Origin of the sequence: Pseudonocardia sp. 73-21, assembly GCF_001899645.1 — a bacterium.
In the GTDB taxonomy this organism is placed as follows: Bacteria; Actinomycetota; Actinomycetes; order Mycobacteriales; family Pseudonocardiaceae; genus Pseudonocardia.
Window position 1 is genome coordinate 1 of sequence record NZ_MKVV01000072.1, and the last position, 56335, is coordinate 56335.

The following is a 56335-nucleotide window of genomic DNA, read 5'->3' on the forward strand; positions in this document are numbered from 1 at the left end:
GCCTCCGGCCACGACGCCTCCGGCCACGACGCCTCCGGCCACGACGCCTCCGGCCACGACGCCTCCGGCCACGACGCGTCCGGCCACGAAGCGTCCTGACCCCGCTGCGGCGGACGGCCCGTCGCGCGGGTACGACCGGTCCGCGCAGGGCCGCGCCGCAGGCACCCCTGACGCCGACCGGTCGGCTCTCGACCGGGCCGAGGCCGCCGCCGACCTCGCCGTCGAGCCCGGTTCGGGGAGCTGGCTGCAGAACGCGCTCGCGGAGCTCGACCGGGCCTGGGGGGCGACCACGACCTCCGCCTCCGCGTCCGACCGCCGCCCGGAGCCGGGCCCCGAGTCCGAGGGCTGCGTCGTGGTCATCGATCTGGCGCGCGACGGCCGCCGCTTCGCCGGGCGTCGGGCGGGAGCGGTCGTGCGGACCCTCGCCGACCGGCTCGGCGACCGGCTCCCGTCCGGTGCGCGGCTGCGCCACGACGACGCCGACGCCCTGTCGGTGGTCCTCCCCGGATGGAGCCGGTCCCCGGCCACCGAGTGGATGCACCGCACGCTGCCGGGCCTGTTCGAGGACTTCGTCCCCGACGACGACCTGCCCGGCACCCAGCTGCGCGCGGCCGTCCACGACGCCGACGGGCCGGTCGGTGCGCAGCTGCTGCAGCGCCTGGACCGCCCGCGGCGGCGGCACGCCACCAGGGACGCCCTGAGCACCGGGCCGTTGTGGGGGAGCCTGCCGGCCGAGCCCGTCGCCACGGCGGCCCCTCCCGCCACGGGGGGCCGTCGTCACCGGCGCAGCGCGGAGGACACGTCCGAACAGGCGGCCGCGACCAGCCAGGACGTCATGAGGGACACGAAGGACGTGAAGGGCACGGCGTCGGCTGCAGGCCGTACCGAGCAGGCCGACTCCACCGACGGCCTCGGGCTCGCCGATCTCCTGGCCGGCGCGCTGGCCGCCTACCGCGGCATCTGAGCACCGCCGGGCCCGGCGGGATCTGTCGGGTCCGGAACGGGTCGGCCGGCGCCCGCCGATGCCGCGTTAGGGTGGTCGCGCCGTCACCCACGAGGTGATCACCGTTGACGACCGGAGCTGCATGTGACGAGCCGGAGCCGCGCCCACGCGCCCGAGCCGGACCCCGAGCTGACCGCCCTGACCGCGTTGTACGCGCGGCACGCCCCGGACCTACCGGGCAGCCCGGACGACCAGCTCCCGATCCTGGAGGAGGCCGCCCGCGGCCATCTCCGGCTCGCTGGGCACCGCGCGCCGGGCGAGCCGCTCGTCCGCGTGTGCGACACCCAGGACGGGCGCCTCGTCGAGATCGTCACCGACGACATGCCGTTCCTCGTCGGGGCGCTGCTCGCCGGCATCGCGCGCGCCGGTGGCGAGGTGAAGCGGGTGCTGCACCCCATCGTGGTCGTGCGGCGGAGCGCGGACGGCAAGCTCGCCGAGACCCTCACCGCAGCCGACCCGGCCGCGCCCCCCGTCGACACGCTCGCGGAGTCCTGGATCCAGCTCCTCCTGGCACCGTCGGCCACGCCCGTGGCGCAGATCGAGCGGGAGCTCGCAGCGGTGCTGGAGGCCGTCCGCGAGGTCGTCGAGGACAGCGAGCCGATGGCCCGGCGCGCCGAGGCGTTGGCCGCCGAGCTGCCCGGCTCGCCCGTCGCGCTCGACGGCACCCACGCGTCCGATGTCGCGTCGCTGCTGCGCTGGCTGGCCGACGGCCACTTCACGTTCCTCGGCTACCGCCACTACACCGTCGAGGGCACGGGTCTGCGGGCCGAGCCCGACACCGGTCTGGGTGTGCTGCGTCGCGGGTCCGAGATCGCCAGTTCCTTCGCGCCGCAGGTCGACCGTGTCGACGACGCGGAACGCACGTCCGACGCCCCGCACGACCTGCTCGTGATGACGCGCGCCAACGCGCCGAGCCCGCTCAAGCCGGTGCACCCGTACTACCTCGCGATCGGCACCGTCGACGCCGAGGGACGGCTCGCCGGGGAACACCGCTTCCTGGGCACGCTCACGGTGCCCGCGCTCTACGAGAGCGTGCTCGACATCCCGGTGGTGGAGCGCCGGGTGCGCGACGCGATCCACCGCGCCGGGTTCCCGCTGGACTCCTACTCCGGCCAGCAGATGCTCGAGGTGATCTCCGGGCTGCCGCGCGAGGAGCTGTTCAGCGCGAGCGAGCAGCGCCTGCACGACACCGCCGTCGGCGTGCTGGCCGTGGGCGCGCACCGGTCGGTGCGGCTGTTCCTGCGGCCCGACCCGTACCGCCGCTTCCTGTCGTGCCTGGTGTACCTGCCGCGCGACCGCTACACGACGTCGTCGCGGCTCGCGATGGCCGACCTCCTGCAGCGCCGCCTCGGCGGCACGTCGGTGGACTACACCGCGCGGGTCACGGAGTCCCAGCTCGCGCTCGTGCACTTCACGGTGCACACGCCGGTCGACGCCGCCGGTTACGCGGGCGTCGACGTGCCGGCGCTGCAGGACGAGCTGACCGGCGCCATCCGCACCTGGGACGACCGGCTCCTCTCGGCCACCGGCTCCGTCGCCCTCGTGGCACAGGTACCGGGTGTCCCGGAGGAGTACAAGGCCGTCGTCGACCCCGAGCAGGCCGTCGAGGACCTGCGCCGGATCGTCGCGCTCGGTGATCCGGGTGACTTCGCGGTGCGGACCCGGGCGTCGCAGGACGGTGCGGCCGACCGCCGCTTCACGCTGTACCTCTCCGGCGCGCCCGCCACGCTGACGTCGGTGCTGCCCGTGCTGCAGCAGCTGGGCGTCGACGTGCTCGACGAGCGGCCGTCGGAGTTCGTCCGGGCCGACGGGCTGCGCGTCTACGTCTACGACTTCGGGCTGCGGCTCGACGAGGCCACCAGCAGCGCCGTCTACGCGCGCCAGGAGGCCGACGTCGAGGCCGGGTTCTGCTCCGCGTTCAGCGCCGCCTGGCGCGGCGACGCCGAGACCGACCGGTTCTCCGCGCTCGTGCTGCGGGCCGGGCTCCCGTGGCGGGAGGTGGCGGTGCTGCGCGCCTACGCCCGCTACGCCCGCCAGCTCGGCAGCCCCTACGGCGTGCAGTACATGGCCGAGACGCTGCTCGGGCAACCCGACGTCGCGCGCGGGCTCCTGGCGCTGTTCCGGGCGCGGTTCGAGCCGGGCGTCGCCGACCGGGAGACCGCGATGGAGGCCGCGCTGCAGGACCTGCGCAGCCGGATCGACGCCGTCACGGGCCTGGACGCCGACCGCATCCTGCGCGGCTACCTGGCGATGATCACCGCGACGCTGCGCACCAACTGGTTCCGCGAGCGGTCGTTCTTCTCGTTCAAGCTAGACCCGTCGCAGGTGCCGGACATGCCGGCGCCGAAGCCGAAGTTCGAGATCTTCGTGTACTCACCGCGGGTGGAGGGGGTGCACCTGCGGTTCGGCGCGGTCGCCCGGGGCGGTCTGCGCTGGTCGGACCGCCCGCAGGACTTCCGCACGGAGATCCTCGGCCTGGTCAAGGCCCAGGCCGTGAAGAACGCGGTGATCGTGCCGGTCGGCGCGAAGGGTGGTTTCTTCGTGCGCGCGGCGCAGCCCGACCCGGCGGAGGTCGAGGCCTGCTACCGCATGTTCATCTCGGGGCTGCTGGACGTCACCGACAACCTCGCCAACATCGACGGAGTCGGCGTCACGGTGCCGCCCGAGAACGTCGTGCGCCACGACGGTGACGACTCCTACCTGGTGGTGGCGGCCGACAAGGGCACCGCGAAGTTCTCCGACACCGCCAACGACGTCGCCGCGTCCTACGGCTTCTGGCTCGGCGACGCGTTCGCGTCCGGTGGGTCGGTCGGCTACGACCACAAGGCCATGGGCATCACCGCCAAGGGCGCGTGGGAGAGCGTCAAGCGGCACTTCCGCGAGCTCGGGGTGGACACCCAGACCGAGGAGTTCACGGTCGTCGGTGTGGGTGACATGTCCGGCGACGTGTTCGGCAACGGCATGCTGCTCTCGCGCCACATCCGGTTGCTCGCGGCGTTCGACCACCGGCACGTGTTCGTCGACCCGACGCCCGACGCGGCCAGCAGCTTCACCGAGCGCGAGCGGGTGTTCGCGCTGCCGCGCTCCTCCTGGGACGACTACGACCGCGCGCTGATCAGCGCCGGCGGCGGGGTCTGGCCGCGCACGGCGAAGTCGGTGCCGGTGGGTCCGGAGATGCGCGCGGCGCTCGGGCTGGCCGACGGCGTGACGAAGCTCAGCCCGCCCGACCTGATCGCCGCGATCCTGCGGGCCCCGGCCGATCTGCTGTGGAACGGCGGCATCGGCACCTACGTCAAGGCGTCGGACGAGTCGCACGCCGACGCGGGCGACAAGGCCAACGACAACGTCCGCGCCGACGGTCGGGAGCTGCGCGTCAAGGTGGTGGGCGAGGGCGGCAACCTGGGTCTGACCCAGAAGGGCCGCATCGAGTTCGCCCGCAACGGCGGCAAGATCAACACCGACGCGATCGACAACTCCGCCGGCGTGGACTGCTCCGACCACGAGGTCAACATCAAGATCCTGCTCGACCGGCTCGTCGCCGGGGGCGAGCTGGACCGCGAGGCCCGCAACGCCGTGCTCGTCGAGATGACCGACGAGGTCGGCACGCTCGTGCTGGCCGACAACACCAACCAGAACGCCGTGCTCGGCGTGGCCCGCGCGCACGCGGCCGACATGGCCGGCGTGCACGCGCGGCTCACCACGGACCTCGCCATCCGGCACGGGCTCGACCGCGAGCTCGACGTCCTGCCCACCGAGGCCGGGTTCGCGGCGCTGGAGGCGGCCGGCAACGGCCTGACCAGCCCGGAGCTGTCCACCCTGCTCGCGCACACGAAGCTCGACCTCACCGCGCAGGTCCTGGCCACCGACCTGCCGGACGCGGCGGCGTTCGCGGGCCGGCTGCCGCAGTACTTCCCGCGGGCGATGCGGGAGCGTTTCCCGGCCGCGATCGCGGGGCACCCGCTGCGCCGGGAGATCGTCACGACGCTGCTGGTCAACGAGATGGTCGACGGCGCCGGCCTGACGTACGCGTTCCGGCTGGCGGAGGAGCTCTCGGCCACCGTCACCGACGCGGTGCGCGCGTACGCCGTCACCACCACGGTGTTCGACCTGCCGCAGCTGTGGACCGAGCTGCGCGCCCCGGCCATCCCCGTGGCCGTGGCCGACATGATCGCGCTGGAGTCGCGGCGCCTGCTCGACCGCGCCTCGCGCTGGTTCCTCACCACCCGCCCGCAGCCGCTCGCCGTGGCCGCCACCGTCTCCCGGTTCGCCGAGCCGGTGCGGACGCTGCGCGCGCAGCTGCCCACGTTGCTGCGCGGGCGCGAGCGCGAGGCCGTGCAGTCGCGGGCGGCGGAGCTGGCGAAGGCCGGTGTCGGGTCCGACTGCGCGCAGCGGTGTGCCGCGCTGATGTACGGCTACGGGCTGCTCGACGTCGTCGAGCTGACGGAGCTGGCCGAGCGCGACCGCGAGCCGCGCGATCCCGCCGAGGTTGCGGCGCTGTACTACGGCATGTCCGAGCACCTGGGCGTCGACCTTGCGCTGACCTCGGTCACGGCCCTGGAACGCGGCGACCGCTGGCACGCGCTGGCGCGGCTCGCGCTGCGCGACGACCTCTACGGCTCGCTGCGCGCCATCACCCTCGACGCCCTGCGTGAGTCGGCGCCGGGCACACCGGTGGACGATGCGATCGAGGCGTGGGAGCAGGTCAACGCGTCCCGGCTGGTGCGGGCGCGCGCGGCGTTGCACGAGGTGGGCACGGCGGGCCAGCTGGACCTGGCCACCCTCTCGGTGGTCTCCCGCCAGCTCCGCGGCCTGGCGCGCTGACCCGTGGCCCGTTTCGTCGCCCACGTCCCGCTGCGGTGGACCGACCAGGACGCCTACCGGCACCTCAACCACGCCCGCGCGGTGACGTTGCTGGAGGAGGCGCGGATCGACCTGTTCTTCGACGCCGCCTCCGCGAGCGGGGTCGGCGGGTTCGCCACCGGCCTGCTAGTGGTGGAGCTGGGCGTGCGGTACCGGCGTCAGATCACCTACCGGCCCGAGCCGCTGCTCGTCGAGATGTGGGTGGACCAGGTGCGGGCCGCGTCGTTCCGCATCTCCTACGCCCTGCACGACGGGGCGTCGGAGTCCGATCCGGTGGCGATCGAGGCCACCACCGGGATGGCCCTGTTCGACCTGGAGAGCCAGCGGCCGCGGCGGATCACCGGGGACGAGCGGGCCTTCCTGGAGAAGTGGGGAGAGGCATGACCGTCCTGCACATCCCGGACGCCGATGAGCGCGGCGACCTCGGCTCGTTCGTCGGGCGTGTCGTGCGCCTGGACCAGGCGGCCACCGTGCGGCTGGTGGTCTCCGGCGCCACCGTCACGGCGTGGGCCACCACCCCGTTCGAGGTGCTCGCCACGCGCTCGGTGCACGGCACCCTCGACGCCGGCGACGTCACGACACCGGCGGCCGTGCTGCTCACGGCCCTGACGGTGGACCGCTCGGAGGAGATCGACCCGGGTCTCGGCGGGTTGTGGCCGGGCTCGCTGCCCCCGTCGGACGGTTGGAAGCCGGTGGACGACGTGCCCGCGCCCGAGCTGGACGCCCTCACCGAGCGCGGCCTGACCGTGGCGCGGGAGAACGCCGGGCCGATGGGCCCGCCCGCGTCGCTGCTGGACCAGACGGTGCTCACGGTCACCGACGCCTCCGGCGGCGCGGCGGCGGTGAAGGTGCCGCTGCGCTGCCTGTTCGCGCTCTCGGGCATGGGGTTCCTCGGCGCCGGACCCGAGGACGACACGGTCCGGGTCTCGGCCACGGGGTCCTGGATGCGCCTCGACGCCCGCTACGGCGCGGTGGTGCGCCGCCGCCTCACGGCTCTGCCCCTGCTCGCGCTCTGACCCGAGGTCGTGCGCGGCAGGCGCCTACGCCAGCCAGGCCGCCGTGTCGGGCGGGAGCAGGTCGTCGTCGAGGGAGCGGCTGGAGAGCAGCAGGTCACCGGGCGGTAGCGGCACCACGTCGGTGGAGGTGTTCAGGGCGCACACGAGCGTGGACCCGGTGCGGCGGAACGCCAGGCAGCCGACGGGTGCGCCGAACCACTCGACGTCGGTTCCCGTGAAGCCGGGATGGGTGCGGCGCAGCTCGACGGCCCGGCGCAGCAGCGACAGGCTGGAGCGGGTGTCCTCCAGCTGCTCGGCGACGGTCAGCCGGCCGTACCCGTCCGGCATCGGCAGCCACGGCACGCCGGTGGTGAACCCGTACCCCGGCGCACCGCCCTCCCACGGCACCGGAACACGGAAGCCGTCGCGGCCGCGTTGGGTGTGCCCGGAGCGTTCCCACTGGGGGTCCTGGAGCGCCTCGTCCGGGATCTCCGCGTCGGGCAGGCCGAGCTCCTCGCCGTTGTAGACGACCACGGTGCCCGGTAGCGCCAGGGTGAGCAGAGCCATGGCCCGCGCGCGCCACGTCCCCTGCTCCCCGCCGCCGTAGCGGGTGACCGGTCGGGAGACGTCGTGGCTGCCCAGGGCCCAGGTGGGGGTGGCGGACACCGCGGCGGTGGACGCGAGCGACTGCTCGACGGCCCGGCGTACGGCGGTGGCGGTGAACGGGGCCTGCAGCAACCGGGAGTTGAACCCCAGGTGCAGCTCGTCGGGACGCAGGTAGCGGCCGAAGCGCGCGTTGTCCTGCACGGAGATCTCGCCGACCGTGACCCGGCCCGGGTAGTGGTCGACGACGGCCCGGATCATGCGGTGCACGTCGTGCACGCCCTCGTCGTCGAAGCGGGGGTCGCCGTCTCGTCCGCCGGTGAGCAGCCCGGTGCGGACCGCGGCCACCGAGTCCGGGAGGCCCTCGGGCTTGCTCATGCCGTGGGCGACGTCGATGCGGAACCCGTCGACGCCGCGGTCGAGCCAGAACCGCAGCGTCTTCTCCAGGTCGGCCCACACCTCGGGGTTGGTCCAGTTGAGGTCGGGCTGCCCGGTGGCGAACAGGTGCAGGTACCACTCGCCGTCGGACACCCGCGTCCACGCCGGGCCCCCGAACACGCTGCTCCAGTTGTTGGGGGGCTCGTCGCCGTCCGGGCCGCGGCCGGGACGGAAGTGGTAACGGGCCCGTTCGGGGCTGCCGGGAGCCGCGTCGAGGGCGGCCCGGAACCACTCGTGCCGGTCGGAGGTGTGGTTGGGCACGAGGTCGACCAGCACCCGCAGGCCGTGCTCGTGGGCGGCCGTCACGAGCCGGTCGAACGCGGCGAGGTCGCCGAACACCGGGTCGACGTCCCGGGGGTCGGCCACGTCGTAGCCGTGGTCGGCCATCGGCGAGGTGTAGAAGGGTGTCAGCCAGAGCGCGTCGACGCCGAGCAGCTCCAGGTAGCCCAGGCGCGAGCGGACGCCGTCGAGGTCACCGACGCCGTCGCCGTCGGAGTCGGCGAAGCTGCGCACGTAGACCTGGTAGACCACCGCCTCGCGCCACCACGTCACCTGTTGATCCTGCCGTAGTCGGAGGCGGGTCAGAAGTCGGAGTTGACCATGCTCGCCGCCGCGTACTGGAGGTACTGCCACAACTGCGCACGGTGGGCGTCGTCGAGACCGGCCTCGTCGACGGCCACGCGCATGGCGGCGAGCCAGGCGTCGCGCTCGATCGGGCCGACCTTGAACGGCGCGTGCCGCATCCGCAGCCGGGGATGGCCGCGCAGGTCGGAGTAGGTGCGCGGGCCGCCCCAGTACTGCTCGAGGAACAGACGCAGGCGGTCCTCGGCGGGGCCGAGATCCTCCTCCGGGTAGAGCGGGCGGAGCACCTCGTCCTGCGCCACCTGCTCGTAGAAGCGGGAGACGATCTTCTCGAAGACCGGCGCACCGCCGACCTCGGCGTAGAAGTTCTGGGGATCGCTCACCACCCCATCCTATTGACCCCCCGGAACGGTGGCTCCGGAGCAACGGCGGTCGGCGAGCTCGCCACGCACGAGAGCGTCGGCCCCGCAACCTCGACGTCCTCACCCCGTGCTGGTGGCCGCTGGATCGCCACAGCGTGCTCGGGGCGGGCACCGTGGTGTTCCGCGACGGGCTCCTCGTCGGGACGGGGCCGGACGGTGGTGAGGGGGTGTGGGGCGAGGTGCTCCGGTGGGAGCCGCCGCGGCCGTGGCGGGTGGTCGTCGAGGCGGGATTCCCGGACGGTCCTACGGGATCGAGGGCCGGTCCTTGGCGAGACCGACGTTGGGCAGCAGGCCGGGACGCGGCACGCCGGCCTCGTCGAACGCGTCGGAGATGGCGGCGTTGAGCGCGCGCTGCACGGCGAACTGCTTGCCGGGGTTGACGCGCACGGTCAGGCGCAGCGTCACGCCCTCGGGGCCGACCCGCTCGACGCCGAGCACCTCGAGCGGCTCCAGCACGTCGACGGCGAGGTCCTGCTCGGCGAGCCGTTCGGTGGCGGTGCGCCCGGCGAGCGCGATGGCGTCGGCGACGTCGGCCTGGTGGGCCACCGGCAGGTCGACCACGGCCACGGCGTAGCCCTGGCTCTTGTTGCCCACCCGCAGGATCTCGCCGTTGCGGACGTACCAGACCGTGCCGTTGACGTCGCGCAGCGTGGTGATCCGCAGGCCGACGGCCTCGACGACGCCGCTGGCCTCGCCCAGGTCGACGATGTCGCCGACGCCGTACTGGTCCTCGAGCAGCATGAACATGCCGGAGAGGAAGTCCCGGACCAGGTTCTGCGCGCCGAACCCGACCGCGACGCCGACGATGCCGGCGGAGGCGAGGATCGGGGCGAGGTCCACCCCGAACTCGGCCAGGATCATGATCGCGGCGATCACGAGGATCACCGTGGAGCTGATCGAGCGGAGCACCGAGCCGATGGTGCGGGCGCGCTGCGTGCTGCGGGCGGCGGGTGGCGTGCTGGCGGTGGCCGGCCGCCGCGGGGCCCGGCTCATCAGGCGCGACACCCGTTTGCTGGTGGCCCCGTCGACGATCCGCTTGATCAGGCGGTGCACCGCGTACCGGGCGACGACGGCGAGCACGATGATGAACAGGATGGCCAGGCCCGACGACATGATCGAATCGGCGGAGCGGGCCAGGAAGTCGTTGTTGGTCAGCCGGTAGAACGTGGCGCACCAGGAGCCGGCGTCGGCCACGCACTGCGGCTGGGAGGGGAACAGTGAGGTCAACTCATATCTCCAGTCCGGTGTGCGCGGCCAGGAACGCCAGCTGGTCCACCGTGAGGCTCACGGTGCGGGCCACGGACCGGGCGCCGTGTCCGACGCCGGTCTCGCGGCGCAGCAGGACGGGGAGGTCACCGCTGGTGGCGTGCTGCAGGGCCGCGCACATCTTGCGGGCGTGCAGGGGGTCGACCCGGGTGTCGGACTCGAAGACCGTGAACAGCACCGCCGGGTAGGCGGTTCCCGGGTGCACGTGGTGGTACGGCGAGTAGGACAGCAGCCATCCGAGCTCTTCGGGGTCGTCCGCGGTGCCGTACTCGTCGTTCCAGGTGCGGCCGATGGAGAACTCCTCGTAGCGCACCATGTCGAGCAGCGGCGCCGAGCACACGACGGCGCGGTAGAGCTCCGGCCGCTGGGTCAACGCGGCCCCCACGAGCAGGCCGCCGTTGGAGCCGCCGAGGATCGACAGCTGCTCCGGCGTGGTGGTGCCGGCGTCGACCAGGGCCTGCGCGGCGGCGTGCAGGTCGTCGAACACGTTCTGCTTGTTGCCGCGGTTGCCCGCGAGGTGCCAGGCGTCGCCCTCCTCGCCGCCGCCGCGCAACGACACGACGACGTAGCTGCCGCCCGCCGCGACCCAGGCCAGCGCGGACGCGGTGTAGGCGGGCTCGCGGGAGATGCCGAAGCCGCCGTAACCGGTGACGAGGGTGGGGCGGGGGCCGCCCGTCGACGCACGTCCCCCCGCGGAGGCGGCATCAGCGCAGCCGGCGGGTTCGAGGACGAACATCCGCACCGTCGTGCCGTCGGCCGAGGTGAACTCGCGCTGCTCGCTGCGCACATCCGGTACCGCGACGGCGCCCGGGGCGGTGGCCTCCAGCACCGTCTCGCCGTTCTCGTAGCGGTGCAGCTGGGCGGGGGTGACGAAGTCGGTCCAGCCGATCCAGAGCTTCCCGGCCTGCCCGGGGGTGTCGCGGTCGGCCACCGACAGGCCGGTGAGCGAACCGGGGCCGGGCAGCGGGACGGTGCCGCGCGGCGCCCCGTCGACCACGGCGTGCAGGGCGAGCTCGGCGACGGCGTGCCGGCTGCGGAGCAGCACGAGCAGCGTCTCGCCGTCGGGCTGCTCCAGGCGCCGGACGGCGTCGAGCACCGAGCCGGGGTCCTCGGCCACCAGCTCCCGCCAGTGCCCACGGCCGGGGTTCTCCGGCTCGGTGACCATCAGGCGCCAGCGCGGCGCCCCGTCGGTGGTGAGGACGTAGAGCAGACCGTCGCGGTCGACCCAGGCGCGGGCCTGCACGTCGTCGGCCTGGGTGAGGACCGGGACGAGCGGGCCGCCGGCGTCGAGGTCGGCGATCCACATGCTGTCGCGGCGGGCCGTACCGACGTTGCCGGTGACGATCAGCCAGCGGCCGTCGCGGGAGACCTGGACCCCGTAGTAGGTGTGGTCGTCGTACAGCCCGGGGCCGTCGACGAGCACGTCGTCCGGCGAGCCGACGCGATGGCGCCAGACCCGCCGGTGGAACGCCTGCTGACCGTCGGGGGCCTCGCGCTCGTCGACCATGCGGACGTAGAAGTACTCGTCCCCGCCCGGCACCCACGCCACCGACGAGTAGCGGCAGCGGTCGATCGGGGGCTCGACGTCCTCACCGGTGGTGACGTCGAGGACGTGCAGGACCGAGTGCTCGTCACCGCCGGTCGAGAGCTGGTAGGCCAGCCGCCGGCCCTCGAGATCGGGCACCCACGCGTCGAGGGTGGTGAGTCCGGAGGGGTCGATGGCCATCGGGTCGAGCAGTACGCGCTCGGTGCCGTCGGGTTCGGTGACGAGCACCACCGCGAACTGCTGGCCGGGGTCGCGGCGCGTGGAGAACCGGCGGCCGGCACGCCAGAGCGGCGCGGACACCGAGCCCGCCGAGAGCAGCTCCTCCAGGTGGGCGGCGAGCTCCTCCCGGCCGGGGAGGGCCTGCAGCGCCGTGGTGGCCAGCTCGTCCTCGGCCGCCGACCAGGCGCGCGTGCGGGGGTCCTCGGGGTCCTCCAGCCAGCGGTAGGGATCCGCGACCGCGTGGCCGTGCAGGTGCTCGACGAGATCGAGCCGTTCGGCGTCGGGGTATCGCTGGGTCACGCGGACCGAGGCTAGTTCACCCGACCCGGGTGGCTCGCGGCCCGTTCCCACCAGCGCTGATCACGGGCCGGTGGTCGTGTGCGGGTCGGTACGGGCGACCATGCGCCCGTGATCACGGCCGTTGGGCGACGTGGGCCGGCGGGTGGGTGGTCGCCGGGACGGTCGGACACGGCTCCGGTGCACCGAAGGTCGTGCGGACCGGGAGGACGCCCGCCCAGCACCCGTCGCCGGGCAGGTCCCTCTCGTCGTCGACCGGCGGGCCGGTGCGGACCTTCACACTGGCCTCGGCGAGGTCCAGCGCGAACACGGCCGTAGCGGCCAGCTCGCGGGCGTCGGGCTGCCGCGTGTGGTCCCACGAACCGGGGGCGAGCTGCTCGGTGATGGCGGCCAGCGCCGCCCACCGCTCGCCGGGGTCGGTGACGCGGCGCGCGGTGCCGTGCACGACGGCGCTGCGGTAGTTCATCGAGTGGTGGAACGCCGAGCGCGCGTAGACGACGCCGTCGAGGTGGGTGACGGTGAGGCAGACCGGCGCGTCGTCGGCGATCCGGAGGTAGCCCGCGCCGGTGGAGCCGTGCACGTAGACGGTGTCGTCGATGCGGCCGTAGCCGGTGGGCAGCACGACCGGCGCGCCGTCGCGGACGAGCCCGAGGTGGCAGACCAACCCGGCGTCGAGCACGGCGTGCAGGTCGGCGCGGTCGGTGCGCGCCCGTTCGCGGGAGCGGGTGACGGTGCTGCGGGGTGTGGGGGAGAGGCTCACGAGTTCAGGGTGCGCGTCGAAGTGGCATCGTGACAGGGCCACTTCCGACCGATCCTGGAAGGCCACTCGTGGATCTCCCGCCCCTGCCGCTCGACCGCGACGACGAGCGGCCGCTCGCCACCCAGCTCGCCGACGCCCTGCGCGCCGCGACGGCGGGCGGCGCGTTCCGGGCGGGGGACCGGCTGCCCTCGACGCGGGCGCTGGCGACGACGCTGCAGGTCAGCCGCACCGTCACCGCGGCCGCGTACGACCAGCTGCTGGCCGAGGGCTGGGCGGTCGGCCGGCGCGGGGCGGGCACGTTCGTGGTGGGCACGCCGGCCGGGACGCATGCGGCGACGCCCCGTCCGTCCACGCCGCCGGCGCGTCGGGACCCGGCCGACGTCGACCTGTTCGCCGGCACCCCGTGCGTCGAGGTGCTCGACGCGTCGGTCTGGCGGCGGGCCTGGCGCGCCGCGGCCGACGACCCGCCCGACGCGGACCCGGAGCCGGTGGGGCTCCCGGCGTTCCGCGCGGTGGTCGTCGAGCACCTGCTGCGCCACCGGGGGCTCCCGGCCGGTCCCGACGACGTCCTGGCCACCGGCGGCAGTACCGGGGCCGTGGCCGAGCTCGCGCGGACGCTGCCCACCGGTGCGCGGGTGGCCGTGGAGGAGCCGGGTTACCAGCGGGCGGTCGCGGCGCTGCGGGCGGCCGGGCTCGTCGTCGTGCCGGTGCCGGTGGACGCGTCGGGTCTGGTGGTCGAGGCCCTGCCGACCGGGCTCGCCGCCGTCTACGTCACGCCCGCGCACCAGTACCCGATGGGGGCGCGGCTGCCCGCGGCGCGGCGGGTCGCGCTCGTGGACCGGGCGCGGGCCGAGGGGTTCCTCGTGATCGAGGACGACTACGACGGCGAGTTGCGCTACGACGTGGCCCCGCTGCCGCTGCTGGCCGGGCTCGGACCCGATGTGGTGGTGCACCTCGGTACGGCCAGCAAGCTGCTCACCCCGACGCTGGGCGCCGGCTGGATGGTGGCGCCGCCGGCCGTGCGGGCGGCCGTGCTGGACCTGCGCGACCGCACCGGTACGCGGCCGGCCCGGGCCGGGCAGCGGGTCTTCACGGCGTTCGCGGCCCACGGCGACCTGGGCCGGCACCTGCGGAGGCTGCGCCGCGAGCTCGCGTCCCGGCGGGCCGCGGTCGCCGAGGCCGTCGGCCGCGCCGTCGTCGGCGACCAGGCCGGCGCGCACGTCGTGGTCCCGCTGCCCGACGCGGCGGCGGAGCGGGCGGTGATCGCGGCAGCCGGCCGGCGCGGCGTGGCCCTGGACGGGCTGGCCCGCCACCACCTCGGTGGGCCCGGCGTGCACGGCATCCTGCTCGGCTACGCAGGCCCGTCGCGGGCGGACCTCGACCGGGCCCTGCCCGTCGTCACCGCAGCGCTCGTGCGGGTGTCGTCGGGCGTGCCGCGCTGGTCGTGAGCGGATAACAGTGTTCCCGCACTGATTTCCGCGCACGGGCGGCGTCAGCCGCACTCAGGCCAGGAACGCCGTGATCGAGCGGCGGAGGCCGGCCTCGTCGAGGCCGCGGAGGGCGTCGTGGTCCGCGCGGGTGCCGTAGCGGCGCAGCTCCTCCTGCCCCACGCCGAGCCCGAGCACCCGGCGCCGGACGCCCTGCAGCGCGCGGCTGATCTGCGGTGTCGAGGTGTCGCGCAGGTAGGGCTCCACCAGCACGACGTCCGGCGCGTTCAGGGTCGCGCGGAGCGTCCCGCCGTCGAACGGGCGGACCGTCGCGGCGTAGAGCACCGTGACGTCGAGCCCCTCGGTGGCGGCCAGCGTCCGGTCGGCCATCGGGCCCACCGTGACGACCGTGCCCCGCGATCCGCGGCGCAGCACCGTCATCCGGCGGTCGTCGGTCGCCAGCGGCTGCGTGTTCGAGCCCGCGGAGAGCCGCACGTAGACCCGCCCGTCCGCCGCCGCGGCGGCCCGCAGCAGCGACTCGGCCTCGTCCGGATGGCCCGGGACGTGCACCGTCCAGTCCTCGAGCGTGTCGAGCAGGGCGACGTCGCGGGGACCCATATGGGTCTCGCCGCCCTCGGGCCAGTCGTAGGAGCCGCCCGCGCTGACGAGCACGGCGCCGACGTCCTGGTGGCCGAGGTCGAGCTTCACCTGCTCGAACGGCCGCTCGATCAGGAACGGGGCGAACGTGTGCACGATCGGGCGCAGGCCGGTGAGCGCCAGCCCACCCGCGACGCCGACGAGCAGCTGCTCGCGGATGCCCACGTTGATCACGCGGTCGGCCACGGGCCCCGGGTCGATGTAGCCCGCCCCGATCTCGGCGAGCACGGCGACCAGACGCTCGTCATCGCCGAGGAGCTGGGGGAGCAGGCCGTAGAAGCGCTCACGCTGGTCCATCATCAGGACTCCTTCCGCTCGACGTGGGCGACGACGACGTGCGGGCTGTCGCCCGGGGCGGCGAAGGCGCGTTCGAGGGTGTCGTGGTCGCGGCCGTCCACGTCGGAGGCGGACCAGCCCTCCACGGTGAACCGTCGCGCGATCCCGCCGGGCCAGCCCAGCGACGCCGAGGAGTTGTCGACGACGACGGCGGTGAGGCCGTTCAACCCCGCCCGGCCGGCGTACTGGATGGCTTCGGCGTTGCTGCCCTCCTCCAGCTCCGCGTCGCCGAGCAGCACGACCGTGCGGGCGTGGGAACCCTGCAGGCGCTGCCCGAGCGCGGTGCCGACGGCCAGGCCGAGGCCGTGCCCGAGCGAGCCCGACCCGATCTCGACGCCCGGCACGAGGGTGCGATCGGGGTGGTGGCCGAGGATCGAGTCGGGTCCGCCGAACCCGCGCAGGTCGGCCTCCGTGATGTGTCCCTTGGCGGCCAGCACGGCGTAGTAGGCCATCGGGCCGTGGCCCTTGGAGAGCAGGAAACGGTCTTCGGGCCGGAGCACCCGGTCGTACAGCACCCAGATCACGTCGAGGGTGGACGTGGCGCTGGCCCCGTGCTTCTCGTCGCCGGTCATGAGGGTCATCAGGGCCGGCAGGTCGTCGTAGGCGGGAGTCATGGGACCCACCCTGCAAGTTCGACCCGACTTCAGGTCAACCCGCGGCGAGCTCCTCGATCACGGGCAGCGCCGCCACGAGCACCGCCAGCGCCTCCGGCGTGAGGTCGGCGATGCGGGCGGCGAGCAGGCCAGCCCCCAGCTCCCTCACCCCGCTCAGGGCCGCCTCGCCCTCCGGGCTCAGGCTGACGCGGATGGCGCGGTGGTCGTCGGGATCGCTCGTGCGGACGATCAGCCCGCGTTCCTCCAGGCAGTCGACGAGCCGCGACGTGGTGGGCGCGCTGATCCCGGCCCGCTCGGCCAGTGCCCCCACCCGCATCGGGCCGGCCGTCTGCAGCACGGCCAGCGCCGCGAGCCGGCTCGGCGTCATGCCGTCGAGCCGGCTCTGGGCACTGGTCTCGCGCGCCATCCGGCCGGCCGCGATGCGCAGCCGTCCCGCGATCTCGGCGACGGTCGTCGTCGCCTCGGCGGTGCTCATTCCCGTCAGCTGTTCTGGACGTGAGCCGGGCGACGGTCGATTGCCGGTGCTCCCAGCTGCAGGTCCACCCGCGACGGCGCTCCGGTCGGCAGCTCCACCTGCACCGCGGCGGGGGCGTGCGTGGTGGCGACCACCGTGTAGCGGCCGGGCGTGAGCCCGGCCAGCTCGTAGCCGCCGTCGCCGTCGGTGGTGGCCATGGCGACCACGTCGCCGCGTTCGTCGGACGCGGTGACGGTGGCCCCGGCGAGCGTGGCCCCGTCCGGCCCGCTGACGACGCCGACGAGCCCGCCGATGGAGGGCTCCAGGGCGAGGTCGAGCGTGGCCGCCGAGTCCGGGACGACCTGCAGCCCCGTGGCCGTCGGCTGGTGGCCGGGCAGGCTCGCGGTGATCGTCGTGGGGCCCAGCGGCAGGCCCCGCAGCTGGAACGTGCCGTCGGCCTCGGTGCGGGCGTTGCCGACCACGCGGCCCGTGGCGTCGGTGGCCATGACCACCGCACCGGACAGCGGGGAGCGCCCGCCGCGGACCGTGCCGGAGACGACGCCGTGGCCGTCGAGCGCGAAGTCGTGCACCGCGCCCGTGCCGTTGAGCGTGACGGCGGTGACGTCCGGCCGGAAGCCCGGCGAGCTGGCCACGGCGGTGTAGGTGCCGGGGGGCAGGTCGCGCAGGGCGTAGCGGCCGCCGGGCTCGGCGACGGCGCGGGCCACCTGCCGTCCGAACTGGTCGGTGACGGTGACGACGCCGTCGAGCACGGCCGATCCCGAGGCGGTCCGGACGGCGCCGAGCAGCTCCCCGGCTCCCGCCCGAGGGATGGGGTGACGGTCGGTGTCGCTCTCGAAGTCGTTCGTCACCAGCTCAGCGGGCCCGAACCCACCCTCGCTCGCGACGGCGGCGAGCTCGCCACCGAGCGACTCGCGCTCGAGCTTCTCCGGGGCGGTGACGGCCGCCCGGCGGCGCGAACCGGCGAACCACGACGCGACGGCCGCGACCAGGCAGGCCGCGACGGCGAACCAGAAGGCCGCGACGAGACCGTCGGCGAACGGGCCGGAGATCAGGTTCGGGAAGAAGCTGCGGCCGGTCAGGAACGAGGCCTGGTCGGCCGGCAGCGTGCCCAGGACGTTGCCCAGCAGCTGCTGGATCGGGTTGAAGCCGAGGAACGCCGCGAAGAGCACGGCCACCGGCGGCAGGGCCGCCACGGCGCTCGCGTTGGCGGCGGGCACGCCGTGCTGCAGCAGCCCGGCCTCCATCACCGACGGCAGGTTCCTCGACAGCCCGAGGATCATCAGGCTGAAGAAGAATCCGATCGAGAGCACCATCGCGGAGTTCTGGAACGTCGCGGTCATGCCGGCGCCGGCGCCGCGGGCGTTGGCGGGCAGGCTGTTCATGACGTCAGCGCGGTTGGGCGAGGAGAACAGGCCCATGCCGACGCCGTTGAGCAGCAGGATCGCCGCGAAGGCCCAGTAGTTGAAGTTGATCGGCAGCACCAGCAGCAGCACGAAGCTGGCGCCCGAGAGCACCATGCCGACGGTGGAGAACCAGCGCGCGCCGAACCTGTCCGACAGCACGCCCGACACGGGGGCCGCGACGAGGAAGCCGACCGTCAGCGGCAGCATGTAGATGCCGGCCCACAGCGGCGTCTCCTCGAAGGAGTAGCCGTGCTGGGGCAGCCAGATGCCCTGCAGCCAGATGATCAGCACGAACTGCAGCCCACCGCGGCCGAGCGAGGCGAGCAGGTTGGCGATGTTGCCGAGGGTGAAGGCCCGGTTCTTGAACAGCGACAGCGTGAAGAGCGGGTTCGCGACCCTGGTCTCGATGACGCCGAACGCGATCAGGACGACGACGCCACCGATGATGCAGGACAGGACGAGCGGGCTGCCCCAACCCATGACGCTGTCGCCGTAGGGCTGGATGCCGTAGGTGATGCCGACCAGCAGCGCGATGAGGCCGACGGCGAAGGTGATGTTGCCCCACCAGTCCATCTTCGCGGGGGTGCGCTGGCCGTTGTCGCGCAGCTTGAAGTAACCCCAGATCGTGCCGAAGACGCCGAACGGGACCGACACGAGGAAGACGAGCTTCCAGTCGACGGGGCCGAGCAGGCCGCCGATGACCAGGCCGAGGAACGAGCCGGCGATCGCCGCCACCGAGTTGATGCCCAGCGCCATGCCGCGCTGGTGCACGGGGAACGCGTCGGTGAGGATCGCGCTGGAGTTGGCCATGATGAACGCGCCGCCGACGCCCTGCACGATGCGCCAGCTGATCAGCCACCACGCCGCGGCGTCACCGGTCTGCCAGGTGACGGCCAGGAAGATCGACGCGATCGTGAAGATCACGAAGCCGAGGTTGTACATCCGGACGCGGCCGTACATGTCGCCGAGGCGTCCGAAGCCGACCACCAGCACCGCGGTGACGACCAGGAACCCCATGATCATCCAGAGCAGGTAGCCGGTGTTGCCCGCGCCGAGGGGGTCGATGTCGATCCCGCGGAAGATGTCCGGGAGTGCGATGAGCACGATCGAGGAGTTGATCGTGGCCATGAGCAGGCCGAGCGTCGTGTTCGACAGGGCGATCCACTTGTAGTTCGACCCCGGTTCGGGTGGCGCGTTCCGCGCCGGCTTGTCGAGGACGGCCATCTCCCACTCCCTCCGAAGAACTTAGTTGTCTTATGCTAAACACTCACCCGGCCGGAGGGGAAGCCGGATGATGGATCGTTACCGGGCGGTCCTCGTCACACTCCCGTGTGCGGGATAGTCACTCGATGGCGACGTGATCGGCTCGCGCCTGGACATTTTCTGATCGTCTACGTGGTACGTGCGGTGGTACGTCCGAATCGTGGACGCCCACCTGGATCGCATGCTCTCCTTCCTCGCCGCGGCGGAGGAGGAGTCCGCCGTCATGACCCCCCGGCTCTGAAGAACGCGGCCGCGGCCGCGGTTCAGGCAGGCCTGCTCACCTCGGTCCCGGAGGCAACGGTGCAGGGACTCAAGGCCTACCTGCAGTCACCGGCCAACCAGGCGGTGCTGGACGAGCACGACCGGGAGCACCCCGACGCGCGCCCCGAGCCATGGGAGATCGCGGTCGCCGCAGCAGAGATCGACGGCCATCCGCCGGCCGGACGGGCTGATCTCGTACAGCGGGCGGCGACGGAGCTCGCCGACATCGTCGAGGACCCCACGCCCGACGAGGTGCCGGCCTATGCGGCCGGGTTGGCCGCCGCCGCGTGAGCAGGGCGACCTCTCGGCTGCTCGTCCTCGACAACGAAGCGGTACAGGCCGTGCGCGATCCCGGTCACCGGCGGCACCGGCACGCCGTGGCTCTGCTCGAGGCGTCAGTGGGCGGCGGGCGCCGCCGAGGGGGCCTGTGCCGGTGGTCCCCACCGCCGTACGCGTCGAGGCCGGGGGATCGGAGTGCGCCGCACGCGGCTGCCGTCGACCGTCTGCAGACCATCGACGTGCCGCTCGACGCCGCGCACGCCGACCGCGCCACTGTTCTGCGGGGCGTTCTGGGCGCGTCGGTCGCCGACGCGCACCCGGGTGCCACGGTCGCGGGCCCGGGGACCCACCACGGACGTCAGGACTGGTGGAGATACCCGGACGCCGTCGGGGCCACGAAGGTCTCCTTGATCGTCCGCGGGCTCACCCAGCGCAGCAGGTTGTAGATCGAGCCGGCCTTGTCGTTGGTGCCGCTCGCGCGCCCACCGCCGAACGGCTGCTGGCCGACGACGGCGCCGGTGGGCTTGTCGTTGACGTAGAAGTTGCCCGCCGCGAACCGCAGTGCCTCCGACGCCCGGGCCACCGCGGCGCGGTCCTGCGCGACGATCGAGCCGGTCAGGCCGTACGGGGCACCCCGGTCCACCTGCGTCAGCATCGCGTCGAAGTCGCCGTCGTCGTAGACGTGCACGGCCAGCAGCGGGCCGAAGTACTCCGTGCGGAACACCTCGTGGGTGGGGTCGGAGCCGACGACGACGGTGGGCCGCACGAACCAGCCCTGCTCGTCGCTCGCGGTGCCGCCGGCGATCACGTCCAGCTCGGCCTTCGCCATGGCCTGCGCGGCGGTGACCTTGTCGTAGGACCGCCGGTCGATCACCGCACCCATGAAGTTCGAGAAGTCGGCGACGTCGCCCATCGACAGGGCGTCCACCTCCGACGCGAGGTCGTCGCGCAACCGCACCCACACCGAGTGGGGGACGAACGCGCGCGAGGCCGCCGAGCACTTCTGCCCCTGGTACTCGAAGGCGCCGCGCACCAGTGCCGTCCGCAGCACGTCGACGTCGGCGGAGGGGTGGGCGAGCACGAAGTCCTTGCCACCGGTCTCGCCGACCAGCCGCGGGTAGGTGGCGTAGGTGCCGATGTGGGCGCCGACCTGGCCCCACAGGTGCTGGAACGTCGCCGAGCTGCCGGTGAAGTGGATGCCCGCGAGCGCCGGGTCGGCCAGCAGCACCTCGGAGACCTCACGGCCGTCGCCGGTGAGCAGGTTGATCACCCCGGGCGGCATCCCGGCCTCCTCCAGCAGCGCCATCGTCAGGTGCGCGGCGAGGCCCTGGGTGGGGGAGGGCTTCCAGATGACGGTGTTGCCCATCAGTGCGGGCGCCGTCGGGAGGTTGGCGGCGATCGCGGTGAAGTTGAACGGCGTGATTGCGTAGACGAAGCCCTCGAGCGGCCGGTAGTCGAGCCGGTTCCACACGCCCGGGCCGGAGACCGGCTGGTTGTCGTGGATCTGGCGCGCGAACGCGACGTTGAACCGCCAGAAGTCGGCGAGCTCGCACGCGGCGTCGATCTCGGCCTGGTAGCAGGTCTTGGACTGGCCCAGCATGGTGGCGGCGTTGATCCGGTGCCGCCACGGGCCGGTGAGCAGGTCGGCCGCGCGCAGCAGGACGGCGGCGCGTTCGTCGAAGGGCAGGTCGCGCCACATCGGGGCGGCCCGCAGCGCGGCCTCGACCGCGGCCTTGGCGTCCTCGTGGCCGGCGTTGGCGGTGACGCCCAGGACGTGGCGGTGGTCGTGCGGCGCGACGACGTCGATGCGGGTGCCGCCTGCCATGTGCTTGCGGCCGTCGATGGTGACGGTCAGCACGTGCTGCTGCCCACGGACCTCCGCCAGCGCCGCCTGCAGTCCGGCCCGCTCGGGGGAGCCGGGGGCGTAGTCGAGGACCGGCTCGTTGCGGGGCGTCGGGGTGCGGGTGAGGGCGTCCATGGGAGCACCGTAGGAAGCGGGGCCGGTGCGGCGATTCGTCCGGGAGGCACAGGTTCACCGCGACGTGTTGTCCGATCGGACCAGGCCAGAGTTGGCGTGCGGTCGACACCGATCATCGTCACCTGGGACGGGCGTGATCGCCGCGCGCCGTACCGCACGGCCCCGAACGGGGCGTTGCCGTGCGGTGGACTGCGATCACGGGAAGCGGGTCACCGCGAGGAGTTGCAGATGGTGCACCAGGCGGGCGTGGGGGTCGTCGAGGCGCAGGTCCGCCACCGCCGTCGCGCGCCGGATGCGGTAGCGCAGCGTGTTCGGGTGGACGGTCAGACGCTCCGCCGCGGCCCGCACGTCGCCCATCGCGTCCAGCCACGCCAGCACCGAGGGGACGAGATCGCCGCTGTGCTCCCGGTCGTACTCGACGAGCCGGACGACCGCCGGATCACGCAGGTCGGGGCTCTCCTCCAACAGCGCCAAGGTGCGTCCGAGCAGCACCTCCGCGCGCAGGTCGCCGATCAGGGCGACGTCGGTGCCGGCGGGCATCGCGTCGAGGACGCGGTCGGCCTCGGCCCGCGACACGGGGACGCCGGCCAGCCCGGGCCCGGCCGACCCGACGCCCGCCCGCACCCGCATCCCGGTGCGACGCAGCGTGACGGCGACGACCTCGGCGCACATCGCGGTCAGGGCCGGTTCCGTGCGCTCGGGCGGCACCCCGGACAGCACGGCGTAGACGCGTCCGCCGAGCGCGGCGGTCAGCGCCGAGCGGCGGTAGGCGGCGGCGTGGACGGAGACGACGTCCGTGAGCTCGCTGACGGTCAGCTCGTGGGTCACGCCGTCCCCTGCTCCCACCGCGAACGCCACCACCACCGCGGGCGCGTGCTCGTCCAGGCCGAACGCCGCGGCGACGAGATCGGGACCGGTGCGCCCGTCGAGGAGGCCCGCGACCAGGTCGCGACCCCAGCCGGGTGCGGTGCGGCGACGGCGGACGAGGTGTCCCGCGGCCACCCGCGCCGCCCCGACCAGCACCTCGGCCGACCGCTCCGACAGCGGCGTCGCCCCCTCCTGCACCCAGATCGTGCCCAGCTGCCGGGCGCCCGCGTGGATGCCGATCGCGAGGCGGCGGCGGATGCCGAGCTCCTCGTGCTCGTCGACGGCGACGACGACGTCCTCGCTCTCCCGCAGCCGGTCGAACACGCCCCACTCGCGCAGCATCCGCAGGTAGTCGGCCGGGCCCTGCCAGCCCAGGATGGACAGCCGGCGCAGCTCGTCGACCTGGGCGTCGTCGCCGTCGGAACGGGAGTAGGCGAGCACCCTGCTCCCGGTGTCCTCGATGCTGACGATGCCGCGGGTGAGCAGGGCGGTGGTCTGCGCGAGCGCGAAGAGGTCGTCCGGACCGTCGTCGACGTCGCCGGTGTCGAGCACGGCCCGGGCCAGGTACTCGAGCCGCTCCCACCGCACGTCGGAGCGCACGCCGAGCAGCACCACGCCGGTGGCCACCGCGTCCGTCCGCAGCGGGTCGGCGTCCTTGACCGCGACGGCGGTGGCTCCGCCCGCCGCGGCCCGCCGCAGCGCCCACACCGCGTCGCGACCTCGGGCGCCGATGACCAGCACCAGCTGGCCGGGGTGCTCGTCGGTCTCGTCATCGGGGTCGACGATGGCCAGGCCGGTGATGCGCACGTCCAGGCCGGCCGGGGCGCAGACCACGTCGACGAGCGGCTCGCCGACGGCCGCGAGCAGCCGGCGCAGGGTGGGTTCCACGGCGACTCCTCGTCGATTCGGACCACGTGCTGCGGTCGACGTTAGCCGGTCGGACAAGCCGTCGACGGGGATCGCCGACCTACCGTTCTCCCATGCTCAGGTCGACGCTCCACGCCGCCGCCCGCTCGCACGCCGTCCGGTCCCTGGTCGAGTCCGGGCCGTTCGACCCGCTCGTGGACCGGTTCGTAGCCGGCCCGTCCGACGACGACGTGCTGGCTGTCGCCCGCCACCTCGCCGCGGACCGGCTGGTGACCATCGACCACCTCGGCGAGGACACCACCGACCGTGCGCAGGCCGGCGCCACCGTCGCGACCTACGTGACGCTGCTGGGGCGCCTCGACGACCTCGCCCCGCGCGTCGGGGTCTCGGTGAAGCTCTCCGCCCTGGGCCAGAGCCTCGCCACCGACGCGGACAAGATCGCGCTGGAGTCGGCGCGCGAGATCTGCACGGCGGCGGCCGCAGCCGGCACGACGGTGACCGTCGACATGGAGGACCACACCACCACCGACCGGACGCTGGACACCGTCCGCGAGCTGCGCGTCGACTTCCCGTGGGTCGGGGCCGTGCTCCAGTCGCAGCTGCGCCGGACCGAGGCCGACTGCCGTGATCTGGCCGGCCCGGGGTCACGGGTGCGGCTGTGCAAGGGCGCGTACGCGGAGCCGGCCTCGGTGGCGTTCGAGAGCCGGGCGGAGGTCGACCTGTCCTACGTGCGCTGCCTCAAGGTCCTCATGGCGGGCGAGGGACTGCCGATGGCGGCCACCCACGACCCCCGGCTGGTCGGCATCGCCCGGCACCTGGGCCGCGGGCGACCCTACGAGCTGCAGATGCTGCACGGCGTGCGCCCCGACGCCCAGGTGGCGCTGGCCGCCGAGGGCGAGGCCCTGCGCGTCTACCTGCCCTACGGCACCGAGTGGTTCGGCTACTTCATGCGCCGCCTCGGCGAGCGCCCCGCCAACCTGGCCTTCTTCGCCCGCTCCCTGCTCACGCGGGGCTGAGCTCGATCAGGTCAGATGGTCGAACTCGCCGTTCCTGGCTCCGTCGATGAACGCGGCGATCTCGCGACGGGTGAAGTTGAAGGGAGCTGCGTCCGGGCTCTTTGAATCTCTGAGTTTGATGATCTCACCTGCGTCGGCGAGTTCGACACATTCGCCGATCCCGTAACTTTTGCGCGCCTTGATCCACTGCAATTGACTGTCCGTCACGCGGTCACTGCCTTCGAGGTCTGCGGGCCGATGGGGAGCGGAGCCGCAAAGGGAAGGTCGGCCGGTTGGCCGGTTGGCCGGTGACGCTATCGCAACCGACTCGCTGACTCCGTTCGCGGGCAGGGGCTTCGGCAAAAGTTGACCCAGACGTGATGTTGTCAGCTATGTGGCGTGCACGGCGGTGGCAGTGGTGGCAGGCTCGAGCATGCTCGCTACTGAGAGTAGTAGTCGGTCAATCGGGCCGGGAGGCTTCCGTGATCATCCGTACGGATGCCGGCGGGGAGAGCGCCAAAGCAGACAGTCTCTGCCAAGCCTGGTCGAAATGCCCAATCTCGCGAGGCTTCTCGAAGTTACGGAAGCCTGAGAGCCCCTCGACATGGACGAGCTCGGCCTTGTGCTCGTCGTTCGTGCTGAGCATGACAAACCTGCTGTCCAGTCCGGGGTGCGCCCCCGCCTCGAACGGGATCACCTGGATGGACGTCCGCGGTCGGCGGCTGGCGGACTCCAGGGCCTCCAGCTGATCCCGCATGATCGAGGCGTTCCCGACAGGCCGTCGGATGGCTGACTCATCGAGCACGACGCTCACCCACGGTGGATCTTCTCGGTCGAGGACCCGTTGGCGTTGGAGTCGCTGTGCCACTGCGGCCGTGTGTGCGGCACTGTCACTGTCGAAGGCCGTTGCCTCTGTGAGAGCTACAGCGTACGCCCGCGTCTGGAGGATGCCGGGCACGATGGAGCCGTAGATCGTGATCGCTGTAGCGACCTGCTCAACTCCGATGTATTCGCGGATCGGCCGTGGCAGGTCTGGGTCGTCCCACCATGACGGGGCGCGGCTGAGCGTGGCAAGTTGCCTCAAGCTGCGCCTCACTGAGCTAGGCGCCTGGTATAGCGCGCACAGCAGGTCGATGTTCTCGTCGCTCAGTCCTCTGATGCCACGCTCGACCCGCGAGAGGAAGCTCGGACTGATCCCGGTCTGATCGTGGACGTTGATCAGTGAGAGACCATGCTGGTTACGGAGTGCGCGAAGGGTGCGGGCCAGCTCGCGGCGGCTGGTGACCGGAGTGGGATCGCGGCTCATCGACTGGCTCCACCAACGATCATGTCCCGGCTCACGGGCGCGAACCGTACCAGCTAGCTCTTGCGCGAACGGGCATTTTGCCCGCACCATTGTGACGTGCCCTACCGAGTCGGCGGTTACGTGTCTCGCTAGCTACTCGCCGCACCTCGACCGGCGCACGGCCGCCTGTGGTCATGTCGGGAGGTGAGCGGGCTGGACAGCACTCCTCGTCGTGTTGCGTGACGTCCCGTAGCGCGGGCTCCACACAGAGAAAGGCGCCGCATCCGTGTTGACGGACTGCAGCGCCTTCTCCGCGGGCGACAGGGTGAGCGGCGAGCCAACCCTGATCGTCAACTGTGTGTCCACCGGTGCGCCAACACCGGCGGACGTGACGTTGTCCCAGGCTCGTCGTCCAGTTGAGCTGCACGTGACCGGGAAGGCAACGACAGTGGAAGAGAGTACTAGCCCACCCTGCAATTGCAAGGCTCACGTTCCGCATGAGTCCAATGTGGCCCGGAGCGACGCAACCAACGAGGTCCGACGGCTGTTTCCGCCGCCGTACCACCGGCCGAACCTGTTGGTGGTGGCTGGCCGATGGTGGTTCGAGATCCTGCTCGCAGAGGCACTCGTCGTCGTCGGGGCAACGGCAGTCCACAGTCTGGGTGCTGCAGGTGCTGCGGTCTCAGGAGTCGTCGTCAGCGGCGGCATCACTGCGGCCGCGACCCAGAGCGATCTGATCCGAACGATGGTGCGGTCTGTCTATCAACGGTGCATCGTGCCCCACCGGGTTCGGGCAGGTCTTCTGGAAGCGGGAGTGCGGAATCATCGTGGACGGTTGCCGACGATCGTTCGATCGCAATGTCGTCCTGATCAGGCCCGGCTCTGGCTGCACCTGCCAGCGGGGATTCTCGGCAGTGACGTGCATGCGGCAAATGACGTGATAGCGGCCAGTTGTGGCGCGGCCGGCGTAGCGGTCCTACCAGATGGCGTGCGCCGGGACCGGATTCTTCTGGTCGTGCTGAGACCACGCTGGGGCTGGCCCCCACGGCTGAAAGGGTAGTCCTGATTGGCGTCGAACCGAGTCAGGCGTTGCCGTAGACCTTCACCGGTTCCACCAGCACCGCGACGCGCCCCTCGTCCAGCATGGCCTTGTCGTAGGCGTCCCAGTCGTCGTGGGTGCCACCGGCGGCGGTGAACACCGCGCGCAGCAGCAGGCGCAGCGACTCGGGATCGGTGTCGCCCGGCCCGATCAGCTCGCTCGGGCCGTCGACGGCCGCCCAGCGCCAGCCCGCGCGCCACAGGATCGAGGTGGCGGGGCGGGCGCGGAGGTTGCGCAGCTTCACCGGCCCGTAGGTGACGTAGGCGACCACCGGCGTGCCGGACACCGGATGGTCCATCACCCCGGCGTTGACGAGTGACGTGTGCGGCGTGCCGTCGGCGCGGACCACGGACACGCCGGCCAGTCCGGAGTCCTGCGCGACGATGCGGCGGACGGGATCGAGGTCCATGCCACCACCGTAGGGGTCACGCCATCCGGCGCACGCCCGCGTCGCTGCTGAGGAACACCCCGCGCAGCCCGATCTCCGCTTCCCGGCACACCCGGACGAGGGCAGCCGACCACTCCCGGTCGCGGGGCGTCGACCGATCCGGGCCGCGGCGTTCGAGCGTGAGGATCACCGAGCCGGGCCCGAGGTCGGTGGCGAGATCACCGCGCAGGCCGCGCAGCACCTCGGTGAGGCCGCGCAGCAGGTGCGGCAGCGGGCGGTGCGGCACGTCCGACACCGGCATCACGACGGGCGTCTGCCGGCCGTCGCCGTCGACGAACATGAGCCAGAGCTGGCGGTCGACGCAGGCCACGCCGACCAGCGCGCTGACGCGGGCCAGCACGTCGGCGTCGGTGAGGAGGGTGGGGGCGTCGGTGGGGTTCGGAATCGTCATGCCGGCAGGGTCGCGCGCGCCGCGGTCCGCCCGTGGGCGTTTCGCGCAACCTGTGGACAACTACCGGACGGGCGCTCCCCAGTCGGTGCTCTCCCGCAGCGGACGCTTGAGGATCTTGCCACCGGGGTTGCGGGGCAGCGGCACGTCGCTGACGGCGAAGTACTGCGGCACCTTGAAGTCGGCCAGCCGCTCGCGCAGGTACTCCACCACCGGTTTCGCGTCGAACGTCGTGCCCGGCAGCGGCACGATCACCGCGCCCACCTTCTCGCCCATGACGTCGTCGGGCACCGCCACGACGGCGGCGTCGGCCACCCCCGGAGCACCGGCGAGCGCGTTCTCCACCTCGACGCAGTACACGTTCTCGCCGCCGCGGTTGATCATGTCCTTGGCGCGGTCGACGATGCGCACGATGCCGTCGTCGACGCGGGCGAGGTCACCGGTGTGCAGCCAGCCGTCGACGAACGCGGCTGCGGTGGCCTCGGGCTTGTTCCAGTAGCCGAGCACGACGTTCGGGGCGCGGACCAGCAGCTCGCCGACCCCGCTGACCGGGTCCACGGCGTCGAGGGCGAGGTCGACGACGGGCGCGGCGAACCCCACGGAGTCGGCGTCGGACGCGGCCCAGGCGTGCGGCAGGAACGTGGCGATCGAGCTGGTCTCGGTGAGGCCGAACCCGTTGCCGACGGTGGCGGCCGGGAAGGCCTCGGTGATCCGGGCGACGAGCGACGGCGCGATGGGGGCGCCGCCGTAGGTGATGCGGCGGACACGGCCCCGGTCGAGCATGGCGAGGTCGGGGTGGGCGAGGGCCAGGGCGTAGATCGCCGGGACGCTGACGAGGGTGTCGATCCGCTCCTCGGCGATGGTGCGCAGGAACGCCCGGACGTCGAACGCGGGCAGCACGACGGTGGTGCCGCCGAGCGCGAGCTGCACGAGCAGTTGGCTGTTGCACCCGGTGACGTGGAACAGCGGCACGGACACGAGGTTGCGCACGGACGGCCCGTCGGCGCGGTCGATCCCGATCACGCGGATGGCCGTCTCGACGTTGGACAGGAAGTTCTCGTGGCTGGTCATCGCCCCTTTCGGGAAGCCGGTGGTGCCGCTCGTGTAGAAGATCGCGGCGAGGTCGGCGGCCCGGGCGTCGTCACGGGCGACGGGGTCGCCGTCCGGCAGCGGCTCGCCGGGCCGGAGCACGGCGTCGGACCCGGAGTCGCTCAGCACGTACTCGATCTCCGGCTCGGCGAAGCGCGTGTTCACCGGCACCGCGACGGCGCCCGCCAGCTGGGTGCCGAGGAACCCCAGCACCCAGTCGACGCCGGCCGGGAGCAGGTTGGCCACCCGGTCGCCGCGCTCCACCCCGGCCGCGACGAGGCCGCCGGCGACCCGGGCCGACCGGTCCCACAGCTGCCGGTAGGTCAGCCGTTCCCCGCCGACCTCGACGAGCGCCTCGCCGTCGGGGTTCTCCTCGACGGAGCTGCGCAGCATCGTGACCAACGACGACGGGAGGCCGGTGTAGTGGGCCACCCCCCGGTCGTCGCGGACGATGCCGGAGGTGTCGAACGGATCGGCGCCACGGGGGAGCGGGGTGACGGGCACAGGAGCCTCCGGACGTCGTCGTCGGCCCTGCATCCTGCGGCGGGGCCGGACGGCCGGTCAAGGGCCCGGTGGGCCGTTCGGCTCAGCCCAACGTCACAGGTCGGCATCGGGGGCGGCGCGGACCGCCCGGACCCGACATCCTGCGCATTCCCCTTCCCCGACCCCAAGGACATCCCATGGTCGCCATCGTCGCCGCGGTCCTGTTCGGACTCGCGCTGATCTTCGAGCTCGCCGGCTACTCCCTCTCCGTCCTCACCCCGACGACGCTGTCCACCGCCGGGCTGCTCTGCATCGCGCTGCACCTGGCCGGGATCGGCACGAGCCGCCCGGCGCGGCGGTCGTCCCGCCGCTGATCAGCGCAGGTGCTCGAGGGCCTCGCCGATCCCGACGACGTCGGCGTACTTCGCGTCGAGGTCGGCGAGGTTGCTCTCGTGCAGCCCGGGCGTCCGGTCGGCGCAGGCGTCGCGGACGACCAGCGGGCGGAAGCCGTGGTTGAGGGCATCGGTGGCCGTCGCGCGCACGCAGCCCGACGTCGAGACGCCCGCGACCACCACCGTGTCGACGCCGGCGGCGCGCAGCGTGGCGGCGAGCGACGTGCCGAAGAACCCGCTCGCGTACTGCTTGGGCACCACCGGCTCGCCCGCGGCCGGTTTCAGGACGAGCTCCCCCCAGCCGCCCTCGGCGTCCTCGGCGAACGCGGCCAGCGCGGGCACCTTGCAGACGAACAGCCCGCCGTCGGCCATGCCGGAGGTGTAGCGCACGACGGTCCAGACGACCGGGGCCCCGGCCGCCCGCGCCGCGGCCACGAGGGACGCCGTCGCGGCGACGGCCGGGCCGGGGTCGGGCAGGGCGAACGGCCCGTCGGGCTCGGTGTAGGCGCGGACGAGGTCGACGACGACGACGGCCGGCCGCGCCCCCCACCCGACGCGCCCGGAGAACGCGCCCCCGTGCGGCCCGGTGGTCATGAGGTCGTGCGCGGCGGAGCCGCCCGTCACGTCCACACCGGGCGCTTCGGCGCCGGGAGGCCGGTCTCGGCCATGCAGTTGGCCAGGATCTCCTCCATCGGCGGGCCCATGTCGAAGACCGGCAGTTCCGCGGGACGGCTCTCCCGCATCTCCGTGCGCAGCGCCGTGGTGGCCGCCTGGTCGCCGACCACCACGCCGTAGCGTTTCGCACCCTCCTCCGTCACCAGCCCGCGCCGGACCTCCAGCTCCACCAGCGCCGGATCGCGTTCCAGCGGGTCGCCCCAGCCCCCGCCGCCCCACGTGACGAAGTGCAGGACGTCACCGGGGTGGACGGGCACGTCGTGGCACTTCGACGGGAGCACCTCGCGCGTCCCGTCGACCCGGTCGATCCACTTCGTGCCGCGCGCGCCGGGGGTGCCACCGTTGACGCCCCACGGGTAGGTGAGCCAGCGGTCGTCGTGGATCGCGATCTCGCCGGGCTCCTCGAACACGTACGCGACGTCGACGCCGTTGCCGCCGCGGTGCAGGCCCGCGCCGCCGGTGTCGGCGATGGTCTCCCACTTCTCGATGCGCAGCGGGTAGTAGGACTCCAGGTACTCGCACGGGATGTTGACGAAGCTGGGCCACAGCGAGTGGCCGTCGGGGCCGTCGCCCAGCGGGCGGCCGGGGATGCCGCCGAAGCCGATCGAGTAGAGCTGGAACCACTCGCCCTTGCGGTCGCCGGAGCTGTAGTTGCCCGAGTACATGAAGTGCGGCGACGACGAGAAGCCGGCCGCGTTGAGCAGCGCCGGGTTGGTCTGCCCGAGCAGGCCGCCGAACAGGTCGAACACGCGCCCGATGCCGTGGTTGCGGCCGTTGAGCGACGCCGGGTGCTTGGGCTTCCAGTACGAGCCGTCGGGGATCGTGACGTCGACGAGCGGGTAGAACCCGTCGTTCCAGAGGATCTGCGGGTCGGCCACGGTGATCATGTAGATCCCGAAGAACATCCGCGTCAGGTTCTCGTTGATGTAGTAGTTGATCGGCCCCGCCGCCTGCGGGGAGCTCCCGGTGAAGTCCAGGTGCACCTTCTCGCCGGTGCGCGTCAGCGAGAGCTTCAGCTCGTACGGGCCGTTGCCCAGGCCGTCGTCGCAGATGTAGTCGGTGAAGCTGAGCGTGCGGCCGTCGGCGAACACCATCGCGAGCAGCGCCTTCATGGCGTCGTAGTTGCGCTGCAGCAGGGCGTCCAGGGCGCTCAGGTAGGTGCCGGTGCCGAAGCGGTCGCACATCTCCAGCACCCGGCGGCTCGCCGTGCGGCACGCCGCGACGAGGCCGTTGAGGTCGGCGCGGTTCCAGTCCGGCATCCGCACCTGGTTGAGGATGATCTTCAGTGCGTCCTCGTTGAGCACGCCCTTCGAGTAGAGCTTGAAGGGCGGGATCACCACGCCCTCCTCGTAGATCGTGCGCGCGTCGGTGGGCATCGAGCACGGGGTCTTGCCGCCGACGTCGGACATGTGCCCGAACATCGACGCCCACCCGACCACGCGCCCGCCGGCGAAGATCGGGACGACGATGAGCCAGTCGTTGGCGTGGCTGATGGCCGCGCCGCAGGCGTACGGGTCGGAGGTGAGCAGGACGTCGCCCTCCTCGACGGTGTCGTCGAAGCCGTCGAGGAAGTCGGGGATCGAGAGCCCGAACTGGCCCACCACCATCTTCCCGGTGGGGTCCGCGATCAGCGGGAACTCGTCGTGCTGCTCGCGGATGCCGGGGGACAGGGCGGTGCGGAAGAGCACCTCGTCCATCTCGTAGCGGGCGTTGCGGAGGCCGTTCTCGATGAGGTCGAGGGTGACGGGGTCGACCTCGACCTTCGCGGTCGGCTCCGTGTCGGTCTCGATGATCCGGGCCATGTCACGCCTCCGAAACGGGGTTGATCAGCAGGGATCCCGACGCGTGCACCGTGGCCGCGTGGTCGGGGAGCACGAGGGTGGTGGAGTCCATCTCCACGACGATCGCCGGTCCGGTGATCACGTCGCCGGCGCGCAGCGTGGTGCGGTCGTAGACGTGTGCGTCGACGGTCGCGCCCGAGACGTGGATCGGGTGCGTGTCGATCGGGGTCGGCGGGCCCTCGCTCTCGGGCAGCGTCACCGCCGCCACCGACGGGCGCGGGCCGGACACCGTGGCGCGGGCGTTGACCAGCTCGTGGTCGGTGCCCAGCAGGAAGGAGAACAACCGCTCGTGCTCGGTGTCGAAGTCGGCCGCGAGGGCGGCGAGGGGGTCGCCGTCGAGGGTGGGGACGTCGATCGGGATCTCGAAGCCCTGCCCGTGGTAGCGGACGTCCACCTGGTAGGTGGTGGTCTGGTCGGCCTCGGCCACGCCCTGGTCGGCCAGGCGGGCACCGGCCTCCGCGGCGAGGTCGGTCAGTACGGTGACCAGCTCGCCGCCGGTGAGGTCGGCGAACCGCTGCAGCACCGTCCGCGCCGCCTCCGACCGCTTCGACGTTGTCGCGTCGCCGAGCGCGCACAGCACCCCGGGCGACGGCGGCACGATCACCGGCCAGGCGCCCGTCAGCTTGCCCAGCGCGTTGGCGTGCAACGGACCCGCGCCGCCGAACGCGACGAGCGCGAAGTCGCGGGGGTCGAAGCCCTGCTGGACCGACACCAGCCGCAGGCCGCCGAGCATGTTCTCGTTGACGATGTCGACGATGCCCGCCGCGGCCTGCTCGGGGGAGTCGAGCCCCATCGACTTCGCGACGAGGTCCACCGCGTCGCGCGAGGCGGCCACGTCGAGCGTGATCTCACCGCCCGCCAGCGACGCGGGCAGGTAGCCGAGCACGACGTTGGCGTCGGTGACGGTCGGTTCGGTGCCGCCCTTGCCGTACGCGGCGGGGCCGGGGTCGGCGCCCGCGGACTGCGGGCCCACTCGCAGCGCCCGGGTCAGCTCGGGCACGTGGGCGATGGAGCCGCCGCCCGCGCCGACCGTCCGGACGTCCACACTGGACGCGCGCACCGTGAGGTCGCCGACCTTGGTCTCGCGGCCGATGCGCGGGGTCAGCCCCTGCACCAGCGCGACGTCGGTGGACGTGCCGCCCATGTCGAACGTGATCAGGTCGGAGTAGCCGCACTGCTCGGCCACCCACACCGCTCCCGTGACACCGCCGGCCGGGCCGGACAGCAGCATCGTCACCGGGGAGGCGATCGCGGCGTCGGCGGAGGACAGGCCGCCGTCGCTGCGCAGAATGGCGAGCTCGCCCTGGACCCCGCCTTCGCGGAGCTGGCCGCGCAACGTCTCGACGTAGCGCTTGACCTGCGGCTGGACGTACCCGTTCGCCACGGTCGTGACGGTGCGCTCGTACTCGCGCAGCTCGGGCAGCACGTCGGAGGAGAGCGAGACGGGCACGCCGGGCAGCAGCTCCGCGGCGATCTCCGCGATGCGCTTCTCGTGGGCCGGGTCGGAGAAGGAGTTGATCAGGGAGACGGCCAGCGCGTCGACGCTTCCCAGCTTCGCGAGCTGCGCCCGCACGTCGTCCTCGTCGAGCTCGCGGATGACCGTGCCGTCGGAGGCGAGGCGCTCGTCGACCTCGACGGTGTTCTCCAGCGCCGCCAGCGGCTCGGGCTTGGGCCAGATGATCCAGCCCGCGAGCCCGCCGGGCACGTAGGAGCGCGCGATCTGCAGGACCTGCCGGAACCCCTTCGTCGTGACCAGCCCGACGGTGGCGCCCTTGCCCTCCAGGATCGCGTTGGTGGCCACGGTGGTGCCGTGCAGCACCTCGGCGATCTCCGACATCGCGATGCCCGCCTCGGCGCACACCTTCCCGATGCCGTTCAGCACGCCGACGGCCTGGTCGGAGGGGGTGGACGCGGTCTTGGCCCGCCAGGTGGCCCCGCTGGCCTCCTCGACGAGCAGGACGTCGGTGAAGGTGCCGCCGACGTCGACACCGAGTCTGTAGGTCATGGTCTACGTCTCCTGCTCCCGGGCGATCCGCACCATCACGGCACGGGCGTTGTGGATGTGGGCGGTCATGACGGCGTGGGCCCACGCGGCGTCTCCGGCGCGGACGGCGGCGACGATCTCCAGGTGGTGGCCCAGGCTGCGACGCAGCGACGCGTCGTCGTAGGCGTGGAAGTTGCGCAGCACGATCGGGGCGTGGATCGCCCCGGCCAGTGCGGTGGCCATCGCCGGGTGGTCGGCGAGCGCGGTGAGGCGGCCGTGGAACGCGCGGTTGAGCGGGACGATCGCGTCGAGGTCCTGGTCGGGGCCGGGTGCTCCGACGGTGAGCATCTCGGTGGCCAGGGCCTCCAGGTCGCCGACGTCGGTGTCGGTCGCCCGCGGAGTCGCGAGCGCGGTGAGCCGGGGCTCGAGCGCCGCGCGCAGCTCGAACACCGCCTCCAGCTCGGAGACGGACCAGCTGCTCACCCGCGCGCCGCGGTTGGGCACGATCTCGACGAGCCCCTCGGCGGCGAGCCGGTTGAGCGCCTCCCGGACGGGCGTGCGGCTCACGCCCAGCCGCTCGGCCAGCTCCGCCTCGCCGAGGCGTCCACCTGCGGCGACGTCGCCGCGCAGGATGAGCTCCCGCACCGCGTCGACCGCCCGCTCCGAAGCCCGCGTCACGTGCCCTCCCGCCGAGATTGTGTGCAATCTAGGGATGCGAGCTACCGCTGTCCAGGGTTCGACCGCTACTTTGCATACATGGGAGACCTTGTGTCCGCGCCGACCGCTCCTCGTGCCCGGCTGCGCGAGCTGCTCGCGGCCGACGGCCCGCTCGTCGCGCCCGGCGCCTACGACGCGCTCTCGGCGCGCCTCGTCGAGCAGGCGGGGTTCGACGCCGTCTACATGACGGGGTTCGGCACCACCGCGTCGCTGATCGGGCGGCCCGACGTCGGCCTGCTCAGCAGCACCGAGATGATCGACAACGCCCGGCGCATCGCCGCCGCCGTCGACGTGCCGGTGATCGCCGACGCCGACACCGGCTACGGCAACGCGATCACCGTGGTGCGCACGGTGCAGGGCTACGAGCAGGCCGGGATCGCGGGCATCCACCTCGAGGACCAGGTGATGCCCAAGAAGTGCGGGCACATGAGCGGCAAGGCCGTGATCGGCGTCGACGAGATGGTGGGCAAGATCCGCGCCGCCGCCGCCGCGCGCCGCGACCCCGACTTCGTGATCATCGCGCGCACGGACGCGGCCGCCGTCGAGGGTCTGGCGGCGGCGATCGCCCGGGCCCGCGCCTACGCCGAGGCCGGTGCCGACGTGCTGTTCGTCGAGGCTCCCACCAGTGAGGACGACATCGCGCGGGTGGCTGCGGAGCTGAAGGGCCTCGCGCCGCTGGTGTTCAACTGGGCCGAGGGCGGACGCACCCCGCCGATCTCGCTGGAGCGCATCACCGAATTGGGCTTCTCGCTCGTGCTCTACCCGATCGGCACCCTGCTGGCGGCCACGGCGGGCATCCGGGCGCTGCTCGAGACGCTCCGCAAGGACGGCACCCCGGCCGCGGCCATGCCCGGCCTGCCCACGTTCGACGGCTTCACCGACCTGATCGGCCTGCCCGAGATCCACGAGCTGGAGCAGCGTTTCGGCCCGTGATCAGCGGTCGTCCGCACGCCCCACCCGGTCTCCGACGCGCGCGGCCCCCTACCCTCGCCCCCATGACCAGGACGAGGGTGGCTGTGGTGTTCGGCGGGCGCAGCAGCGAGCACGCCATCTCCTGCGTCTCGGCCGGGAGCGTGCTGGCCCACCTCGACCCCGAGCGGTTCGAGATCGTCCCCGTCGGCATCACCACCACCGGCGCGTGGGTCCTGGGTTCCGACGACCCCCGTGAGCTGGCCATCTCCGACCGGGCGCTGCCGTCCGTCGACGGGTCCCGCACGGCGCTGGCCCTGCCCGGCGACCCGACGCGCGGTGGTCTCGTCGTCCTCGACCCCGAGCGTGCCGGCGAGGTGTTCTCGGGGGTCGACGTCGTGTTCCCCGTGCTGCACGGCCCCTACGGCGAGGACGGCACGATCCAGGGACTGCTGGAGATGGCGGGCGTGCCCTACGTCGGAGCGGGGGTGCTGGCCAGCGCGGCGGCGATGGACAAGGAGTTCACGAAGAAGCTGCTCGCGGCCGAGGGCCTGCCCAGCGGCGACTTCGTGACCCTGCGCCCCGGCACCGCCACCCTCACGTCCGAGCAGCGCGACCGCCTCGGGCTGCCGGTGTTCGTCAAGCCGGCGCGCGCGGGGTCGTCCATGGGCATCACGCGCGTCACGGCGTGGGCCGCGCTCGACGCCGCGATCGCCACCGCCCGCGAGCACGACCCGAAGGTGCTGGTGGAGGCCGCGCTCGTCGGGCGCGAGGTGGAGTGCGGCGTGCTGGAGCTGCCCGACGGCACACTGCGCGCGAGCCTGCCGGCGGAGGTCCGGGTGACCGGCGACGCGGAGTTCTACGACTTCGAGTCCAAGTACCTCGACGACGTCTGCGAGTTCGACATCCCCGCCAAGCTCGACGACGAGGCCACGGTGGCGTTGCAGGAGATGGCGATCGCCGCGTTCCGGGCCCTCGACGGCCAGGGGTTGGCCCGCGTCGACTTCTTCGTCGGGCCGGACGGCGCGCTCACCGTCAACGAGGTGAACACGATGCCGGGCTTCACGTCGACCTCGATGTACCCGCGGATGTGGGGGGTCACCGGCGTCGACTACCCGACACTGCTCTCCACGCTGGTGGAGACGGCGCTCGCCCGCGGCACCGGCCTGCGTTAGGGCCGCCGCGCCGCCACGACGAGCGCGGCGAGGTCGCCCTCGACCGGACCCTCGCCCAGCCGGGCCGTCATCTCGGCCGCGATCGCCGCGGTCAGCTCGTCGAGGTCGCCGCGCTCCTGCAACGCGAAGCGCAGCGGCGTGCCCCGGCAGAAGCCGTCGGCGAGGGTGGCGGCCGACGGCGACGTGCCCTGCAGCACGACCCGCTCGACCGACACCGGCTCCAGCCCGCCGGCCCGCAGGTCGGCCTCGATCTGCTCCGGATCGGGGTAGCCGTGCGGGACGCGGGCCACGAAGGTCGGCGGGTCCACGGGCCGGGCCGCCGCGATCCCGGCCATCAGCGCGGCCGGGAACGGCGAAGCCTCCACGACGTCCCAGACGGCGACGAGCAGCCTCCCGCCGGGTCGCAGCACCCGCGCGGCCTCGGCGAACGCGGCGGGCTTGTCGGGGAAGAACATCACGCCGAACTGGCAGACGACCAGGTCGTACGAGCCGGCGGGCTCGTCGAGGTGCAGTGCGTCGGCGACGCGCCAGGTGGCGCCCGGAACCTTCGCCGCTCCGAAGGCCACCATGGCCGGGTTGAGATCGGTGGCGACGACCTCGGTGCCCGGCAGTGCCGCGACCAGCTCCCCGGTGGCGACGCCCGTGCCGGCGGCGAGCTCCAGCACCCGGCGCGGCGTCAGCCCGACCACCGCCTCGGCGAGGTACGCGGCGAAGGGGGCGAACAGGGCCGGGCCGAGGGCCCGGTCGTAGACCGCGGGCATGCTGTCGACCCAGCTGGTGTCGGACGTCACCCGCGCAGGGTCCTCCCGCGTCAGGCTCCTGTCACGGTCTGCACGATGAGGAAGACGTTGAGACCGATGATCAGCGCCGCGGCGACGGACGCGACGATCGTCGTGAGCCTGCGGTTCACCAGCTCGGCCATGATGTCCCCACGCCGGGTGAGCAGCACCAGCGGCACCAGCGCGAACGGGATGCCGAACGACAGCACCACCTGCGAGAGCACCAGCGCCCGCGTGGGGTCGAAGCCGATGCCCAGCACCACCAGCGCGGGGGCGAGGGTGAGCAGGCGGCGCACCAGCAGCGGGATGCTGCGGCGGACGAAGCCCTGCATCACCACCTGTCCGGCGTAGGTGCCCACTCCCGACGAGGCGAACCCGGACGCGAGCAGGGCCAGCGCGAAGGTCAGCGCCGCCGGCTGGTCCAGGGCCCGGGCGAGCCCGGCGTGCACGCCCTCGAGGGTGTCGGTGTCGGGGATGCCGGTGCCGAAGAACAGGGATGCCGCGATCACGAGCATCGCCGCGTTGACGAGACCGGCGAGGCCCATGCCCACCAGTACGTCGGTCTGCTGGCGGCGCAGCAGGAACTTCCGCTCCGCCGGCCCGACCGCCGGGATGCGCCCCTGGGTCAGGGCCGAGTGCAGGTAGATGACGTGGGGCATGACGGTGGCCCCGAGGATGCCGGTGGCCAGCAGCAGGCTGTCGGTGCCGTCGAAGCGCGGGATCAGCCCGGACGCCAGCTCGGCGCCGGGGATGTCGATGCGGAACGCGGTGACGAGGAAGCCGAGCAGGATCACGCCGAACAGCCCGGCGATGGCCAGCTCGAAGGGGCGGTAGCCCCGGTTCTGCAGGGCCAGCAGCAGGAACGCGACGACCCCGGTGATCACGCCACCGGTGAACAGCGGGATGCCGAACAGCAGGTTCAGGGCGATGGCGCCGCCGATCACCTCGGCCAGGTCGGTGGCGATGGCCACGAGCTCGGCCTGCACCCACATCAGCCGCGTGACCGGCTTCGGGAACTGCTCGCGACACAGCTCCGGCAGGTTGCGGCCGGTGGCCATGCCGAGCTTGGCCGAGAGCGTCTGGATCAGCATCGCGAGCAGGTTGGCGCCGACGATCACCCACAGCAGCAGGTAGCCGAACCGGGCGCCGGCCGAGAAGTTGGTGGCGAAGTTGCCGGGGTCCACGTAGGCGATCGCGGCCACGAAGGCGGGGCCGAAGAAGATCAGGCGGCTGCGGATCCCGCCCCGCTCGCGGATCTCGGTGATCGTCTCTTGGCGGTCGCCGGTGGCGGTCACGACTGCTCCTCGGTCCGGCCGTGCACGAGACGGGTCAGGGGGATGCCGAGCGCGTGCCGTGCACCGTCGATGCGGACCCAGTACGGCCCGCCGAACGGTTCCTGCTCCTCGACGTCGAGCAGCGCTCCCGGGACGACGCCGAGCTGCCCGAGGTGGCGCAGCGCGGCGCTGTCACGGTCCGACACCCGCTCCACCCGGAACCGCGACCCCGGCGCCACGCTCTCCAGCGACACCCCCCAGCTCTCGCTGTGCGGGCCCTCCCGCGGCGGGATCGGGTCGCCGTGCGGGTCGTGCGTGGGGTGGCCGAGCGCGGCGTCGATGCGTTCCTCGAGCCGTGCCGACAGCGCGTGCTCCAGCAGCTCGGCCTCCGCGTGCACCTCGTCCCACGGCACGTCCAGGGCCTGGGCGAGGAACGTCTCCAGGAGGCGGTGGCGACGGATCACCCGCAGTGCCTCGCGCTCCCCGGCGCCGGTGAGGCGGATGGAGCGGCCGTCGGCGCGGTCGAGCAGGGCGCCGTCCTCCAGGCGCTTGACCATCGAGGAGACCGACGGCGACGACACGCCGAGCTCCTGGGCCAGCAGCCCGGTGGTGACGGGGTCGCCGTGGGTGCCGAGGTGGTAGACGGCCTTGAGGTAGTCCTCGGACGCGCGCGACATAGCCGACATGATCGACGAATGTAGGTGCGTCTACCGATTCGCGGAAGACGTGTCTCAGAGTGAGACCTAACGCACGGCCACCGGGGTGGCCGGCAACGTCGTGCGGATGACGTCGGAGACCTGCTGCAACGGGCCGCTGCCCGCCGTGGTGGGCGTCGTCAGCACCACGTACACCGGCCGGTCGACGGCCACGTAGGTGACGACGACCGGATCGGGCACGCCGTCGTCGAGCTTGAGCCAGTTGACGCCGTTGATCACCAGGAGCGACGAGGTGGGCGTCAGCTCCTCGGGCCGGGGCAGGCCGCAGCGCAGCACCACCGGCCGCGGCGACGCCGCCCACGCACGCACGCCCGGCTGCACCGGGTCGGCCTGCGCGCGCTGGGGGAGCGTGCCGCCGTCGGCGGGGAGGTCGCCGTTCAGGCCGGCCAGTAGCCCGGCGCACAGCGGGCCCGAGGCCTGCGGGGCGTCGACGGGGGCCACGGCGAGCGGGGTGGTGTCCGGCGGCGGGGGGGCGCTGCCGTCGAGCCCGCGGGCCCGCACCGTGATCGCGATGCCCGCCACCACGAGTGCGAGCAGCAGGGGCAGGGCGATCGCGATCGCGACGGGGGCCGGCGGGCGGTTCATCGGGCGGCTCAGCCGAGGTGGACCACGGGGCAGGTCAGCGTGCGGGTGATCCCGCCGACGCCCTGGATGCGGGCGACGACCAGCTGGCCGAGCTCGTCGACGGTGTCGGCCTGGGCGCGGACGATCACGTCGTAGGGTCCGGTGACGTCCTCGGCGGAGATCACGCCGGTGATGGCGGAGATCTCGCCGGCCACGGCGGCGGCCTTTCCGACCTCGGTCTGGACAAGGATGTAGGCCTGCACCACGGTGTGCCCCTTTCAGGCAGAGTGAGTGCCGAACGTACCCGAGGAGCTCTCGTTGCCCACACTTCCACGGTCCTCGGACGAGCGATCCGAGACCGACGGCACACTGGCGGGCGTCGGCGAGTTCGGACTGATCGCCCGCGTCACGCGCGACCGGGTGCAACCGGTGACCACGCTGCTCGGTCCCGGTGACGACGCGGCGGTGGTGACCGCGCCCGACGGGCGGGTCGTGGCGTGCACCGACGTGCTGGTCGACACCGTGCACTTCCGGCTCGACTGGTCCACCCCCGAGCAGGTCGGACGCAAGGCCGCCGCGGCCAACCTGGCCGACGTCGCCGCGATGGGCGCGGTGCCCACGGCGCTTCTGGTGGGCCTGGCCTGCCCCGCCGACACCCCGGTCGCGACGCTGGAGGCGCTCGCCGACGGGCTGTGGGCGGAGGCGGGTGTCGCCGGGGTCGGGGTGGTGGGCGGCGACGTCGCGTCGTCGGGCACGCTCGTGGTCTCGGTGACCGCGCTGGGTTCGCTGGAGGGTCGCGAGCCGGTGACGCGCGGCGGCGCCCGCCCCGGCGACGTGCTGGCCCTGGCCGGGCGGATCGGCTGGTCGGCGGCCGGGCTGGCCGTCCTCTCCCGGGGCTTCCGGTCGCCGGTGGCGGTGGTGGGCGCGCACCGGGTGCCCGAGCCGCCCTATGCCGCGGGTCCCGAGGCGGCCCGGGCCGGCGCCACGGCGATGATCGACGTCTCGGACGGGCTGCTGGCGGATCTGGCCCACGTCGCCCGGGCGTCCGGGGTGACGATCGACGTGACGCCTCCGGACGTGCCGCAGCGGCTGGCGGAGGTGGGCTCGGCGCTGGGGGTCGACCCCGTGCAGTGGCTGCTCACCGGCGGCGAGGACCACGCCCTGGTGGCGACGTTCCCCACGGGGGTGGAGCTGCCGGCCGGCTGGACGGCGATCGGCAGCGTGCGGGCGGGGGAGCCGGAGGTGCTGGTGCAGGGGCGGCCGTACACCGGCGGCCCGGCGGGCTGGGACCACTTCACGCGCTGATCATGGCGTCGGCTTGGCCGGAACGGCCTCGGGAATCATGCGTGTCGGTCATGCTCGGCCGATGTCCTTCGAGGCGCTGGTGGCGCGGCAGGCCGGGGTGATCACGCTGGCGCAGGCCGTGAGCTGCGGGATGTCCGCCGCCACTGTCCACCGGCGGGCGCGTGATCGAGTGTGGTCGCGCCTGCATCCCGGGGCCTATCTGGTGGGTGGGCATCGGCTCGGGGACGAGGCGCGGGTGCGTGCGGCGGCGTTGGGGGCAGGTGACGGTTCCACGGTCACGGGGCCGGCGGCGGCCCACTGGCACCGGATGCGCGACCGGGCGCCTGACGTCATCGACATCACCGTGCCCCTGTCGGCCAAGCCGCGACCACAGCCCGGGATCGGCCTGCGCCGTCGTGAGCCGGCGTGGCAGGACGTGCTGGACATCCGCGGGGTCCACCTCACGCAGAAGCCGCTCACGGCGTCGGAGACCGCGCTCACCCTGCCCGACGGCTCGATGTTTCTCGATCGAGCGACTCGATGGCCGGCCGGCAGAGACGGTGACCGAGATCGGCGAGACCCTGGCCCTCGCTCCTGTGATCGCCAGAACCGGGACATGAGCTGCACACACGCAGCTCGTGTCCCGATTCCGGTGATCTTCAGCGCGCCGGTCGAGGTCCCGCAGCAGGGAGACCCCCGCGTCGTGGTGGATGGCCTCGCGGTGGATGTGCAGCACCAGGGGTCGGCCTGGCGCCGGACCCGCCCGACCGCGGGCTGCGGCGCACGACGGCGCCGACCCCCGGGCCGACCGGGGACTTCCCCGGTCCCCAGCCGTGCGCTCAGGTCCGGGGGACCGCGACACCCCTGATGCTCGCGTCCAGCAGCTGCACGGGATGCAGCAGCGGGATGTCGGCACCGAGGTGCTTGCCGATCTGCAGCAGGCATCCCGGGTTGGCCGTGACGATCACGTCCGGGTTGACGGAGCGGACGTTCGCCGCCTTGCGGGCCCCCAGCTCGCCCGCGGCCTCCGGCGCGATCATGTTGTAGATGCCCGCGGAGCCGCAGCACAGCTCGGTCTCCGGCAGGTCCACGAGCTCCAGGTCGGGGATCGAGCGGAGCACCGCGCGCGGCTGCGCCCGGACCTTCTGCGCGTGCCCCAGGTGGCAGGCGTCGTGGTAGGCGACGCGGCCGCGCACCGGGTGGCGTTCGGCGCGGGGCTCGCCATCGGCCAGTACCTCGTGCACGTCACGGACGCGGGCGCTGAACGCCGCGGCGCGGTCGGCCCACGCGGGGTCGTCGGCGAACAGGTGGCCGTACTCCTTCATCGACGAGCCGCAGCCCGCGACGTTGGTGACTATCGAGTCGACGTCGAGGGTCTCGAACACGCCGATCTCGCGCTTCGCCCGCTCCAGGGCCGGTGCCTCGCGGCCGGCGTGCAGCTCCAGCGCGCCGCAGCACTGCTGGTCGCGGGGCACGAGCACGTCGTAGCCCTCGGCGGCGAGCACCCGCACCGTGGCCTCGTTGACACGGTGGAAGAACACGTCCTGCACGCAGCCACTCAGCAGCGCGACGCGGCCGCGCCGGGAGCCGACGGCCGGGGTGAACACGGGCAGCCTCGCGAAGGCCTCGCGCACCGACACCGGCGGGAGCAGCGACTCCATGGCGGCCAGCCGCCCGGGCAGCTTCTCGGCCAGCTTCCGGATCGCGGGCACGGTGCGGAGCTTCTGGTAGAGCGCCCCGGGCAGGGCCGCCGCACGAAGCCGCCGCTTGTAGGGGAACAGCGCGAAGATGGCGTCGCGGAACAGCTGGTCGGAGCGGTCGCGCTCCACGTTGCGCTCGATCTGCGGGCGCACCGACTCCAGGAGCTTGTCGTACTGCACGCCCGACGGGCACGCCGTCACGCACGCCATGCAGCCCAGGCACGCGTCCATGTGCTCCTGGAACGACCCCTCCAGGGTGATCTCGCCCTTGCTCGCGAGGTCCATGAGGTAGATGCGGCCGCGCGGGGAGTCCATCTCCTCGCCCCACAGCTGGTAGGTGGGGCAGGTCGGCAGGCAGAACCCGCAGTGCACGCAGTCGTCGAGCAGCTCGCGCTCAGGCGGATGGTGGTCGTCGAAGCTGCTGGGCGCGGTCTGGGGGAGCTTGCTCTCGGCGGAGCCTGCGGGGGTGGTCATCGATTCACATCCAGGGATCGAAGCGGCCCGGACCGAACCGGCCCTGCGGGTCGAACACGTTCTTGACGGAGCGCAGCACGGCGACCGCCGACGGCGGCGGCCCCCACGCGGGCACGTCCGAACCGGCCGGGCGCGAGCGCACGACGGACGTGCCGCCCGCGGCGTGCACCAGGGCGTGGGCCTCGGCGACGCCGGCCGGGTCGAGCGAGACGGTGGCGACGCCGGTGCCCAGCCCCGCGGTGACGGCGGTGACGCCCGGCAGCGAGCCGATCAGCGCCGGGAGCCGCGACGGCAGCGCACCGATGCGCAGGACGGCGGAGCCTGGAGCGCCCCGCACGGCGGCGTCGTGGGCCCCCCACCCCTGACGAGCGGCACCGTCGTCGGAACCTGTCCGACGGAAGTGCCGTTCGTCGGTGTCGAGGGCCTCCGCCACGCGCGCGGCCCGGGCGTCCAGCGCCGCCTCCGTACCCTCGATGCGGACCAGCAGCGTGCCGTCCACCCACTCCAGTGCCACCGGCTCGAACGGGCCGCCGAGCACGCGGGCGGCGTGGTCGGGCGCCTCGTCCAGCGGGCAGTCGAGCGCCAGGGTGGCCGTGGCCTTCGGGACGGGGTGCAGGCGAAGCACCACCTCCGCGACGACGGCGAGGGTGCCGTAGGAGCCGTGCATCAGCTTGGCCAGGTCGAACCCGGCCACGTTCTTGATCACGTGGCCGCCGTTGTGGGCGATGGTGCCGTCGGCGAGCACGAGCGTGGTGCCGATCACCAGGTCGCGCAGCGTGCCGTAGACCAGCGCGGACGGCCCGGCGTCACCGGTGGCGAGCAGCCCGCCGACGGTGGCCCCGTCGGCGATCCGGGCGGCGTCGAGCGACACGTGCTGGCCGTGCGAGGACAGCTCCTCGACGAGCGCGCGCAGCGGGGTGCCCGCCCGCACCGAGACGGTCATGTCGCCGGGGTTGTGGGTGATCACGCCGGTCAGGGCGGTGGTGTCGAGCACCGTCTCGACGGCGCCCAGCGGGCCGGCCCAGTCGGCCGCCGTGCCGGCCCCGGAGATCCCGACCGGGCCGCTGGTATCGAGGATCGCCGCGCGCAGCTCGTCGAGATCGCCGGGTCGCATCTTCGTCGGGGTGCTCACGGCGCTGTCTGGTGAACTCGCAAGCTCGCTCATAACCTTTCGATCACTCCCGACTCCTCCAGCGGATGGGGCTCGTACTTGCCGGGGCGCTCACCGCAGAGCCGCGGCGTCGGGAGCACCTTCCCCGGGTTGCAGATGTTGTGCCCGTCGAACGCGTCGCGCACCCGCTGCATCACCGCGAGGTCGTCCTCGGTGAACATCTTGGGCATCGAGCACGCCTTGTCGGTGCCGATCCCGTGCTCGCCCGACAGGGACCCGCCGAACTCGACGCACAGCTCGGCGATCTCGCCCGACAGCTTCTCGGCCCGCTCGGTCTCGCCCAGCGCCGCGCTGTAGAGCACCAGCGGGTGCAGGTTGCCGTCGCCGGCGTGGAAGACGTTGGCCACGCGGATGCCGGCGTCGCGGCCGAGTTCGGCGATGCGGTCGAGCACCTCGGCCAGCCGGGTGCGGGGCACCACGCCGTCCTGCACGAAGTAGTCGGGGCTGATCCGGCCGACGGCGGCGAACGCGGCCTTGCGGCCCCGCCAGATCGCGGCGCGCTCCTCGGGGGAGCCGGCGATGTGCAGCCGGGTGCAGCCGTGCTTCTCGCAGATCGCCTTGACCTGCTCGAACTGCGAGTCGCACTCCTCGACCGGGCCGTCCAGCTCCACGACGAGCGCGGCCGGCACGCCCACGGTGTAGCCGGCGTGGACGGCCTCCTCGGCGGCCTCGATGGCGAGAGTGTCCATCATCTCGACGGCGGCGGGCACGATGCCGGCGGAGACGATGTCGGAGACGACGTCACCGGCGGCGCGCACGGACGGGAAGTCGGCGAGCAGCGTGCGCACCGTCTCGGGCGTGCGCAGCAGCTTCACGGTGATCTTCGTGGTGATCCCGAGCGTGCCCTCCGAGCCGAGGAACACCCCGCGCAGGTCGGGCCCGGCCTGCTCGCCCGTGTCGGTGCCGAGGGTGACGACCGAGCCGTCGGGCAGCACCACCTCGGCCGAGTAGACGTGGTTGGTGGTGAAGCCGTACTTGAGGCAGTGGGCGCCGCCGGAGTTCTCCGCGACGTTGCCGCCGATCGTGCAGACCTGCTGGCTCGACGGGTCGGGCGCGTAGTAGAGCCCGTGCGGCGAGGCGGCGGCGGTGATCTCCAGGTTGGTGACGCCCGGCTCGACGACGGCGCGCCGGTTGACGGGGTCGACCTCCAGCACGCGCTTGAGCCGGGCCAGGCTGATCACCACGCCCTCGGCCACGGGGAGCGCACCCCCGGACAGGCCGGTGCCCGCGCCGCGGGCCACGAACGGCACCCGGTGCTCCGCGCAGACCGCGACCGCGGCCGCCACCTGCGCGGCGTCGCGGGGGAGCAGCACCAGCTCCGGGGTGACCCGGTAGCCGGTGAGCCCGTCGCACTCGTAGGCGCGGCAGCCCACGGGGTCACTGATGACGTCACGGGGTTCGAGCACCTGCTCGAACGCCGACCTCACCGCAGGGTCGAGCGCCATGGCCGCCTCCTCACGTCGTACCGGGCGGACGTGACCCTACGTCACGTCACGTCGGGACGAGCCGTGCTGCCGAGCGTCGGGAGGGGCCGGTTGCCGAACCGCCCTGGACTTCATGATCTGATCCCACTCGTCCGATGTGGTGATGCCCACTACCCGAACGGCGGGTCGTCACCCCGTGGCAACACGGTCGGTTGATCATGTGTCCCGTCACGACGATCTTCAGGAGGCGTGTGTGGGCCCGCGTCGAACGCTGCAGCTGTCGCTCATCCTCGCGGCCGCCATGGCTATTCTCCTCGCCCTGACCGGTGCTCTTTCCCCGGCGAGCGCTGCGCCTCTCGCTCCGCTCACGGTGGAGCTTGCACCCTGACCGGTGCTCTTTCCCCCGCGAGCGCTGCGCCTCTCGCTCCGCTCACGGTGGAGCTTGTTCCCTGACGGGCGTTCTCGCGCCGGCGGGCGCGGCACCGCTGAACCCGCTCACGGTGAGCCCGACCCGGTAACGCGACTCCGGCGTCCGGCGAGGGCAGGTATCAGGGAGCCGGTGCCCGGCATCGTCCCCGGTGAGCCGCCGAGAGGACGACCGATGACGCAGACGCCGGACGGACCCCGCCCCGGTCGGCCCCGTCCCGACGGACCCCAGCCCGGTCGGCCCGATCCCGCCCGGCCGGATCTCGACGGCGGGGTGCCCGACGGCTTCGTGGTCGTGGTGCTGGCGGCCGACAGCCCGGTGGACCGCGATCTCGACCCGGACCGGGACCTGCGCGGGGTGCTGCAGGGCTCGGAGGAGTCCGGGCGGCTGCTGGAGGTTCTCGACCGGCTCGGGGGCCCGCCCACCAGCCGTCTCCTCGACCCGGCGGCGCTGGAGAACGCCCGCCGCATCGACGCGCTGCTGCGGGAGGTCGATCCGGAGGGGGCCGTGCGCACCCACCGCAGTCGCACCCGCTTCTGGCGGATCGACCTCCGCGACGGCCGGGCCGATCCGGAACGGGTCGCCGCGGAGATCGCGCAGCTGCCCGGCGTGGACACGGCGTACGCGGAGGCGCAGGTCGCGAGACCGCCGGGCGCGCCGGCCGCCGCACCCGCGGTGATGTTCGCCCAGGACTACCTCGCGCCGGCCCCCACCGGGGTCGGCGCCGACGCGGCCTGGTCGCGTCCGGGGGGCCGCGGCGCGGGCGTGCGGGTGGTGGACGTCGAGGAGGGCTGGCGGCTGACCCATCCCGCGATCGTCGCCAAGAACCCGAGCCTCCTTCCGGACGCGGCACGGGTCAACCGCGACGGCATCGGCGGTTTCGTCGGCGACCACGGCACCTCGTCGGTGGCGGTCGTCGCCGCGTCGGGGACGGGCGTCCGGGTGCTGGGCCTGGCCCCCGACATCACCTCACTGGACGTGTGCTCGCACTACGACGCGACGACGGACACCGACATGCACGTGTCGGCGGCGATCGACCAGGCCGTGCTGGCCATCGGGGCGGGTGACGTGCTGCTCGTGGAGGTGCAGCGCCTCGCGGCCGGCGGCGTCCTGCCCACGGAGATCGACCTCGCGGACTTCCACGCCATCCAGGACGCCACCACGCTCGGGCGCATCGTCGTCGAGGCCGCCGGCAACGGCTTCCGCGACGTCGGCCTCTGGCGCCACCCGGTGAGCAGCAAGCGGGACGGGGAGCGGCGGCTCAGCAACGACGGCAGCCCGTTCGACTCGGGGGCGATCATGGTCGGGGCGTGCTGGGCGTTCGACAACGGCGTCGGGCACGGGCGCCACGCGGACTCCAACTTCGGCGCGCGCGTGGATTGTTTCGCCTGGGGCGAGAAGGTCGCCACGGCGACGGCCACCGCCACCACCGCGGACTACACCACCGACTTCAGCGGCACCAGCTCGGCGTCGGCGATCATCGCGGGCGTCGTCGCCGTCACCCAGGGGCTGAACCTCGCCGCCCACGGTGTCGCGCTGGGACCCCCGCGGATGCGCGAGCTGATGGCCGACCCGGCGGGCACCCCCGAGACCCGCCCGACGGGGACGCCGCCGACGATCGGCTACATGCCGGACCTGGGCGGGGTGGCGGCGGCCGTGGACGCGCTACCCGCCCAGCGGTAGCAGGAGCGCCACCGTCGTGCCGGACGGGCCGGAGCTGATCTCGCTGCTGCCGCCCAGCTCCTCGACGCGCCCCCGGATCGACGACAGGCCCACCCCCGACCGTCCCGTGTCGAGCGGCACGGCGCGGAACCCGACGCCGTCGTCGGCGATCCGCACCTCCAGGTGCCGCTCGTCGCGGTGCACGAGCAGCGACACGGTGCCGGCGTGCGCGTGCTTGACGATGTTGGTCAGCGCCTCGGTGACCGCACGGTAGGCGGCCACCTCCACCGCGGCCGGGAGCTCGGACAGGGCGCCCCGCACCGTGATCGAGATGGTCGGGCCCTGGTCGGCGAAGCGGTCGGTCAGGCCGACGAGCGCCGACTCCAGCCCGTCGTCGAGGGCGGCGGGGCGCAGGCCGTCGATGAGCTCGCGCACCTCGGCGGTGCAGCCGTCGATGTCGGCGGCGAGGTCGTCGAGCAGCTGCGGGGCCGGGCCGTCCGCGGGCACGAGGCGTCGCACGACCTCGGCCAGCATCCGGGTGCCGACCAGCGCCGAGGCGACCCCGTCGTGCAGGTCGCGGCGCAGCCGCCGGCGCTCCTCCTCCCGGGCCAGCACCAGCCGGTCGCGCGCCCCCTGCAGGGCCACGGCGGTCCGGCACGCCTCCGCGGCGAGCGCGGCCTGGCCGGCGAGGTCGGCGAGCAGCCGGGACTCCGCGCCGGAGAAGCGGCTGCCCGGCCGGCGCGGTGCCACCAGCAGCTCCCCGACGGGCTCGCCGTGCGCCACCATCGGGAACCGCTCGGGCGGCCCGCTCCACCGCCCGCGCTCGGCGACGGTCGACGAGGTGCCGTCGGCGGCCAGCATCCGCACCCCGGCGTAGGGCACCCGCAGCGCGTCGACGACGGTCGCGGCGATGTGGGGAAGCACGGCCAGCGGGTCGCGCATCGCGCCGACGTGCCGACCCAGCTCGGTGAGCACCGCGTACGGCTCGTCGCGGCGCCCGTAGAGCAACCGCGACACCGCGCGCTGCGCCAGCCGCTGCCCGGGCTGCAGCACGGCGGCCACCGCGGCGGCCCCGAGCACCGAGGCCACCGGGGAGCCCGCGGGCACGAGCGTGGCGCTGACCACGGTGACGACGAGGGCGTAGACGCCGACGGCCAGCGCGGTCAGCACCAGCCAGACCGCGCCACGGTGGACGTAGAGGTCGAGGTCGTGGAACCGGTAGCGCAGCACGGCGAACGTCAGCCCCAGCGGCAGGCCGGCCACCGCGGCCACCCACGGGTAGGGCAGGTCGGTGGTCAGCGACAGGCCCACCCCCAGGACGAGCAGCACCGCGCTCGGCAGCAGGCAGGCGAGCTGGCGCCGTTGCAGCTCGGGGGAGCGGCGCCAGCGCAGCACCAGCGCGACGACCACGCCCAGGCAGCCCACCAGCACGACGGCGAGCGCACCGGCCGCGACGACGAGCAGGACGCGGGCCACCGGGGGCAGCGGGTCGTCGAGCACGGTGAGCAGCGTGCGGGGACGCACGGCGGCGGCCGCGGCGAGCGCGACGGTCACGACGGCTCCCGCGGTCACCAGGACGGCCGCGAACGGCCGCCACCCGGCGCCGGGCAGCCGGCCGTCGGGCACCAGGAGCAGCAGCACGGGGATCACGGCCAGCGGTGGCCACCACGTCCACTGACTCAGCCACGCGGCCGGCAGCCAGGCCGTCCAGCTGACGGCGAGCGCGGCGACGGTCGCGCCCAGCCCGGTCAGCAGCATCAGCCGGCCCAGCGGGTGGCCGCGCAGCCGGCGGGTGACGAACACGCCCAGCGGGGTGAAGGCCAGCGCCATGGTCACCGGCATCGCGGCGGTGCCGGGTGCGGGGCCGGACCGGCCGAGCAGCGGACCCGCGACGCCGGCCGCCACGAGCACGGCGGCGGCCGCGGCGAGGACCGGCACCGGGAGGTCGGCGAGCCGCTGGAGCGGGCCCGTCCGCGTCCGGTCGGGTGCGGCCATGGCGTCCGTTCGCGTGCCGTCGTGGGTCAGATGAGGCCGAGCCGGTGCCCGAGGTTGTGCAGCCAGTCGCGCACGTCGGGCTGGGAGGTGGGCAGCCTCATGACCGCGTTGAGCGCGGTGATCACGTCGGGCAGGTCACCGTCCACCCGGGGGACGCGGACGTGCGCGGGGGTGCCGCCCGCGGCCGCGTTCTCGGCGTCGAGCCGGACCTGCGCCCGGGCGAGGAACGAGTGCAGGCGGTCGACCAGCAGCTGCTTGTCGGACGCCGACGGCACCACGCCGGGGGAGGTCTCGACGAAGCCGACGAGGACGCCGCTGTCGTCGGTCTCCGCCGTGAGGGGGAGGCCCACCCCGTCGAAGAAGGTCCAGTCGCCGAGCGGCACGTCCGCCTCGGCCACGACGTGGGTGACCACCTCGGCGGCCGGGGCGACGTGCAGCAGCAGGTCGCGATCGGTGAGGGCGACGACGGGATCCTGCACCACGCACTCCAGACTCCCCGACCAGAGACGTACGGCCGTCCAGGGTGACACGTCGCGTGACCGGCGGACAGCGGTGTGCCCCTGGTGGCGCAGTGGTTCACCCCTCGAGCAGGCCCAGCTCACGGGCCAGCAGGGCCGCCTGGAGCCGGTCGGCGACGCCGAGGGTGGCGAGCATCATCGAGACCCGGTTGCGCACCGTCTTCTCGGCGACGCCGAGCTCGTGGCCGATCTCCGGGTTGGTGCGGCCCTGCGCGACGAGTGTCAGCAGGCGGATCTCGGTGGGGGAGAGCCGGTCCAGGGGTGCGGGCCACCGCGTCCGGGCCGGAGCGGGCCGGTGGGTGACGTCGGGCCCGAGCACCACCGCCCCGTCCAGCACCGAGCGCACCGCCCGGACGACGACGGCCGGCGCGGTGTCCTTCAGGACGTAGCCGGTGGCGCCCGCGTCGAGGCACCCCTGTACGACGCCGGCGCTGTCGCGGGTCATGGTCAGCACGAGCACGGGGCAGCCGGGCGCCCGGCGCAGCTGCCGCACCAGGTCGACGCCGTCGCCGTCGGGGAGGCCGAGGTCCACGACCGCGACGTCGACGCCCTCCAGCACCGCGGTGCGGGCCCCGTCGGCCACCGTGCCGGCCTCGACGACCCGCCCGACCCACGGCTCCAGCCCGAGCAGGGCTCCGAGCCCCCGCCGCACCAGCGGGTGGTCGTCGACGAGCAGCACCGTGACCGGTCGCTCCTCGCCCATGGTCATGAGCCTAGTGGTCGCGGGACGCCGTCCCGGGGGACCGGGCGGAACTCCCGCAGGTGACGGGACCGGTGGCGCTCGTCGGGACGGGACCGCGGCCAGCGTCGCAGGCATCGGTAACCAGAGCCCCCGGAAGGCCGTCTGATGCACACGATCACCGAGACCACCGAGCACGACCTCACCGATCTGCTCGCCCGCGCGGGCCGCGGCGACCAGGTCGCCTGGTCCGCCCTGACCCGCCGCTACGCACCGCTGCTGTGGTCGCGGGTGCGCCGCTACCGCCTCCAGGAGGCCGACGGCGTGGACGTCGTGCAGACCACCTGGATGCGCCTGGCCGAGCACCTCGACCGCATCCACACCCCCGAGCACCTCGCCGGATGGCTCGCCACCGTCGTGAGCCACGAGTGCCAGCGGACGCTGCGGCTCACTGCGCGGGCCCTGCCGGTCGACGACGCCGCGGTCGCCGTCGTCGAGAGCTCCGCGGGCCCGGAGGAGCGGGCCGTCACGTCCGAGATGGTGGCCGCGCTGCGCACGGCCGTCGCCGGGCTGCCGACGCATCGCCGGGAGCTGATCGAGGCCCTGTTCGACGACGGGCGCCCGGCCTACGCCCAGGTCGCGCGCGACCTCGGCGTCCCGATCGGCAGCCTCGGGCCCACCCGGGCTCGCACGCTGGCCGAGCTGGCCCGGGTCCTGCGGCGGCAGGGCTTCTAGGAGGCCACCCCGTTGAGCACCTGGCCGAGCCGCGCGCCGGCCGCCACCAGCGCCGGGGTGAGCCGCTCCACCGCCGCCTCGTCGACGCGCCCGACCGGGCCGGACACCGACACGGCCACCGGCCCGGTCGGGCCCGGTACGGGCACCGCGACGCACCGCACGCCCGTCTCCTGCTCGCCCTCGTCGCGCACCCAGCCCTGCTCGCGGATCCGGGCCAGCTCGACGCGCAGGCGCGCCGGGTCGGTGATCGTGGTCTGGGTGGCGGCGGGCAGCCCGGCCCGCGCGATCAGCGCGTCCACCTGCGTGTTCGGCAGCTGGCTGAGCATCGCCTTGCCCACGCCCGTGCAGTGCAGGGGCACGCGCCTGCCGATCTCGGTGAACATCCGCACCGAGTGCGGCGAGGGCACCTGGGCGACGTAGACGGCGCGGTCGCCGTCGAGCACGGCGAGGTTGGCCGTCTCCCCGAACTGCTCCACCAGCTCCGCCAGCACCGGGGTGGCCCAGCGGCCCAGCAGGGCCGAGGCCGTGTCGCCGAGGCGCAGCAGCCGGGCGCCGAGGGTGTAGCGGCGCGACGGGAGCTGGCGCAGGTAGCCGAGGTCCACGAGCGTGCGCACGATGCGGTGGGCCGTGCCCGGGGCCAGCCCGGTGCGGCCGGCCAGCTCGGACAGCCCCGCCTCACCGCCCATGTCGCCGATGGCCTCGAGCAGCTCGAAGCCGCGGACCAGGGACTGGACTCCGGTCGTGGGTGCGCTCACCCCACCCACTCTAAGTTCCGTACTGCGGAAAAGCCACTCCGTCTGGTAGAAAAGACCCATGACGTCGACTCTGCAGATCGACCCGGCACTGCGTTCGTTCGTCGCGGACGAGCTGCTGCCCGGGCTCGACATCACCCCGGACCAGTTCTGGACCGCCCTCGCCGACCTCCAGTCCCGTTTCGCGCCCCGCATCGGCGAGCTGCTCGCCCGCCGTGACGCGCTGCAGGAGCAGGTGGACGCCTGGCACCGCGAGCACGGGGCGGGCGACGCCGCGTCCTACGCCGCGTTCCTCACCGACATCGGGTACCTGGTGCCCGAGGCCGACCCGCGGATCCAGGTCGACCGCGTGGACGCCGAGATCGCCGACGTCCCCGGCCCCCAGCTGGTGGTACCCGCCACCGTCCCGCGCTACGCGCTCAACGCCGCCAACGCCCGCTGGGGCTCGCTGTTCGACGCCTTCTACGGCACCGACGCGCTGCCGCAGGACCACGAGCTCGCACCCGGCTACGACGAGGCCCGCGGCGCACAGGTGATCAAGGCCGCCGACGAGCTGCTCGACGAGCTGTTCCCGCTCGCCTCCGGCAGCCACGCGGACGTCACCGCGTACGAGGTCACGGACGGCGTGCTGAGCCCGGCGCTGGCCGATCCGGCCCAGTTCGCGGGCTCCGCGGAGGGGCAGATCCTCCTGGCCCGCAACGGTCTGCACCTCCAGTTGACCATCGACCCGTCGCACCAGGTCGGCCGGCAGCACCACGCCGGCGTCTCCGACGTGCTGCTGGAGTCGGCCGTCACCACCATCGTCGACCTCGAGGACTCCGTCGCCACCGTCGACGGTGAGGACAAGGCCGCGGCCTACCGCACCTGGCTCGGGCTGATGACCGGCAACCTCACCGCGTCGTTCGAGAAGGGCGGGAAGACCGTCGAGCGCCGGGTCAACGCGGACCGCACCTATACAGCGCCCGACGGCTCGGAGCTGACGCTGCCCGGCCGCTCGCTGCTGCTCGTGCGCAACTGCGGCCACCACATGACCACCAACGCGGTGCTCGACGGCGAGCAGGAGGTGGCCGAGGGCGTGCTCGACGCGCTGGTCACCGCCACCGCCGCGCTGCACGACCTGCGCGGGCTGGGCCGCTACTCCAACTCCCGGGCCGGCAGCATGTACATCGTCAAGCCCAAGCAGCACGGGCCCGACGAGGTGGCGCTGACCGTGGAGCTGTTCGCCGCCGTCGAGGAGGCGCTGGGCCTGGAGCCGCGCACTCTCAAGATCGGCATCATGGACGAGGAGAAGCGCACCTCGCTCAACCTCTCGGCCTGCCTCGCCGCCGCGCAGGACCGCGTGATCTTCGTGAACACCGGCTTCCTCGACCGCACCGGCGACGAGATCCACACCGACTTCGAGGCCGGGCCGGTCGTGCGCAAGGATGACATGAAGTCCACGAGGTGGCTCAACGGCTACGAGGACCGCAACGTCGACGTCGCCCTGCACGCCGGGTTCGCCGGAAAGGCGCAGGTCGGCAAGGGCATGTGGGCCAAGCCCGCCGCCATGGCCGCGATGCTGGAGCAGAAGGGCGCGCAGCCCGAGGCCGGCGCCAACTGCGCGTGGGTGCCCTCGCCCACCGCGGCCACCCTGCACGCGCTGCACTACCTGCGCACCGACGTGCACGCGCGGCAGAAGGAACTGGCCGGCCGCTCGACGGACCGGGCGCTGCTGCTGGAGGTCCCCGTGCTGACGGGCGAGCTGACGGCCGAGCAGAAGACGCACGAGCTGGAGACCAACGCGCAGTCGATCCTCGGTTACGTCGTGCGGTGGGTCGGGCTGGGCATCGGCTGCTCCACGGTGCCGGACCTGGAGGGCGTCGGGCTGATGGAGGACCGCGCCACCCTGCGCATCTCCAGCCAGCTCATCGCCAACTGGCTGCACCACGGCCTCGTCGACGAGAAGCTGGTGCGCGAGACGTTCGCGCGCATGGCCGCCGTGGTCGACGAGCAGAACGCGAAGGAGCCCGGTTACCAGCCGATGGCGAAGGACCTCGAGACCAGCGAGTCGTTCCAGGCGGCGCTGGACCTGGTGTTCTCCGGCCGGTCCGAGCCCAACGGCTACACCGAGCGCGCCCTGACCAGCTGGCGCCAGAAGGCGAAGGCGAGCAGCAGCAACAGCAGCAGCTGACGCTGCCCGTGCGCGGAAATCAGGGCCAGGGCCCTGATTTCCGCGCACGACCCCCGGAGGGGTCAGCCTGCCACGGCGGCCACCGCGTCGACCTCCACCAGCTGCTCGGGGTAGCCCAGCACCGCCACGCCCAGCAGGGTGGCCGGCGGCATCTCGTCGAACGCCGCCCGGATCTCGGTCCACGCCGCCACGAGGTCGGCCCGGTCGGCCGAGGCGACGTACACGGTGAGCCGCACGACGTCGTCGAGGCATGCCCCGGCGTCGGTGAGGGCGGTCCGCACGTTCTCCAGCACCTTCCGCGCCTGCGCGGCCACGTCGCCCGGCGCGACGACGGTGCCGTCGGAGCCCAGGGGACATGCGCCCGCGGAGAGGACGAGCCGGGACCCGGGCCCGACGACGGCGGCGGCCGCGTAGTCGAGCGGCGGCAGCGCGGGGGAGTGGACGAACATGGCCGGATCGTAGGGTCGGGTGTGCTCGAACTGCGCCCCGTTTCCTTCGACCATCCCGACGCGGTCCGCCTGATCGCCGAGGTCCAGGCGTTCTACCGCCTGCGCTACGGCGACGAGGACGCCACGCCCGTCGACCCCGCGCAGTTCGCCGCGCCGCTCGGGTTCTTCACCGTCGGCTACGTCGACGGGACGCCGGTGGCGTGCGGCGGCTGGCGCGCCCGCGACGCCGGGGAGGACCCGTCGCTGGCCGACGGTGACGCCGAGGTCAAGCGCATGTACGTCGACGACGCCCACCGAGGCCGGGGGTACGCGCGCTCCGTCCTGGCCGAGCTGGAACGCACCGCGGTGGCCGCCGGGCGGCGGCGGGCGGTGCTGGAGACGGGGACGAAGCAGCCCGAGGCGATCGCGCTGTACGTGAGCTGCGGCTACACCCCGATCGCCCCGTTCGGGGCCTACCGCTGCGAGCCGAACAGCCGCTGCTACGCCAAGGAGATCGGCGCGGGGGCGGCTCGGCGGCCGGGAGCCCGCGCCGCCGACGGCGTGCCGCTCGGCTGACACGGCCGATCCGGTCGCCCTGCTCACCCGGGGCGAGTCGGCCCGTGATCGCTATCGGTCGCACGTCGCTGCCTGCGGGTTCAAGGGGTCGTCGCAACACCGGTGGTCA

49 protein-coding genes are annotated in these 56335 nt (G+C 73.4%); 16 read left to right on the forward strand and 33 right to left on the reverse strand.

Annotation, left to right across the window (positions count from 1 at the left end; all coding sequences use genetic code 11):
- The 4 genes from BGP03_RS22980 to BGP03_RS22995 form a co-directional block, all read left to right on the forward strand.
- Window positions 1-964 (forward strand): hypothetical protein (locus tag BGP03_RS22980; RefSeq protein WP_299737425.1); only part of this gene is annotated, 964 nt, incomplete at its 5' end.
- A 123-nt stretch (window positions 965-1087) separates the two neighbouring features.
- Window positions 1088-5824: an NAD-glutamate dehydrogenase gene (locus BGP03_RS22985; protein WP_298799560.1), complete on the forward strand. Its 4737-nt coding sequence runs from the start codon at window positions 1088-1090 to the stop codon at window positions 5822-5824.
- A gap of 3 nt (window positions 5825-5827) precedes the next feature.
- Window positions 5828-6247 carry a thioesterase family protein gene (locus BGP03_RS22990; RefSeq protein ID WP_296374892.1) on the forward strand — a complete coding sequence of 140 codons (420 nt, stop codon included), beginning with the start codon at window positions 5828-5830 and terminating at the stop codon, window positions 6245-6247.
- Entirely contained in the window at window positions 6244-6879 is a 636-nt protein-coding gene (locus tag BGP03_RS22995) for a hypothetical protein (RefSeq protein ID WP_296374894.1), read from the forward strand. Before BGP03_RS22990 ends, BGP03_RS22995 begins: the two co-directional genes overlap by 4 nt.
- Window positions 6880-6903: 24 nt before the next feature.
- Here the strand turns inward: BGP03_RS22995 and BGP03_RS23000 are convergent, their stop codons facing one another.
- The 5 genes from BGP03_RS23000 to BGP03_RS23020 all read right to left on the reverse strand — a co-directional run bounded on the left by BGP03_RS23000 (window position 6904) and on the right by BGP03_RS23020 (window position 12991).
- Window positions 6904-8451: an alpha-amylase family glycosyl hydrolase gene (locus tag BGP03_RS23000; RefSeq protein WP_296374896.1), complete on the reverse strand. Its 1548-nt coding sequence runs from the start codon at window positions 8449-8451 to the stop codon at window positions 6904-6906.
- Between the two features lie 29 nt (window positions 8452-8480).
- Complete coding sequence (locus BGP03_RS23005) at window positions 8481-8864, reverse strand: globin (protein WP_296374897.1); 384 nt, start codon at window positions 8862-8864, stop codon at window positions 8481-8483.
- Window positions 8865-9146: 282 nt separating this feature from the next.
- On the reverse strand, window positions 9147-10130 hold the full coding sequence (locus BGP03_RS23010; protein WP_298799561.1) for a mechanosensitive ion channel family protein: 984 nt from the start codon (window positions 10128-10130) through the stop codon (window positions 9147-9149).
- A gap of 1 nt (window position 10131) precedes the next feature.
- Complete coding sequence (locus BGP03_RS23015; RefSeq protein WP_298799562.1) at window positions 10132-12234, reverse strand: prolyl oligopeptidase family serine peptidase; 2103 nt, start codon at window positions 12232-12234, stop codon at window positions 10132-10134.
- Between the two features lie 112 nt (window positions 12235-12346).
- On the reverse strand, window positions 12347-12991 hold the full coding sequence (locus tag BGP03_RS23020; protein ID WP_296374902.1) for a pyridoxamine 5'-phosphate oxidase family protein: 645 nt from the start codon (window positions 12989-12991) through the stop codon (window positions 12347-12349).
- A gap of 68 nt (window positions 12992-13059) precedes the next feature.
- Here BGP03_RS23020 and BGP03_RS23025 point away from each other — a divergent pair, with 68 nt between their 5' ends.
- Window positions 13060-14439, forward strand: coding sequence for a PLP-dependent aminotransferase family protein (locus BGP03_RS23025; protein WP_296374904.1), 1380 nt, complete (start codon window positions 13060-13062; stop codon window positions 14437-14439).
- 54 nt (window positions 14440-14493) lie between these two features.
- On the opposite strand, the gene BGP03_RS23030 is transcribed toward BGP03_RS23025, so the two are convergent.
- Genes BGP03_RS23030 through BGP03_RS23045 form a run of 4 tightly spaced genes read right to left on the reverse strand, consistent with a single transcriptional unit; the run spans window position 14494 to window position 19127 of the window.
- Window positions 14494-15375, reverse strand: coding sequence for a transketolase (locus tag BGP03_RS23030; RefSeq protein WP_298799563.1), 882 nt, complete (start codon window positions 15373-15375; stop codon window positions 14494-14496).
- On the reverse strand, window positions 15375-16025 hold the full coding sequence (locus BGP03_RS23035) for a transketolase (RefSeq protein ID WP_298799564.1): 651 nt from the start codon (window positions 16023-16025) through the stop codon (window positions 15375-15377). The genes BGP03_RS23030 and BGP03_RS23035 overlap by 1 nt, the downstream gene beginning before the upstream one ends.
- Window positions 16026-16059: 34 nt before the next feature.
- Window positions 16060-16500: a MarR family transcriptional regulator gene (locus BGP03_RS23040; protein WP_296374911.1), complete on the reverse strand. Its 441-nt coding sequence runs from the start codon at window positions 16498-16500 to the stop codon at window positions 16060-16062.
- A gap of 5 nt (window positions 16501-16505) precedes the next feature.
- A complete protein-coding gene (locus BGP03_RS23045) occupies window positions 16506-19127 on the reverse strand; it encodes an MFS transporter (RefSeq protein ID WP_298799565.1) in 2622 nt (873 codons plus the stop codon).
- Between the two features lie 339 nt (window positions 19128-19466).
- On the opposite strand from BGP03_RS23045, the gene BGP03_RS23050 reads away from it, so the two are divergent.
- Window positions 19467-19718, forward strand: a complete 252-nt coding sequence (locus tag BGP03_RS23050) for a hypothetical protein (protein WP_298799566.1) — start codon at window positions 19467-19469, stop codon at window positions 19716-19718.
- Window positions 19719-20064: 346 nt separating this feature from the next.
- Here the strand turns inward: BGP03_RS23050 and pruA are convergent, their stop codons facing one another.
- Both pruA and BGP03_RS23060 read right to left on the reverse strand, forming a co-directional pair.
- Window positions 20065-21684, reverse strand: coding sequence for an L-glutamate gamma-semialdehyde dehydrogenase (gene pruA / locus BGP03_RS23055; RefSeq protein ID WP_298799567.1), 1620 nt, complete (start codon window positions 21682-21684; stop codon window positions 20065-20067).
- A 195-nt stretch (window positions 21685-21879) separates the two neighbouring features.
- Window positions 21880-23439 (reverse strand): helix-turn-helix domain-containing protein, encoded by a 1560-nt coding sequence (locus BGP03_RS23060; protein ID WP_298799568.1) that lies wholly within the window; start codon window positions 23437-23439, stop codon window positions 21880-21882.
- Window positions 23440-23531: 92 nt separating this feature from the next.
- Between BGP03_RS23060 and BGP03_RS23065 the strand changes: the two genes are divergently transcribed.
- On the forward strand, window positions 23532-24434 hold the full coding sequence (locus BGP03_RS23065) for a proline dehydrogenase family protein (protein WP_298799569.1): 903 nt from the start codon (window positions 23532-23534) through the stop codon (window positions 24432-24434).
- 6 nt (window positions 24435-24440) lie between these two features.
- Here BGP03_RS23065 and BGP03_RS23070 read toward each other — a convergent pair whose 3' ends face one another.
- From BGP03_RS23070 to BGP03_RS23090, 5 genes are all read right to left on the reverse strand, one after another.
- Entirely contained in the window at window positions 24441-24641 is a 201-nt protein-coding gene (locus tag BGP03_RS23070) for a DUF397 domain-containing protein (protein ID WP_298799570.1), read from the reverse strand.
- A gap of 232 nt (window positions 24642-24873) precedes the next feature.
- Entirely contained in the window at window positions 24874-25719 is an 846-nt protein-coding gene (locus BGP03_RS23075) for a helix-turn-helix transcriptional regulator (RefSeq protein WP_298799571.1), read from the reverse strand.
- Between the two features lie 1061 nt (window positions 25720-26780).
- Window positions 26781-27206 carry a pyridoxamine 5'-phosphate oxidase family protein gene (locus BGP03_RS23080; protein ID WP_296374925.1) on the reverse strand — a complete coding sequence of 142 codons (426 nt, stop codon included), beginning with the start codon at window positions 27204-27206 and terminating at the stop codon, window positions 26781-26783.
- A 16-nt stretch (window positions 27207-27222) separates the two neighbouring features.
- On the reverse strand, window positions 27223-27636 hold the full coding sequence (locus tag BGP03_RS23085; RefSeq protein WP_298799572.1) for a hypothetical protein: 414 nt from the start codon (window positions 27634-27636) through the stop codon (window positions 27223-27225).
- Between the two features lie 60 nt (window positions 27637-27696).
- A complete protein-coding gene (locus tag BGP03_RS23090) occupies window positions 27697-29226 on the reverse strand; it encodes an AMP-binding protein (RefSeq protein ID WP_298799573.1) in 1530 nt (509 codons plus the stop codon).
- Window positions 29227-29402: 176 nt separating this feature from the next.
- Between BGP03_RS23090 and BGP03_RS23095 the strand changes: the two genes are divergently transcribed.
- Window positions 29403-29579, forward strand: coding sequence for a hypothetical protein (locus tag BGP03_RS23095; protein ID WP_296374931.1), 177 nt, complete (start codon window positions 29403-29405; stop codon window positions 29577-29579).
- On the opposite strand, the gene BGP03_RS23100 is transcribed toward BGP03_RS23095, so the two are convergent.
- From BGP03_RS23100 to BGP03_RS23115, 4 genes are read right to left on the reverse strand one after another with little or no spacing between them, the layout of a single operon-like run.
- Window positions 29580-30221 carry an isochorismatase family protein gene (locus tag BGP03_RS23100; RefSeq protein ID WP_298799574.1) on the reverse strand — a complete coding sequence of 214 codons (642 nt, stop codon included), beginning with the start codon at window positions 30219-30221 and terminating at the stop codon, window positions 29580-29582. It abuts the gene before it with no gap.
- Window positions 30218-32074: a hydantoinase B/oxoprolinase family protein gene (locus BGP03_RS23105; RefSeq protein ID WP_298799575.1), complete on the reverse strand. Its 1857-nt coding sequence runs from the start codon at window positions 32072-32074 to the stop codon at window positions 30218-30220. The genes BGP03_RS23100 and BGP03_RS23105 overlap by 4 nt, the downstream gene beginning before the upstream one ends.
- Before the next feature lies 1 nt (window position 32075).
- Entirely contained in the window at window positions 32076-34118 is a 2043-nt protein-coding gene (locus tag BGP03_RS23110) for a hydantoinase/oxoprolinase family protein (RefSeq protein ID WP_296374937.1), read from the reverse strand.
- 3 nt (window positions 34119-34121) lie between these two features.
- A complete protein-coding gene (locus BGP03_RS23115; protein WP_296374939.1) occupies window positions 34122-34775 on the reverse strand; it encodes a GntR family transcriptional regulator in 654 nt (217 codons plus the stop codon).
- A gap of 78 nt (window positions 34776-34853) precedes the next feature.
- On the opposite strand from BGP03_RS23115, the gene BGP03_RS23120 reads away from it, so the two are divergent.
- Both BGP03_RS23120 and BGP03_RS23125 read left to right on the forward strand, forming a co-directional pair.
- Window positions 34854-35747, forward strand: a complete 894-nt coding sequence (locus BGP03_RS23120) for an oxaloacetate decarboxylase (protein ID WP_296374941.1) — start codon at window positions 34854-34856, stop codon at window positions 35745-35747.
- A gap of 62 nt (window positions 35748-35809) precedes the next feature.
- Complete coding sequence (locus BGP03_RS23125) at window positions 35810-36898, forward strand: D-alanine--D-alanine ligase family protein (protein WP_296374942.1); 1089 nt, start codon at window positions 35810-35812, stop codon at window positions 36896-36898.
- Here the strand turns inward: BGP03_RS23125 and BGP03_RS23130 are convergent.
- The 5 genes from BGP03_RS23130 to BGP03_RS23150 form a co-directional block, all read right to left on the reverse strand.
- Window positions 36895-37689, reverse strand: a complete 795-nt coding sequence (locus BGP03_RS23130; RefSeq protein ID WP_298799577.1) for a class I SAM-dependent methyltransferase — start codon at window positions 37687-37689, stop codon at window positions 36895-36897. The two genes, BGP03_RS23125 and BGP03_RS23130, sit on opposite strands and share 4 nt — an antisense overlap.
- 20 nt (window positions 37690-37709) lie before the next feature.
- Complete coding sequence (locus tag BGP03_RS23135; RefSeq protein ID WP_296374947.1) at window positions 37710-38972, reverse strand: Nramp family divalent metal transporter; 1263 nt, start codon at window positions 38970-38972, stop codon at window positions 37710-37712.
- On the reverse strand, window positions 38969-39628 hold the full coding sequence (locus tag BGP03_RS23140; protein WP_296374949.1) for a metal-dependent transcriptional regulator: 660 nt from the start codon (window positions 39626-39628) through the stop codon (window positions 38969-38971). The genes BGP03_RS23135 and BGP03_RS23140 overlap by 4 nt, the downstream gene beginning before the upstream one ends.
- Window positions 39629-39694: 66 nt before the next feature.
- A complete protein-coding gene (locus BGP03_RS23145) occupies window positions 39695-40252 on the reverse strand; it encodes a DUF3515 domain-containing protein (protein ID WP_298799578.1) in 558 nt (185 codons plus the stop codon).
- A gap of 8 nt (window positions 40253-40260) precedes the next feature.
- Window positions 40261-40497: an Lrp/AsnC ligand binding domain-containing protein gene (locus BGP03_RS23150; RefSeq protein ID WP_296374952.1), complete on the reverse strand. Its 237-nt coding sequence runs from the start codon at window positions 40495-40497 to the stop codon at window positions 40261-40263.
- A gap of 52 nt (window positions 40498-40549) precedes the next feature.
- On the opposite strand from BGP03_RS23150, the gene BGP03_RS23155 reads away from it, so the two are divergent.
- Together BGP03_RS23155 and BGP03_RS36035 are read left to right on the forward strand one after the other, a co-directional pair.
- Window positions 40550-41536, forward strand: coding sequence for a thiamine-phosphate kinase (locus tag BGP03_RS23155; RefSeq protein WP_298799579.1), 987 nt, complete (start codon window positions 40550-40552; stop codon window positions 41534-41536).
- A gap of 61 nt (window positions 41537-41597) precedes the next feature.
- Window positions 41598-42383 carry a type IV toxin-antitoxin system AbiEi family antitoxin domain-containing protein gene (locus tag BGP03_RS36035; protein WP_363094312.1) on the forward strand — a complete coding sequence of 262 codons (786 nt, stop codon included), beginning with the start codon at window positions 41598-41600 and terminating at the stop codon, window positions 42381-42383.
- On the opposite strand, the gene BGP03_RS23160 is transcribed toward BGP03_RS36035, so the two are convergent.
- From BGP03_RS23160 to BGP03_RS23170, 3 genes are read right to left on the reverse strand one after another with little or no spacing between them, the layout of a single operon-like run.
- A complete protein-coding gene (locus tag BGP03_RS23160) occupies window positions 42355-43689 on the reverse strand; it encodes a heterodisulfide reductase-related iron-sulfur binding cluster (RefSeq protein ID WP_298799580.1) in 1335 nt (444 codons plus the stop codon). The genes BGP03_RS36035 and BGP03_RS23160 overlap by 29 nt on opposite strands.
- A 4-nt stretch (window positions 43690-43693) precedes the next feature.
- Entirely contained in the window at window positions 43694-44821 is a 1128-nt protein-coding gene (locus tag BGP03_RS23165; protein ID WP_363094314.1) for an FAD-binding protein, read from the reverse strand.
- 29 nt (window positions 44822-44850) lie between these two features.
- On the reverse strand, window positions 44851-46305 hold the full coding sequence (locus BGP03_RS23170) for an FAD-linked oxidase C-terminal domain-containing protein (protein WP_298799581.1): 1455 nt from the start codon (window positions 46303-46305) through the stop codon (window positions 44851-44853).
- A gap of 580 nt (window positions 46306-46885) precedes the next feature.
- On the opposite strand from BGP03_RS23170, the gene BGP03_RS23175 reads away from it, so the two are divergent.
- Window positions 46886-48394 (forward strand): S8 family serine peptidase, encoded by a 1509-nt coding sequence (locus tag BGP03_RS23175; protein WP_296374962.1) that lies wholly within the window; start codon window positions 46886-46888, stop codon window positions 48392-48394.
- On the opposite strand, the gene BGP03_RS23180 is transcribed toward BGP03_RS23175, so the two are convergent.
- The 3 genes from BGP03_RS23180 to BGP03_RS23190 all read right to left on the reverse strand — a co-directional run bounded on the left by BGP03_RS23180 (window position 48377) and on the right by BGP03_RS23190 (window position 51589).
- Window positions 48377-50368 carry a sensor histidine kinase gene (locus tag BGP03_RS23180; protein WP_296374964.1) on the reverse strand — a complete coding sequence of 664 codons (1992 nt, stop codon included), beginning with the start codon at window positions 50366-50368 and terminating at the stop codon, window positions 48377-48379. The two genes, BGP03_RS23175 and BGP03_RS23180, sit on opposite strands and share 18 nt — an antisense overlap.
- Window positions 50369-50394: 26 nt before the next feature.
- The gene (locus tag BGP03_RS23185; RefSeq protein WP_299737455.1) at window positions 50395-50847 is read right to left on the reverse strand and encodes a hypothetical protein; all 453 of its coding nucleotides are present in this window, start codon (window positions 50845-50847) and stop codon (window positions 50395-50397) included.
- 97 nt (window positions 50848-50944) lie between these two features.
- Window positions 50945-51589, reverse strand: coding sequence for a response regulator transcription factor (locus tag BGP03_RS23190; RefSeq protein WP_296374967.1), 645 nt, complete (start codon window positions 51587-51589; stop codon window positions 50945-50947).
- A gap of 144 nt (window positions 51590-51733) precedes the next feature.
- Here BGP03_RS23190 and BGP03_RS23195 point away from each other — a divergent pair, with 144 nt between their 5' ends.
- Window positions 51734-52300 (forward strand): sigma-70 family RNA polymerase sigma factor, encoded by a 567-nt coding sequence (locus tag BGP03_RS23195; protein WP_298799582.1) that lies wholly within the window; start codon window positions 51734-51736, stop codon window positions 52298-52300.
- Here BGP03_RS23195 and BGP03_RS23200 read toward each other — a convergent pair.
- Entirely contained in the window at window positions 52297-53055 is a 759-nt protein-coding gene (locus BGP03_RS23200; RefSeq protein ID WP_298799583.1) for an IclR family transcriptional regulator, read from the reverse strand. The genes BGP03_RS23195 and BGP03_RS23200 overlap by 4 nt on opposite strands.
- Before the next feature lie 58 nt (window positions 53056-53113).
- Between BGP03_RS23200 and BGP03_RS23205 the strand changes: the two genes are divergently transcribed.
- On the forward strand, window positions 53114-55222 hold the full coding sequence (locus BGP03_RS23205; RefSeq protein ID WP_296374974.1) for a malate synthase G: 2109 nt from the start codon (window positions 53114-53116) through the stop codon (window positions 55220-55222).
- A gap of 62 nt (window positions 55223-55284) precedes the next feature.
- On the opposite strand, the gene BGP03_RS23210 is transcribed toward BGP03_RS23205, so the two are convergent.
- Complete coding sequence (locus tag BGP03_RS23210; protein ID WP_298799584.1) at window positions 55285-55671, reverse strand: Rid family hydrolase; 387 nt, start codon at window positions 55669-55671, stop codon at window positions 55285-55287.
- A gap of 21 nt (window positions 55672-55692) precedes the next feature.
- Here BGP03_RS23210 and BGP03_RS23215 point away from each other — a divergent pair, with 21 nt between their 5' ends.
- Window positions 55693-56226, forward strand: a complete 534-nt coding sequence (locus BGP03_RS23215) for a GNAT family N-acetyltransferase (protein ID WP_296374976.1) — start codon at window positions 55693-55695, stop codon at window positions 56224-56226.
- The last annotated feature ends 109 nt before the right edge of the window (window positions 56227-56335 follow it).

Coding starts and splice junctions, on each gene's coding strand:
- BGP03_RS23045 (WP_298799565.1), bottom strand. CDS start 19,127: ATGGCCGTCCTCGACAAGCCGGCGCGGAACGCGCCACCCGAACCGGGG.
- BGP03_RS23125 (WP_296374942.1), top strand. CDS start 35,810: ATGACCAGGACGAGGGTGGCTGTGGTGTTCGGCGGGCGCAGCAGCGAG.
- BGP03_RS23195 (WP_298799582.1), top strand. CDS start 51,734: ATGCACACGATCACCGAGACCACCGAGCACGACCTCACCGATCTGCTC.
- BGP03_RS23175 (WP_296374962.1), top strand. CDS start 46,886: ATGACGCAGACGCCGGACGGACCCCGCCCCGGTCGGCCCCGTCCCGAC.
- BGP03_RS23075 (WP_298799571.1), bottom strand. CDS start 25,719: ATGAGCCGCGATCCCACTCCGGTCACCAGCCGCCGCGAGCTGGCCCGC.
- BGP03_RS36035 (WP_363094312.1), top strand. CDS start 41,598: ATGTCCTTCGAGGCGCTGGTGGCGCGGCAGGCCGGGGTGATCACGCTG.
- BGP03_RS23145 (WP_298799578.1), bottom strand. CDS start 40,252: ATGAACCGCCCGCCGGCCCCCGTCGCGATCGCGATCGCCCTGCCCCTG.
- BGP03_RS23105 (WP_298799575.1), bottom strand. CDS start 32,074: ATGGCCCGGATCATCGAGACCGACACGGAGCCGACCGCGAAGGTCGAG.
- BGP03_RS23040 (WP_296374911.1), bottom strand. CDS start 16,500: ATGAGCACCGCCGAGGCGACGACGACCGTCGCCGAGATCGCGGGACGG.
- BGP03_RS23120 (WP_296374941.1), top strand. CDS start 34,854: ATGGGAGACCTTGTGTCCGCGCCGACCGCTCCTCGTGCCCGGCTGCGC.
- BGP03_RS23180 (WP_296374964.1), bottom strand. CDS start 50,368: ATGGCCGCACCCGACCGGACGCGGACGGGCCCGCTCCAGCGGCTCGCC.
- BGP03_RS23085 (WP_298799572.1), bottom strand. CDS start 27,636: ATGACGATTCCGAACCCCACCGACGCCCCCACCCTCCTCACCGACGCC.
- BGP03_RS23170 (WP_298799581.1), bottom strand. CDS start 46,305: ATGGCGCTCGACCCTGCGGTGAGGTCGGCGTTCGAGCAGGTGCTCGAA.
- BGP03_RS23110 (WP_296374937.1), bottom strand. CDS start 34,118: ATGACCTACAGACTCGGTGTCGACGTCGGCGGCACCTTCACCGACGTC.
- BGP03_RS23210 (WP_298799584.1), bottom strand. CDS start 55,671: ATGTTCGTCCACTCCCCCGCGCTGCCGCCGCTCGACTACGCGGCCGCC.
- BGP03_RS23205 (WP_296374974.1), top strand. CDS start 53,114: ATGACGTCGACTCTGCAGATCGACCCGGCACTGCGTTCGTTCGTCGCG.
- BGP03_RS23140 (WP_296374949.1), bottom strand. CDS start 39,628: ATGTCGCGCGCGTCCGAGGACTACCTCAAGGCCGTCTACCACCTCGGC.
- BGP03_RS23160 (WP_298799580.1), bottom strand. CDS start 43,689: ATGACCACCCCCGCAGGCTCCGCCGAGAGCAAGCTCCCCCAGACCGCG.
- BGP03_RS23035 (WP_298799564.1), bottom strand. CDS start 16,025: ATGACTCCCGCCTACGACGACCTGCCGGCCCTGATGACCCTCATGACC.
- pruA (WP_298799567.1), bottom strand. CDS start 21,684: ATGGACGCCCTCACCCGCACCCCGACGCCCCGCAACGAGCCGGTCCTC.
- BGP03_RS23065 (WP_298799569.1), top strand. CDS start 23,532: ATGCTCAGGTCGACGCTCCACGCCGCCGCCCGCTCGCACGCCGTCCGG.
- BGP03_RS23030 (WP_298799563.1), bottom strand. CDS start 15,375: ATGATGGACCAGCGTGAGCGCTTCTACGGCCTGCTCCCCCAGCTCCTC.
- BGP03_RS22995 (WP_296374894.1), top strand. CDS start 6,244: ATGACCGTCCTGCACATCCCGGACGCCGATGAGCGCGGCGACCTCGGC.
- BGP03_RS23080 (WP_296374925.1), bottom strand. CDS start 27,206: ATGGACCTCGATCCCGTCCGCCGCATCGTCGCGCAGGACTCCGGACTG.
- BGP03_RS23190 (WP_296374967.1), bottom strand. CDS start 51,589: ATGGGCGAGGAGCGACCGGTCACGGTGCTGCTCGTCGACGACCACCCG.
- BGP03_RS23095 (WP_296374931.1), top strand. CDS start 29,403: ATGGTCGCCATCGTCGCCGCGGTCCTGTTCGGACTCGCGCTGATCTTC.